Source organism: Prosthecobacter sp. (assembly GCF_020439865.1).
GTDB lineage: Bacteria > Verrucomicrobiota > Verrucomicrobiia > Verrucomicrobiales > Verrucomicrobiaceae > Prosthecobacter.
On sequence record NZ_JAGRPF010000078.1, the window covers coordinates 1 to 53,770 of the forward strand.

Here is a 53,770-nt window from a genome sequence, read left to right on the forward strand (position 1 = left end):
CCTTCGTTGCCGCCATTTCCACCGACGGCGGCAAAACCTTTCCGCAGCGCAAGCTGATCGAGAGTGATCCCGACGGCCTCTACCACTACACCGCCATTCATTTTGTCGGCGATGCCATGCTCATCGGCTACTGCGCTGGTGACAGCAAGGTCGGTGCTCTCAACCGCCTGCGCATCCGCCGCATCACCCTCGACTGGCTTCGCCAGAAATAGTCATCATGAGAAAGTCCAAAGTCCTCGCCAAACTCCGCTCCGGTCAGGTCGCCCGCATTTGCTGCTGTGGTTCACCGATCGCCTTTTTTCCGGCCATCGCCGCCCATTTCAAATACGACGGCATCTGGCTCGATGCCGAACACCGTATTTGGGATCCGCGTGAGGCGGAGACGATGCTCGGCCGTCATCATGCTGCTGACATCGACTGCATCTGGCGTCCACCGACCAAAGAGAAGAACTCGCTTTACCGGTTGCTTGAAGATGGCGCCGCCGGTCTCATGATACCTCACGTCGGAACCGCCGATGAAGCGCGTGCGCTCGTCAACGCGATCAAATTTCCGCCGCTCGGTGACCGCGGATTTTGCGGCGGCGGCCGCGATGCGGACTACTGGATCGGCAAGCCCGCCGATTACACCGACGCTGCAAATCGCGAGACCTGCCTCGTCGTGCAGATCGAGACACCTGCCGCGCTCGCCAATGCCGAAGCCATCGCCGCCGTTCCGGGAGTGGATGTTCTCTTCATCGGCCCAGGAGATATGTCCCTGCGGCTCGGCTGCACCCCGGCGGTCAATGATCCCGTAATGCTCGATTTGCAGAAGCAAGTCGCCGCCGCGTGTCGGAAGCACGGCAAGGCATGGGGCCGTCCTGTTGGTTCTGCAGCCGATGCCAAAACCATCATTGATCTCGGTGCGCAGTTTGTCGTCCACGGCAGCGAGTTCGGAGCCGTCCATGCCCACTTCACTGCCTGTGCGGCCGACTTCGATTCGATCTTGAGTGACACCGCTTCGACACCTGCCATACCTGAGGGCAAGACTTACTGATCCGCTCATGAATCACCGCTTCTTCATTTGCCTCCTCCTCTTGAGTTTCATCAACGTTACGCAGGCGCAACAGCCTCCGGACTGGCTTGAACCCTTTCCGCCGCACAAGATCGCGGGCAATCTCTACTACGTCGGCTCTAAAGACCTCGCCTCTTATCTCATCACCACACCCGAGGGACACATCCTCATCAACAGCAGCCTCGAGGAATCCGTTCTGCTGATTCGTTCCAGCATTGAAAAGCTCGGGTTCAAATTCTCCGACGTGAAGATCCTGCTCATCAGCCACGCGCATTCGGACCACTGTGCTGGCAGCGCGGAGATCATGAAACAAACCAAAGCGCAGTACTTCGTCATGGCAGAGGATGCCGATGCCGTGGAAAACGGTGGCGCAGTCAAATCGCGTCTGAAAGCCAGCTATCTCAAGTTCCCGCCCGCAAAAGTGGATCGCCGCCTCAAGGACGGCGAGGGGGTCACACTCGGTGGTTCCACGGTGGTCGCGCATCTCACGCCCGGCCACACGCCCGGATGCACCACATGGACCATGAAAGTGGACGGCCTCAACGCGGTCATCATTGGCAGCCCGAATGTGAACCCCGGCTACATCCTCGTGAACAACAAGGATTGCCCGACGATCGCCGCCGACTACGAGAAGACCTTTCGCGTCCTGAAGTCGCTTCCCGTGGACCTCTTCCTCGGTGCCCACGGCGGCTATTACGACATGAATGCCAAGCACGCGCGACTGGGAACCGCAGACAAGAATCCATTCATCGACCCCAAAGGCTACGCTCGCTACGTCGCCAATCGCGAACAAGCCTTCCTCGCCGAACTGGCCAAACAGCAGGCCAAATAACCCTGCGTATGACCACCACCGACCTCCTCCCGCATCTGCAGGCCGCCGGTTTGACGGCGGGCGAGGTGCGTGTGACGCCGCTTACTGGTGGAGTGTCGAGCGACATCGTGTGCGTCGAATCATCCAAGGGTTCCATCGTCGTCAAAACCGCCTTGGAGAAGCTTCGTGTCAAAGACGACTGGTTCGCCGACGTGTCACGCAATCGCGTCGAGCGGATGTATTTCGAATACGCCGCGCCCATCATCCCGCATTCGGTGCCGCGCATCCTCGGCGGTGGAGACGGTTGGTTTGCCATGGAACATCTCGGCGAGATGACCAATTGGAAAACGGCACTGCTTTCCGGCGAGGTCAATCAAGAGACCGCGAGGCTCGCTGGCGAAGTCCTGGGCAAACTCCACGCCGCGTCGTGGCTGGATGATCGGGCGAGGATCGAGTTCGACACGTTGCCCAATTTCCACGCCCTGCGCATCGAGCCCTACCTGCTCACCACCGCCAGTCGGGTTCCGGAGGTTGGTGAGATCCTGCAGACCGAAGCCGCACGGCTTGCAGAGACGAAGCTTGCGCTCGTGCATGGTGATTACAGTCCGAAGAACCTTCTCGTCGCTCCGCAGCGGCTAGTTGTTCTCGATGCCGAATGCGGATGGTTCGGCGATCCGGCTTTCGACACCGCCTTTCTGCTCACCCACTTGCATCTGAAGGCGCTGCTGCATGCCCGAGTCGCAGAACTCATTACCGCTTTTTGGACTGCTTACGCCGCCGCCTGCGGTCAAAACCTCGAACAGCGCACCGTGAAGCTTCTCCTCTGTCTCCTGCTGGCCCGCGTGCATGGCAAGTCGCCCGTCGAATATCTTTCTGAAGAACAGCGTGCGTTCGTCACGCGCTTCGTTCTCGCTCGCCTACTCGATCCACCTTCTTTTCTCGCCGCATTGGCCGCTGACTGGACTCACGCATGAAAATCACCTCACTAGATGCCCTGCAAATCTTCGACAGTCGCGGCAATCCGACCGTGGAGGTGATTGCGACGCTTGAAGATGGCACCACGGGGCACGGTCTCGTACCTTCCGGCGCTTCCACCGGGCATCACGAGGCGTTGGAACTTCGTGATGGTGATAAGAGCCGCTTCAACGGCAAATCCGTCTTCAAAGCTCTCTCCCATGTGACAGGCGAAATCGCCAGCGAGGTGATTGGTCGCGATGTGTTCGATCAGACCGGTCTCGATGCTGCCTTGATCGCCCTCGATGGCACACCGGGCAAATCACGGCTCGGTGCCAATGCGATTCTCGGCACCAGCATGGCCGTTGCGCAGGCGGCGGCCAACGCGAAGCGCCTGCCTCTCTTTGAATCGCTCGGCCAAGGCGAAGGGACCTTACTGCCGTTGCCTGAGATTCAGATTTTTGGCGGCGGCAAACACGCGCAGGGTCGCATCGACATCCAGGATTTCATGATCATGGCCCTCACGGCCAAGTCGTATGATGAAACGCTCGAAGTCACCTCGAACGTCTTTCACGCCGCCGCCGAGATCATGCGAAAGCGCGGCCTGCTCGCGGGTGTGGCCGATGAGGGTGGTTACTGGCCCATGTTTGATCGAAATGAGGATGTCTTCGACGCCTTGATCGCCTCCATCGAACTCGCTGGCTACACGCCCGGACGTGAAGTGGGCATCTCACTCGACATCGCCGCCACGGACCTTTTTCACGACGGCCACTATACCCTTGGTTTGGAAAAGAGGCGGTTCAATTCGGAGCAGTTCGCGGCGCTCATGATCGGCTGGGTGGAAAAGTATCCCATCGTCTCGATCGAGGATCCGATGGCCGAAGACGACTGGGACGGCTGGAAGAGCGTGCGGCAGGCCATTGGTCATCGCTGCCAGCTCATCGGCGACGATCATTTCACCACCAACATCACCCGCATCGAACGCGGCATCGCCGCGAACACAGCGAACGCTGTCCTTATCAAGCTCAATCAGATTGGCACGGTCACCGAAACGATCGCCGCGATTCGTCGTACGCAGAAGGCTGGCTGGCTGCCCGTCGTCTCCGCCCGCTCCGGCGAAACGGAGGACTCCTTCATCGCCCATCTCGCCGTCGCCACCAATGCCGGACAGCTCAAAGTGGGCTCCTTCAGCCGCAGCGAACGCATGGCGAAGTGGAACGAGGTGCTGCGCATCCAGCGCCAGCTCGGCAACCGCGCGCGGTTCATCGGCGCAGGCATTTTTTCCAACTCAGGGATTCAGCTTTCATGAAAGGGCGTTCCCAGATCGGCCTCGGCTGCGTGACCTTCGGTCGTGAGATCGGCGAGTCGGCATCCTTTGCGCTGCTCGATCATGCGCTGGCGCAGGGTGTGCGGCACTTCGACACGGCGGCGGCTTATGGACAAGGGGCATCGGAGACGATTGTGGGCAGGTGGCTCGCTTCGCGGAAACCTGAAGGAGTCACCGTCGCGACGAAGGTTTTGCCGCCGTATGACCGGATCGACATCCGTGGCAGCCTGCAAAGACTCAGTGTGGAGCAAATCGACCTGCTCTATCTGCATCAGTGGCATGAAACTGCGCTTCAAGCCGGCACCGCACTCGATGAACTTGTGCGCTCCGGCCAAGTGAAGGCGCTCGGGGTCTGCAACGTCACCTTGGATCAACTCAAAGCCGCCGGCCCGCGCTACAGCTTTGTGCAGAACAATCACAACCTCGCCGTGAGCGACGTGAGTGAGGCGATGCGTGACTACTGTGCGGCCAATGACATTGACATCGTCACCTACAGCCCGCTCGGTGCTGGGTTTCTCACGAGCAAGCATCAAGACGGCGTGAAGGCGGGCTCCCGCTTCGATCTCGTCCCCGGCCATCAGGATGTCTATTTCCACGAGTCGGCTTATCGACGACTTGCGAAGCTGGAAGCTGTCGCCGGGCGCACCGGACACTCGCAGGCTCATCTCGCGCTCGCATGGGCGCTGCATCAGACCGGCATTGCCACCGTGCTCGTTGGCGGAAGGACTCCAGCTCATCTCGACCAAGCATTCGACGCCCTTGCCTTCAATGATCCGGCCCTCTTCGCCGAACTCACGCAATCATGAACATCCAGCCCGAACAATTGCTCGCTGACTATGAGCGCGATGGCGTCGTGCGCCTTCGTCAATTCTTGAGCGCCGAGGAAGTCGCCGCTGTGCGTGCCGAGCTGAATCGCTACATCCACGACGATCTCGCCAGCAAGCCGTTGAACGCCCGCACGCTCGAAAAGGATGAGAAGACCGTGCGCAATCTCTGGCGCTTGGAAGAGCATAACGACTTCTTCCGCGCTCTGGGTGAACGAGCGGACATCAAGGCCCTCATCGCCCCGCTCGTTCACGGCGAGCCCGTTTTGGTCGGCGTCGAGACGTTCAACAAGCCCGCCCGCATCGGCTCCGGCGTGCCGTATCATCAAGACAACGCTTACTTCTGCCAGACGCCGCCGGACATGCTCACCGTCTGGATCGCCATCGACGCCGTCACCGAAGCGAACGGCCCCGTTTTCTTCGTCAAAGGCTCACACAAAGGCGGAATGCTCCCGACACGTCCCAGCGGTGTGCGCGGCAACAGCATCGGCATGACCGAGACGCCTGACGTGCCGCTCAGCGATCAATTCTGCGGGCTGCTGGAGCCGGGGGATGCCACCATCCATCAGTGCGAGACCGTTCATCACTCGGCACCGAATACAACGGATCACTCGCGGCTCGGGCTGCTGCTCGTTTATCGTGGCAGCCACACTCAGACCGATCCGGCACTCAGAGCCGCCTACACGGCCGCCGTCTCTGCCACGCCACCCGCATGAAAACGTTTTTTGCAGCTCTGATTCTGTTCGCGGGCGTGTCCGGTCAGGCCGCCGAGCGGACGATTCTCATGGTGGATGATCACGAGATTCTGTATCGCGCCGGGACGCGGCGTGTGCTGGAGATTCCGGTTCGCCATGCGAAGAATCCGCTGATCACCGAGGACAAGCCGTGGGAGCTTGCCATCGGTTGGACGAGTGTGCACCGCGACAAGGCGACGGGACGCTATCAACTTTGGTATCAGGCATATGCCGGACCGCGTGCAGAACTGAAAACGCACGAATGCGTGGTCTGCTACGCGGAGTCGGCTGACGGCATCGCCTTTACCAAGCCGGATCTCGGGTTGTTTGAGTTCAACGGGGAGAAGCAGACGAACATCGTGCTGATCGGCAGCGGTGCGTATGGACATCGCTACTGCAACAGCGTGATTGTCGATGCTCAGGAAAAGGATGCTTCCAGGCGATACAAGATGCTCTATTATGACTGGGCCACGCAACCGGATGGTGAGGTGTGGGCGGGGCTGCACATCGCGTTTTCGCCGGATGGTGTTCATTGGACGAAGCACCCCGAGGCACCGCTCTACCGCACCTCGTTTGGCGGGAAGAAGGTTCAGCCGCCGTTTGCGGGTGAGAATCCATATCAGGAAACGAAGCTCGCGGATGGTCGGGTGAAACGGCAGATGATCGTGCCCATGAGCATGTCCGATGCGGCTGATCCGGTTTATGATCCGAAGCGAAAAATCTGGGCAGTCTATGGCAAGATGTGGATTCAGGGTCCCGAGGGCGGTCTCGCCTGGAAACACGGCATGGGCCGCGTGGAGAGCAGGGACCTGCTGCACTGGAGCAAGCCGCAGCTCGTCTGTGCACCGGATGATCGCGATGGCGCGCTCGAGTTTCACACCTCGCCGGTGTTTTATCACGGTGAGCGCTTCTTCAGCCTGAGCCAGATTCTCAATCGAGCGGGCGGAGGTACGATGGACATCGAACTCATGCTCAGTCGCGACGGATTCGAATGGGAGCGCCCCTTCCGTGACCACTACTTCATCGCGCGCAGCGAGGGGGACACCTTCGACAGCGGCACGATCCTGACGAACTCGAATTTCATCATCGAAGGCGGCGAGATGCGTTTCTACTACGGCGCCTACGGCAGCGGGGCCATTGGCGGCGGATCGAACATCACCAGCGACACCCAGAAGAGCGGCGTGGGTCTGGTGACGCTGCCGCTGAATCGCTTCGCAGGCATCCGAACCGAGCCTGAAGCGCCTACGGCGAAGATCAAAAATCCGCCGGACATCGGGCAGATCACCTTCAAGGCGCTGGACCTCCAAGGGCGCACGGAACTCTACGTGAATGCCAATGCGTCTGGCGGTGCGGTGTGTGCCGAGATTCTCGACGAGGATGGTTATCGAGTGCCCGGTTTCGACAAGGTGAGTTGCGTGCCTTTGAACAAGAAGGACGCCACGCGTTATCGGTTTTCCTGGAAGGAGAAGAAACTCGCCGAACTCCCGCCGGGACCACACCACATTCGCCTGCATCTGCAATCGTCCACGGTCTATGCCATCACGCTGCGCTGAGTCATGAAACGAGTTGCTGTCATTCTCTTCGCTCTGATCACGCCGCTGCTGGCGCAGGAGAAGTATGCGCCGATGCATCGCCTGACCTGGGAGGAGTATGCGGGCACGCTGGCGCATTGGCGGAAGGCATTTCCGAAGGTGGCGGTGCTCGAATCGCGAGGGATGAGCGGGCAGAACATGCCGGTGTATTTGCTGAAGATCACCGATCCGACGGTTAAGAGCACGGACAAGCAGGTGTGCCTCGTCACCACGCTGCACAGCGGCCCAGAGCGCACCGGAACGACAGGCGCGATGGCTTTTGCGGAGTGGTGCCTGAGCGATGATCCGCTGGCGGTGGAGACACGGAAAAGGCAGATCGTGCTCATCATGCCGTGCGTGAATCCGCTGGCGATGTTTTATACGGATCGCTTTCGCAATGAGCACGGCGTGGACCCTTACACGGGCACGGGACGCGTGGGGAAGCTGTGGGATGTGAAGTCGCTCACGTTGACGAAGCCGGAGGACGCACCGGAACTGTCCGCAGTGCTGTCGGTGATCGACGAATACCAACCGGAAGTCCACGCGGACCTGCATGGCACGGGTTTGCAGGAGTACGCGCCGGATCAGCTCGGCTCGCGCCGCATGTATCACGGCCAAATCATGACTGAGGTGACAGGTGGAGCTTATTCGAACTATGCGCTGCGTCCGTGGGACTGGCGGGTGACCGAGGCCATGATCGCCGCAGGCAAGGAGGCGGGCTTTCCATCGGATCGTTTCGAGGCAGATGCACAGCGAACGTTTTGGGGACCGGAACTGGCGCCGCTGGGCAGAAAGCTCTGGCACGGTATGCCGCTCTTCTATTCGGCTCACTACGGCTACGCGAAGTATCACACGATGGTCATCACGCAGGAGGTGGCGTGGGAACAGAGTCTCGTGGCGCGGATGAAAGGCCTCATGAAGATTGGGAACGAGGCTTGGTTGGATGAAAAAGTGCCTGGTTATCCCGTGAATCGCATGCGGCACTTCGTCGGGCATTTTGTCACCGCGTATGGTCGGAATGCGACGGAGCGTCGAGCGAGTCGTGTGGACTTGTGGAATCAGCAAAGTGAGTTCGCGCTCGGTTTTCTCTATCCGCAAACGGTGGGACGCGAGAGCCTCGTGGTGGCCACAACGGCCGGGGCGAAGAAAAAGATCGTCTCGAAGGAGTTTCCTGAAGCGGTGAAAAAGTTCATCGAAGTCGGTCCTGAACTCAAAGTGGCGATGGAAATGCCGAATGAACAACTCCTCGCTGCAACGACGGATGCCAAGCTTACGCGCGGAATTGGATTTCGAGTGCGATTGCCCTATCAAGCGCCGACGAAGCTCGATGTGCGGCTCAATGGGCGCGCTTTGAAAGCGAATGCGGCAGATGGCTACGACAGCTGGTTCGCGGACGGCTTCACGCAGGTGCAAGTGAATGTGCCGCCGCAGAAGCTCGCAGTCGATGGGCTCTATTTCATCACCTGCGCCTACGAACCCGATGAGCAACGCCCCAATGGCTGGATGCCGCCCGCTGAGGTGCAGAAGTTGTATGCGACAGCCAAGGCCGACGCCACACCCGCGACTTTCGTCGATTTAGCCTATGGCCCGCACTTCCGCCAGACGATGGACGTGTGGCTGGCGAAGTCGAAGAAGCCGACGCCGGTCGTCTTCTACATCCACGGTGGCGGCTGGGGTGCACAGGACAAGACGGACATTCATCAGCATCTGGACGTGCGCGCGTTTCTCGATGCCGGCATCTCCGTGGCGTCGATCAACTACCGTTTCCTCGCCGACGCGAATGCCGCGAAGGTCTCGCCACCGCTGCAATGGCCGCTGCAGGATGCGGCGAGGGCATTGCAGTTCCTGCGCTCGAAAGCGGACGAGTGGCACCTCGACAAAACGCGCATCGCAGCCAGCGGTGTGAGCGCTGGCGGTTGTTCCAGTCTCTGGCTCGCCATGCACAATGACATGGCCGATCCGAAGGCGGCTGATCCGGTTGCCCGCGAGTCAACGCGCCTGCTTTTCACGGTTACGAAGGCTCCGCAGCCCTCGCTCGATCCGAAACAGCTCGTTGAATGGATCCCGAACAGCGAATACGGCGGCCACGCCTTTGGCTACGTGGGCAAAACGCGAAAAGAGACCTTTGCGCCCTTTTTCGCAAACCGAGACAAGCATCTCGAAGATCTGGAACGCTACTCACCGATGTCTCACGCCAGCGCTGATGATCCTCCTGCATTCATACTCTGCATCAAGGAAGACAAACCGCCTATCAAAGGTGAGGCACAGACCGACCCGACGCACAGCGCTGTTCTCGGACTCATGCTGCAAGACACGCTGAGGCCGCTGGGCGTGAGGTGCGAGGTGCATCATCTGCTGGATGGCCAGCCACAGACAAGCCTTCAAGAACTGCTCATGAAACATCTCCAACCTTCCCAACCATGAAACGACGCTTCCTTCTCACTGCATCACTTCTTTCCTGTTCCTTGGTCAGCGCGGCCGATCCCATCCACATCGGCGGCCGTCGTGAACTCTTCGTGGATCACTTTTTGATCGAGAAGCTCAGCGGCACGCAGTTGCAACTGCATGCTCCGCGAGATGAAGGCATCGCTTTCAAGTTTGATGCGCCATGGGAGGGCGGATTCAGCGGCTACGCCAGCATCGTTCGCATTGGCGACAAGCTCCGCGCCTACTACCGAGGCAAGCCGGTGGCGAACAAGGATGGCAGCGATGACGAGGTGACCTGCTGCGCCGAGTCTGAAGACGGCATTCATTGGACGCGACCGGACGTGGGTGCTTACGAAGTGCAAGGCACGAGCAAGAATAATGTCGTGCTGATGAAGGCGCAGCAGGTCACGCACAACTTCAGCCCCTTTCTGGATTCGAAGCCGGGCGTGGCCTCTGACGAGCGATTCAAGGCCTTCGGTGGCACGATGCAGGGAGGCGGATTGATGGCTTACAAGTCGGCGGATGGACTTCACTGGGAAAAGATGGCCGAGGCGCCGGTGATCACGAAGGAAATGGTGCCCTATAAGTACATGTTCGACTCGCAGAACGTGCCGTTCTGGTCAGCAGCGGAGAAGAAATACCTCTGCTACTACCGCGTGTTTGAAGATGGCATCCGCCGCATCGTGCGCAGCGAGAGCGACGATTTCCTCAAATGGTCGGCGCCGGTGCTGCTCAAGTATCGGAATCCCGACATGGAGGCGCCCATCGAGCATCTCTACACGAATCAGACGAGCCCCTACTTCCGCGCGCCGCATCTGTATGTCTCCATCGCCGCGCGGTTCATGCCGGGACGCCGCGTCCTCACCGACGAACAGGCTGCGGCGATCAAAGTGAACCCCGGCTACTTCAAGGACACGTCCGACGCGATCTTCATGACGACACGTCCTGTCGAAGGCGTGACGCATGCCGGATTCTACGACCGCACCTTCCTCGAAGGCTTCATCCGCGGCGGCATTGGCGCACAGAACTGGGTCTCGCGCACGAACTACCCGGCACTCAATGTGGTGCAGACCGGGCCTGCCGAGATGTCGGTGTATGTGAACCAGGACTACGCCCAGCCGACTGCCCATCTGCGACGCTACTCGATGCGTCTTGATGGATTTGCCTCGCTGCATAGTGGCTACGCGGGCGGGCACATGATCACGAAGCCGCTCGTGTTCACCGGCCGCGAACTGTCGCTGAATTTTTCCACCTCGGCTGCTGGCGGGGTGAAGGTCGGAGTCGAAGATGTCGATGGAAAGTCGCTGCCAGGATTCTCGCTCGAAGACTGTCAGATGCAGATCGGCAACGAACTCGACCGCAAGGTCACCTGGAAATCCGGCACCGATGTCAGCGCTGTTTCCGGCAAGCCGGTGCGCCTGCGCTTCTCCATGAAGGACGCGGACATCTACTCTTTTCAATTCACCGAGTAACCCCAACGAACGATCATGAAACTCATCCACTGCCTCCTTGTCGGTGCACTGTCCGCATCACTTGCCGCCGCTGAGGAACCTACGCCGTCGTCGATCCAGCGCTTCATTGCCGTCGATAACGTCTGTGCGTGGCCCTCGCTGACTGTTCTTCCCGACGGAAGCATCAATGCCACCCTTTTCGGCAAACCGAGTCACGGGCAGATGGAAGGAGCGGTCGAATGTTGGAACAGTGCTGATGGACAATTCTGGGAGAAGCGCGGCATTCCCGCGCCGAACGAAGCGCACACGAATCGCATGAATCACGCTGCTGGAATCGCGAAGAATGGCGATCTCATCGTGCTTTGCTCGGGCTGGACAGATGTGAAGCAGCCCCAGCGGCCGAAGCAGGCTGCGTTCCGCGATGACATTCTGCCGTTGTGGGTCTGCCGCAGCAGCGATGGCGGCAAAACATGGTCGCAGATCAAAGCGTTTCCCGCGCCTGACGAAGGATGGACGAATTACATTCCCTTTGGCGACATCAAACAGGGCGACGACGGTGCACTGCACGTCTCCTGCTATGGCGGCGAATTCACCGATCCTACAAAGAGCACGAAGACCAAGGGCTACCGCTCCTGGCATTTCCGCAGTGACGACGATGGCAAGACGTGGCAACGCACGGGGACCATTCATCCGACCGGCAACGAAACGACGATCCTGCATCTCGGTGGCAAGCGCTGGATGGCGGCCGCCCGTGAAACAGGGATGGACATTTTTATCTCGGAGGATGACGGCGTTTCGTGGGGCGAGCCCAATCGGGTGACGCACAAGAACGAGATCAACGGACACCTGCTGCGCCTCAAGGACGGTCGCATTCTGCTCAGCCATGGGAGCCGGGTGAAGGAACAATTCGGTGTACTGGCGAAGTTCACGAGCGATGAGGGCGAGACATGGAGCGCCCCTGTTCGCATCGCGAAAACGCTGGAGTCTGACTGCGGTTATCCCAGCACGGTGCAGCGGGCCGATGGCAAACTGGTCACCGCCTGGTATTCCAAGACTTCCGAGAACCATCAGCGCTACCACATGGGCGTCGCCATCTGGGAGGCTCCGCAACCATGAGATGGCTCCTGCCATTCGTGTTTTCAGGCTTGGCCATCACATCGATGGCCGCGGATGCCTTTGATGAGACGAAAGGCGCGACGCTCTTTTCTTTCGACAACGTCGCCATCCCCTACACGCAAAACCTTCGCCTCGAAATGCGGCAACCCACACGGCACGCGGCCAATCCGGTCCTGCAGCGCGGTGCACCGGGCACGCCGGACGCCCATGGCGTGCAGTTTTACGGCTCGATCATCGAGGAAGGTGGCAAGTATCGCCTGTGGTATGTCGCGTTTGATGACGACGTGAGGAGCAAGGCGCCCTCAGCCCGCTGGCGTGCGGCGTATGCGGAGAGCACGGACGGTATGACATGGACGAAACCCAACCTGGGCCTGGTGGAGTTTCGCGGGAACAAGAACAACAACCTGGTCGATGTCGGCGGCGCATGGGGAATCGTAAACTTGAAGGTCATCAAGGACGAAGCCGATCCTGATCCGTCACGCCGCTACAAAATGACCACGCACGTCTATTTTCGACACAACACGCGGCTTGGAACGCTGCTGCCGTTTGTCAGCGCGGATGGACTCACGTGGAAGCCGGTCAAAGACGTGAAACCGGTCAAGGGAGAGCTGAAGAAGGAAGACCTGCTCATTCCCGGTGTGCACTTTGAACCCTGCGGAGGGCTTTACCAATGGGACGATCAGTATTTCATCACCGGGCAGAACGCCTTGCCGGGAACGCATCATTATCAGGGGCGTGTCGTGCGTCTGTATCGCAGCGCAGACTTTGTGAACTGGTCGGCCACGAACAGCATTGTTTTTCTGCGCACGCCGCAGCATGAATATCTCGGCGCAGGACGCAGCCGCGAAGGCGAGCAGAACCACGAGGGCATCAGCGTGTGGAATCGCGGTAACGTGTTGCTCGGCATTGCCGGACGCTGGCACGGCGCGGCGGAGTGGAAAGATGTGCGCGTCGATCTGGGATTCGTGATTAGCAACGACGGCCTGAACTTCCGCGAACCCAAACACGAATGGACCTTCCTCGAACGAGGCAAGGACGGCGAGTGGGATCAAGGCGGCCTGCTACAAGGTCAGGGATTTGAGAACATCGCCGACGAGACGTTCATCTACTACGGCGCGTGGGATCCTCGTCCCACGGGTGGCAAGGAAGTGCCGCGTGGTGGAATAGGCATCGCCAAACTACCGCGCGATCGTTTTGCCGATCTCGTTGTGGACACGAGCGGCGAGGGGCTGGGCGACTATCAGTTGCCCCAGGTGACGGCGGAACTGGTCACGACTTCCATTCCAGTCACGAATCCGCGATTCTTCATCAATGCGGACGGCTTGGGTGCGGATGCGGTGTTGCGCATTGAGTTGCTCGATCATCTCGAGCATCCGATCGCGGGTCGCAAGGCTGTGGTGAGCGAGAGTGGGTTTCACACGCCGGTTGTTTGGAACGAGGAATCCAAGCTGCCTGATCGAGTCCGTCTGCACATCATCTTTGAGGGAGCCAAACGCACCGAAATCCGCCTCAACGCCATTTACATCCAGCCATGAAACTGATCACCGCACTTTTTGCCATCGTCTTGCCTCTGCATGCCGCCGAGCAGGTGTTCTTTGCCTTTGATGACCAGAACATCGCCTGGCAGCACAATTTGAAGCTCACGTTGGAGACGGTGCAGAAGCATCCAGCGAATCCTGTGCTGCGCAGCGGGCCGCCGGGCTCACCGGATCATGGCCACGCGATTCTCTACGGGACCGTGATGAAGCAGGGCGACACCTTCCGCATGTGGTATCTCGGCATGCACGAAACGGAGAACAAGTCGGGACAGGCTCCTGGTTGGTGGCGGCCAATGTGTTATGCGGAGAGCAAAGACGGCATCACATGGACGAAGCCGGAACTCGGGCTCGTGGAGTTCAATGGCAGCAGGAAGAACAACATCTGCCTGATCGAAGGCGACCCACACTCGATGACACGGGTGAACGACTTCCTGTCGGTGCTCTATGAGCCGGAAGATCCCGATCCGGCGAAGCGCTACAAGTGCGCCTACATTGCTCACATGCCGTTCGACGAGGTGAAAGGCGGGCGCAGCAAGATCGGTCCGAATGAGCGTCGCTGGGCGGCATTTGTTACCGCAACGAGCGCGGATGGTCTGAAGTGGAAGTGCGTGGGTGATCGTCCGGCGAACGCGGGTGGCGAGCGCTTTGAAGTGAGCAGCTTGTATCGCTTCGGCGATTTCTACTGCAGCACGGGGCAGTTGATCAGCCCGTGGTCATGGCGTGCAGATGGCAGTGATATCGGACGCGATGTGCTGGCGTATCGCTCACCGGACTTCGTGACGTGGTCGAAGGCCAAGGCGCTGGCCTTTGCACGAATCGACCAGCTCACCACGCCGCCGATCAAAGGCCGCCAGTGCCACATGGGAGCAGGATTGTGGAATCGCGGCAATGTGATGATCGGCCTGCATGGCATGTGGCAGGACGCCGAACAGCCGCCGCCGAAGGGTGAGAACTGGAACTACGGTGTGCGCATCGACCTCGGGCTCGTCATCAGCAACGACGGCGTGCATTTCCGCGAGCCAGTGTCCGGTCACCAAATCATCCCGCGAGGCAAGGAAGGCGAGTGGGACGGCATCGCGCTGCTGCAAGGTCATGCCTTTGTGAACGAGGGTGACAAAACGATGATTTGGTATTCGCACTGGGACACGGGCGGTAAGCTCAAGAACATGAACATTGGCCTGGCGACGCTGCGACGCGATGGGTTTGGAGCGCTGTCGCGCAAGGTGTCGGAGGAGGAAGGTCACTTCATCACCAGCGCCTTCACCGCAAAGGAGATTGCGCTCAATGTGGACGGCCTCACCGCCGAATCGCCAATCCATGTGCAGCTTCTCGACCATCTGGACCACCCCCTTGAAGGCTTTGAGATCGATCTGACCACCAATGGCCTCAAGGTCCCGTTGAAATGGTCAAAGCCGCTGCCTTCAGGCCAAAAGATCGCGTTGCGTGTGAACTATCCCGCCAACAGCGCCGCCAAGATCTACGCCGTGTATTTCAACGACTGAAACCATGTCTCTGAAGCTTGTCACCGAACTCAACGACACCGACCGGAAGCTGCTGCATCGCGCATTGGACGGTTTTGTGCCGCAGAAGGTCTTCGATGCGCACACACACCTGTTTCACAGCCGCCATTTTGCGGAAGGCAAGCGCCCGGTGTTTCTCGATGAGGATCGCGGCTACGGCATGGCGGACTTTCAGGCGGCGATGAAGCTGTGGATGCCAGGTCGCAAGGTGGAAGGATTGTTCTTTGGCTATCCGAGTGCGGGCAATGATCGAGTTGGTGAAAACGCGTGGGTGAAGTCGCAGATCAATACGAGGACAAACTCGCGGGCGCTGGTGCTCGCGGCTCCGACGGATGATCAGGATGAGGTGCGTCGACTGATGAGCACGGGTGTGTTCGTGGGCATCAAGCCGTATCGCCTGTATGCCGATGTGCCGGACACGAAGGAGGCGGAAATCGAGTCCTTCGCGCCTGAATGGATGTGGGAGATCTGCCACGATCACGATGGCATCATGGTGCTGCACATCATGCTCGCCGATGGCATCACCGACCCGCGGAACATCGAGGCCATCAACCGTCTCTGCCGCAAATACCCGCGCTGCCAGCTCATCCTCGCGCACATTGCCCGCAGCTTTAACTACCGCCACGCCCGCGAAGGCCTGCATCACCTCATCGACCTCGACAACGTCGTCGTGGACACTTCCGCCGTGACGCAGGCTGGGGCGTTTCGAGCCGCAATCGAGATTCTCGGGCCGAAACGCGTGCTTTGGGGCAGCGATTACATGGTCAGCGAGCTTCGCGGCTCCTGCATCACGCAAGGAGATGGCTTCACCTGGATTCATCCTGACCTCGGCACCGACAAACTGACCATCTTCGGCCAATACACGACCGTCGGCATCGAATCGCTCCTCTGCCTCCGCGAAGCCTGCGAAGACACTGGCATGACGCAGGGTGACCTCGAGGATATCTTCCGCGAGAACGCGCTGCGGCTGTTGAAGCCAAAAACCGAGCTTTCAGGACCCAAGTTATGGGAAGAAGCCAAAACGAAGATTTCCTGCGGCACTGGGTTGCTTTCAAAACGAGCGCATCTCTTCGATCCGCAAAACTGGCCGTCCTACTTCAGTCGCGCCAAAGGCTCCAGCATCTGGGACCTCGATGGTAAAAGCTACACAGACTTCACCGGCGGCGTCGGAGCCATTTTGCTCGGTCATGCCGATGACGAGGTGAACGCGGCCGTGAAGCGTCGCGTGAATCTCGGCAGCTATGCCACGCTCGCCTTGCCGGATGAGGTGAAGCTCGCCGATGAGCTACTCGATCTGCATCCTTGGGCTGGGAAAGTGCGCTACGCCCGCGGCGGTGGTGAAGCACTCGGCCTCGCGGTGCGCATCGCTCGTGCAGCCACCGGAAAAAGCGGTATCGCCTTCTGCGGTTATCATGGATGGAGCGATTGGTATCTGGCCGCGAACCTCGGCGATGATGCCGCGCTCGACGGTCACTTGCTGCCAGGCCTGCAACCGCTCGGCGTGCCACGTGAGCTGGCGGGCACGGCGATGCCGTTCCGCTACAACGATCCCGCGTCCTTCCAGGCCGCGTTGGAGAAGCTCGAAGGCAAGCTGGCGGCCGTGGTGATGGAGCCGATGCGCAGCGAGTTCCCGCGTGATGGATTCCTGCAAAATGTGATCAATGCCTGCCATGCCTCCGGAGCCGTGTTTGTGCTCGATGAAGTCACCAGCGGATGGCGTTTCGGCTTTCCCGGCGCCGCACCAGTGCTCGGCATCGAGCCAGACATCGCCGTGTATGCGAAGGCGATGAGCAACGGCTATCCCGCCGGAGCCATCGTGGGCAAAAACGAGGTCATGGATGCCTCCAACAACAGCTTCATCTCCAGCAGCTACTGGACCGATGGCGTCGGCACCGCGGCCTCGTTGGCTTGCATCGGCAAAATGAGACGTGAAGGCGTGCAAAAGCACGTGTGGAGCCTTGGCGAGCGATTGCAGGCTAGTTTGCGTGAAGTAGCGGCGCGGCATCCTTCGCTCGGTTTGAAGGTCGGCGGTATGCCCTGCGCGCCTTCGCTGGTGTTTGCCAATCCGGCGGCGAAACCGCTCATGATCCGACACATGCTCCAGCGCGGCTATTTGATGTCGAGCCAGCTCTATGTGACATGGTGCCACGATGATGAAAAAGTCGCAGGCATGCTTTCGGCAATGGATGAATCGCTCACCATCGTCGCCCAGACACCGCTCGAAGCGGCTCAAGGACCGCAACAAGGCTTTGCACGACTCGTTTGATTCTCATCATGCTCATTGACTGCCACAATCACCTCGGCGCCGACCTGCTGTTTTACCTGCACGGCGATTTCCCCTATTCGCAGCAGCTTGTGCAGATGCAGCATGAGGGTGGAGCGCTCGGCATCACACACTGGATTGCGTTTCCCTTCGTCAGCTATGCGGCGATGGACGTGACAAAGTTCCGCAGCGGCGGGATCGGCTTCGGTCAGGGCGGCCTCGAGACGGTGCCGTATGCTTTTGAAAACAAACGCCTGCTCGACGAGTGCCAGAAGCTCTTTCCGGAGGAGGGGAAACGCATCCTGCCCTTCGTCATGGTCGATCCGATGCGAAACACGGACGAGCAGGCGAAGGAACTGGTGAAGCTGCGCGGCGAATACCGCTTCCACGGCATCAAGATTCAGAGCACCATCATTCAGTCAGACATCAAACGGCTCGCGCATGAGGGCAAAGTCTTCCTCGACCTCGCCCGCGAGTGGGACGTGCCTTTCATCATCCACAGCAGCGTCGCCAAAGACGATCTCTGGGCCCAGGCACACGACATCATCGACATCGCCGAGGCAAATCCGGACATCCGCTTCTGCGCCGCGCATTCTTGCCGCTACGACAAGGAATGCCTCGACCGCATCCAGGCGCTGCCAAATGCGTGGTTCGACAACTCGGCACACTGCATCCACTGCGTGGGCGCCGTGGATAATCTGCCCTACATCGCGCCGCGCGACCGCCGCTTTGACAGCGACTATTCCGATCCCGGCCGCGTGACCGCCGATCTCGCCGCCGCCTATCCGGACAAGTTCATCTGGGGCAGTGATTCACCTTTCTACAGCTACGCCGCCGAAATCAGCGGCAAGGTGGTGAAGCTCATCAGCACCTACGAGGCGGAGATAAAAGCTCTCCGCGCCGCCGGAGACGAAGCCGTCCAGCGCATCACCTGCACGAACACCCTGAAATACCTCAAACTCGCCGATGAAAGCATTCTCTCTTGATGGCCACGCTTCGCTCGTGACCGGCTCCTCGCAAGGCATCGGCCTGGCAATCGGACGTGGCCTGCAGGAGGCCGGATCCAGGGTCGTGTTCCACGGACTCCAGGATGCTGTGGAAGGTCTGGCTTCGTATGTGAAGGCGGATTTGATGCAGGATGATGGTCCGCAGAAGCTTGTCGATTCGGCCTTTGCTCTTGAGCCCGGGATCGACACGCTGGTTTGCAACGCGGGCAGTTTCTTTGATGTGCATCCGCTGGAGATGACGCGGGAGCGATGGGACAAGACCATGCAGCTCAATGTGGCCTCGGCCTTTTTCACCGCACAGGCCTTTGCGAAGTGTCTCGTGGCTGAAAAGCGCGGTGGCAGCATCGTGATCACGTCTTCGACGAATGGCTTTCAGGGGGAGATGGACTCCTGTGCCTATGACGCGAGCAAGGGAGCGCTTGTGATGCTGACGAAGTCACTCGCGGTGTCGCTCGCCGATCACGGCATTCGTGTGAATGGCGTGGCGCCCGGTTTGATCAAGACGCCACTGACGGCGCAGTGGATGGAGTCGCGTGATCGCTCGGTGCTGGATCATTACGAAAAGAAGATCCTGCTGCGTCGTGTCGGAGCGCCGGAGGATGTCGCGGGCGCGGTGACGTTTCTGTGTTCAACGGCTGCAAGTTACATCACCGGCGAGATCATCGTCATTGATGGCGGCCTGACGACAGGTCAGATCGGCCGGATGTGAAAATGCCGACCACCATCGTGATGATTGTGCCGAAAAGGCTTAACCAGATGAATGAGACGATCTGTGCAGGCTTTTCGGCGGTGAAGAAGCCGTTTTGATAGAGATAGACGCCGAGCAGTGAGAGGAATCCAGAGAGGCAGCCGAGCAATGCGCCGCGAGTGGTGGCGCGTTCAGTGAACATGCCGAGGAAGAACAGGCCAAGCAGCGGGCCGCCGATGAGACCGATGACTGTGTTCACCGATTCGACGAGATTTCCAGGCATCACTGAAACCGCAAAGGCCAGCGCCATGACGAGAATGCCGTAGCCGACGGTGATGAGACGTGCGTTGGCAACCTGCTGGGCATCGGCACCCGCGGGGGCCTTGGAGAGGCGCTGTTTGAAATCGACGACCGTGGCCGAGCAGAGTGAATTGAGTCCGGCGGAGATGGTGGACATGCTGGCGGCGTAGATGGCGGCGATCAGAAGGCCTGGCAGGCCGGCTGGAAGTTGCGTGACGACGAAGTAGGGGAGAATCTGGTCCTCTTTGGCGATCAAGCCAGCGGCGAGCGGGTCGCCATGCGTTTTGTAGAAAGCGTAGAGCACGAGACCTGTGCCATAAAACAGCACGAGCACAGGCAGGACGAACCAGAGTTTGATCCACAAGGAACGCTGCGCCTCCTTCAGGCTGCCTGCGGTGAGGTAGCGCTGCACGGAGACCTGATCGGTGGCCATTTGCACGAGGTGCAGGAAAGCACCTGCAAGCAGCAGGGACCAGATATTGACGCGCTCGGCGATGCTGAAGGAAAAACTGAGGTCCATGCGGCCGTCCGTCACCGCCGTGTCCCAGACGCCCCCGAGGCCTCCGGGAATCTTCCCCAGCGCCACCATGACGATCAGGAGCTGGCCTCCGAAGAGGACCATGAACTGCATCACGTCCGTCCAGATCACCGCCCGCATGCCGCCAAGGGCGGTGTAGAGCGTGGTGAGCGTGCCCGAGGCAATAATGGTGATCCACAGAGGAATGCCGGTGACTTTTTCGAGCGCGAGTGCAGGCGCGTAAGTCGCAGCCGCCAGCCAGAGGGCTACGCGAAAAATGAAGAGCCCGGAGGCAAGCAGACGGACGGGCAGCGCGAATCGCTCTTCGAGAAACTGATAAGCGGTGTAGAAGCGCGACTGATAAAACTTTGGCAGCATCCAGATCGCGGTGAACGGCGTGGCGATGAAGAATGCCAGCACGACGTAGGCAAAACCGAATCCGTTTTTGTACACGTCTGCGGGTCCGGCGAGGTAGCTGATGCCGGAGAACAGGGCTGCCAGGATCGACACGGCGACGAGGATGCTGTTCATGCCACGCCCTGCGAGGAAATAGTCGCCCAAGGACTTCGACCCCCGTGCGGAGAGAAGGCCCACACTGACCGAAGCGGCGAGGTAAACGCCGAAGATGGTGTAGTCGAGCCAGGAGAACGTCGCTGTCATGAATTGAGGTTAAACGTCGCGAGGGGGCGGTGCTTCCTGGTTTGTTTGCCGAACCAGGAGGAATGAGGTGGATGAAGGAAAGTTTGCTGTCAGCAGTGGCGACTATCAGATCATGCCAGTCGCTGCCAATACCGAGTCACCGCTGCCATATGCCGACACGAAGCGGGTGGGGCATGCGGACTTCTATTTCGCGGTTAATGCGACGTTTCGTTTCATCATAGAGCGTTTTGGTTACGCGAAGCTGGTGGACTATTGGCGGGACTTGGGCGGTGGCTATTACAAGCCGGTGGGCGATCGCTGGCGTTCGCGAGGGCTGACTGGAGTTGCGGAATATTGGCGTGCTTTCTTTGCGGCGGAGCCGGGCGCGGATATAGGGGTAGTCGATTCAGAGGATGAAGTGAGGCTCGAAGTGAAGACCTGTCCAGCCATCCGGCATCTGCGTGAGCACGGACGCGAGATCGTGCCGGTTTTTTGTCAGCAGTGCTATTTTGTGAACGAAGCCATTGCCGAACCTGCCGGGATGATGGTTCGGGTTTGCGGCGGCAACGGGACTTGCACGCAGCGTTTCATGAAAAAAACGGCGGGCGTGCCGCCACAAAACCTGGAGGACATTGCTACCGCGTCATGATCGGCTGTTACGACTTCTGCGGGCATTACGAGTGGACATTCGAGTGGCTGGAACGGCTCGGCGGCCATGAACTGGTCAAAGCTTACTGGGACGGGGCGATTCATCGCGATTCGCAGATCCACGCTTCGAAGCTGATACGCGAGAAGGGATTTGAGGGCATGAAAGAGTACTGGGGGCCGACTCTGGCGGACGAGGGGGCGGTTTATGAGCGAACGGTGACGGACGACGTCTTTCGCATCGACATGCACGAGTGTCCTTCGAAGGGATTTCTGCTGCGCAATGGATTGGAGCAATACAGCGATTACTGCGACCACTGCATGGGCTGGATCGGGCCGCTGATGAAGGACGCGGGTTTTGTCATCGACCACGAGCATAACCATTGTGGTCAGTGCTGGTGGGAAATGCGCCGTAAAAGCGACGCCACGCTAGCCAGCGAGGCCGGACAACTCAGCGGCAAGCATGACGTGCGCCTGCGACCTGATTGGAAATCACCTCACACCGACCACTATGAACGAGCGACTGATCCAGATGACAAAACGGCTGCTTCTTAACTGCGTGCTGCTTTCAACGGCCCACGCTGAGTGGGAGGCGCTGCCATCGTTGCCAGAGCCCAGCGGCGGTTTTCTGTGGGGCACTCAAGGCTCCAAGTTAATCATCGCGGGCGGGACGAACTGGACCGATGGAACCAAGAACTGGTTGAAAGCTGTCCGCGCTTACGATCCGACGATGAAGAACTGGGTAAAAGTAACGGATCTGGCGACATCAGTCGGTTACGGATTGGTCATGCAGCGCAGTGGAGTGTTTGGATTTGTAGGCGGCAGCGATGGCAAGCAAGCATTGGCAGTCGTGAACGAGTTCGACGGGCAGAAGATGGACGCCAAAGCTGTGCCAGTACTGCCGGCTTCACTGGTGCTGGCGGCAGGAGGGATGGTTGGCGACACGATGATTATCTCTGGTGGAACTGACGATGCTGCGAATGTGGCGGGTGTGCGGCGAATGACATGCAGCCTCAAACGCGAAGGTGACCATTGGTCAGTCGCGCATCTAGCAGATTATCCTGGCAAGGGCTTCGCGACAGCAGCTTCGGCGGTCGTGGGAGGCGAACTGTTTGTGTTTGGCGGCCTGAACTGGAATGAGTCATCGCAAGCGGTGGAGAATACCACGGCGGCGTATGCCCTTGATCCGGCCAAGAACACCTGGAGAGCGATCCGGTCCCTGACGACTCCGGTGCGTGGAGTGACGGCGGTCACGCTCGATGATCATCAAATTTACATCGCGGGCGGCTATACGGACGATTTCACCACCGACGCGGTGATCTATGATGTGAAGATAGACAGCTATCGGAAGGCCCTGCCTCTGCCGTATGCGGCCATGGTGGCGTTGGTGAAGCTGGATGGATTTGTCTATTGCCTTGGCGGCGAAGACAAGATGAAGTCGCGAACGGACAAGTTCTTCCGCATTCCGGTGGCGGAGCTTTTGAAGTGATCACTTCGCCGTGTAACCGCCGTCGACGGGCAGGTTCACGCCGGTGATGTAGCGTGAGGCGTCGCTGAGGAGGAAAATGACGGCGCCGCCGAGGTCGGTGTCGTCGGCCATGCGGCCGAGCATCGTGTGATCGCAGTAGCGCTCCAAAAACGGTTCCGGCTGATGATTGAAGAAGCCGCCGGGTGCGAGGCAGTTCACGCGGACGTTCTTAGGACCGTAAAGCGCGGCGTAAAAACGGGTGAGATTCACCATGCCACCTTTGTGGAAGAAGTAATCGGGCGGCATGTCGCCCATGTTGGTGCCGGTGTAGAGTTCGTAGCTCGGGCCGATCATGCCCTGAATGCTTCCAATGTTCACGATGCTGCCGCGTCCGGCCTCGGCCATCGGTTTGCCGAAGTGGCGATGCATGAGCATGACTCCCGTGGCGTTGACGCGCATGGATTCGGCAAACTGCTCCGCGGCACCATTCGCGCCTTTCATCGGGCGCAGCACGGCGTTGTTCACGAGACCATGCAGCGGACCAAATCGCGCATGGACTCGCTCTGCCAGCGCCAAGACCGAAGCTTCATCGCCCTGGTCGAGGGATTCCGCGGTTACCTGGTTTCCTTTGGCGTTCTCTTCATCGGCAACGACTCGCAGCTTGGTCACATCACGGGCTGCGAGGATCAGGTTCGCGCCGGTTTGTGCGAGCATGGCCGCGAGTCCCCGACCATAGAGTCCGGCTCCGCCAGTGAGGAGGATCGTTTTGCCTTGGAGGGAGAAGAGATCGGCGGACATGGCGGGTTACTTGGATTTGTAGATCGAATCGCTGGAACTCGCGGCCGACGTGCCGACGAAGTCGCCGACGAGCTTCTTGAACGCACCGCCGAGTTCAAGCACATCCGCGCCCAGCGTGAACACGCGCGTGCCTTCGGCGATCACTTCGTCCTTTTGGCCGTAGAGCGAGGCGACGGCGGGATATTTGCCATGTTTGAGGGCGGCGGCGGCGACCTTCTTGCGTGCGGCGACGACGTCGGGATGCGTAGCTTGACCGAGTTTGCCGATGCGATGACTGAAATCGCCTGCGCCAAAGAGCAGCATGTCGAAGCCGGGAACGGCGGCGATTTCATCGACGACTTCGAGTGCTTCTGGGCTTTCGATTTGGAGGATGATGAACTTCTCGGTGTTGCAGTGGTGCGCGTAGTCGGCCAGCGGCACCTGGCAGAAGAGGCCGTCCATGTTGCCGGCATCGAGCGCCTTGCTGCCGAGCGGGCGGGTGCGGACCATGTCCACGACGTTGCGCGCTTCATCGGCGCTGGTGACGTGCGGAACCATGATGCCAGTGGCGTCACATTCGAAGGGTTTGATGTATTCGCTGTAGCTGCCTTTGCTGACGCGAACGATGACATCCATGTCGTAAAGCTTCGCGGCACGGACTTGGTGTTCGAGATTGCTCCAGTCGTTCGGCACGTGCTCGTTGCACAACCACACCGCACTGGCGCCTGAGAGTCCGGCGAGCTCGATGATGCGCGGATCGTTCATGTTCAGCTTGAGGACGGTGCTGTTTTGACCGGCGCGAAGTTCGCGGAGGATGCGGGAGGGGCGGAGTTTCATGAGTGAAGTTCAGAAAGGATATCGGCGATGGAGATGGCGGCGCCGTTTTGCTCACGACTGCGACGACCGGCGATGATGACGGCCATGAGTTCGACGGTTTCATCGAAGGGCAGGGGACGAGTGCCGGTTCGGAGCATGTCGATGAAGGCGACAAGCTGGGCGCGGAAGGCTGAGTAGGTGTCGTCAAGGCGGAGCGGGAGCTGGCCTTTGGTGCCGTAGAGGTGAACAGCGCCGAAGCTGCCGTAGGCATCGTGAAGCGCGCCGATGGTGACACGCACGCCGCTGCGATGCGTGAGATGCATGATGTCGCCACCATCGTCGCTGATTGCCTGCACGGTGAGAAAGCCGGGGCCGAGCAGGGGTTCGACGGCTTCGAGGGCGTGGATGCCGTAGCGTTCCCACGTTTTGCAGGTGAAGCTGGTGATCCAGCGCAGGTCGCCAAGCAGTGCGCGTTGCTCGTCGCTCAGACGCATCGCAGGTGCGTAGCGCATGCCGCTGGTGGAGAGAATGGTGGCTCCGGCCTCGTGCCATTGCAGAAACTGGCGCAGATCCGCGATGTTAGTGGCCATGGGCTTGTCCACAAATACGGGCAGGCCGGCATCGATGAAAGGCTGCACGCGGCGGATGTGATCATCGCCGTCGTCCGTCGCGACGATCACGGCATCGACGTGGCCGATGACGTCTTCGGGCCGCGGCACGACGTGCTCGATCAGGCTGGCGGCGGCAACTTTTGGCGCGTCGGCGGGATCGTCGGTCCAGATGTGGGTGACGCGGGCGCCGGGGATGCGCACGTCTTCAACGCGTTGCTTGCCGAGGTAATCCAGAATCGCCGGATAGGGACACGCCGCCATGGCTGCCGGATCGAAGCCGTTGACGATGGCGGACCACGAGTAGGGATGACCGTTGCCCTCGATCATGCCGAGCATCGCGAGACGGAGTTCGTTTCCTGCGGCGGTCATGGGATAGAGATGGGCAGGCCGGTCGAGACGGAGCGCAGGGCGGCGATGTTGAAACGCAGCGTCTGCACGGCTTCGTCAAAGGTGCTCAGCGGCGTCGCTTTGCCTTCCATGCCGTCGATGAAGGCGTTGGCCTGGGCGATGAAGTGATCGTCGCGTTCCAATGGCGGCGTGGTGTGCCAGGTCCAGTCGGCTTCGCCGTGTTGCAGCGTTCCCCATCGACGCGCATGGGATTCGATTTTGATGCTGCCTTTTTCGCAATGGATCTGGAGCGTGTTTTCGTTGGGCGCCTGAAACTGCGTCATGGCATAGCTGACAAGCACGTCGCCATGACGGGCGCTGACGTTGACCGTGTCCTCGACGGTGACGCCTTCGAGTTGTTGATGGGAGGCATCGCAAAACACGCGTGTCACCGGGCCGATGAGCCATTCCATGGCGTTCACAATGTGGGTCAGCGCGTCCTGAATGGCTCCGCCGCCGGTCTCGTGACGGGTGTAGTAGATCTGGCGATAGGCGGGACGGAAGGTGGGGAAATGCTGTCCGGCGACGACGCTTGCGTGGAGAGGTTTTCCCAGGCTGCCTTCCTGCAAGAAGGTGCGCACCTGAGCGACCCAGGGGAAGCAGTGGTAAACGTAAGCGACGGCGTTGAAACGACCGCTGGCGGCCAGAGCAGCACGGGTCTCTTCCACTTCGTCGAACGCGACGGCGAGCGGCTTCTCTATGAAGAGAGCGGCACCGTGAGCCGCGCTTTCACGGGCGATGGCGAGATGCGTGTGGGCGGGGGTGCAAATGACGAGCGCGTCCCAGTGCTTTGCTGCGAGGGCGCTTTTGAGATCTGGAAACGTCGGCACGGAATAGCGTGCACCGACTTCATGAAGCAGGGTGGCATTCGCATCGCAGGCGCTGACCTCGCAGCGGCCCGTCTTCTGGAAACAGCGCAGATGGCGTTCGCCAATGCTGCCGCAGCCGATGATGAGGATGGAATGCATGGCGCGGAGTAAAGGCGGTGCGGATACGTGATCCAAGATGAATCGTCTGGTCTGGTCAAAGAACCATTCACGCGCCTCACTCGGAGGGCTGCTGGCCAACGCGCATCTTCTGGAACGGCACGCTCTCGCAAACGGCGAGGATGATGTCCTGGAAGCGGTTTCCGGATGCGGCGGCGCGTTTCAAGATGGCCTCTACCGCCGGTTTGTCCGAGTATTCGAGTCCGCGACCCAGGGCGTAGGTCATGAGGTTTTCGGCGAGGTTCTTGACGAACTGGCCGCTCATTTCATTGACGAGCAGTGTCCGGAGTTCCGCGAAGTCCTTGAACGATTGTCCGCGCACGAGGCTGCCCGAGGCGTCGATGGGCAGGTTCTTGTCCTTGTCCCGCCAGCGTCCGATGGCGTCGTAGTTTTCAAAGGCGAGTCCCATGGGGTCGAGGAAGGCATGACAGCCGGCGCAGGAGGCGTTGCTGCGATGTTCTTCGAGCTGCTGACGCAGCGTCAGCTTGCCGAAGCTGGCTTTCTTTTCGTCGAGCGGTGCCACCCCACCCGGAGCCGGTGGCGGCGGGGTGCCGAGGATGTTTTCCAGCAGATACTTGCCGCGCTTCACCGGCGAGGTGCGCGTGGGATTGGAGGTGAGCGTCAGGATGCTGCCGTGAGTGAGGATGCCGCCGCGTGTGGTGCCTTTCAGGGACACCCTCTGATACTTGTCGCCCTTCACACCGGAGATGCCGTAAAAGCGGGCGAGCTTGTCATTCACAAAGGTGTAGTCGGCGTTCAGGAACTCGATGACGCTGAGGTTCTCTTTCAGGATGTGCTCGAAGAGCATCTGCGACTCGCGCTTCATCAGGTAACCCATGCCGCCCTTCCAATCGGGGAAACGACGGGTGTCCACGTCCACGATGTCCATGTCACGCAGTTGCAGCCACTGACCGGCGAAGTTGTCGGTGAGGCTTGTGCCACGCCAGTCGGTGATCATGCGCTTCACCTCAGCGGTCAGATTCTTGCGGAGTTCTCCTTTGGCGGCGAGTTGCAGCAGACGGTCATCCGGCGGTGCGGACCAGAGGAAATAGGAGAGGCGAGAGGCGAGGCTGTGTTCATCGATCAAGGCTACGCCGTTCTTCGCATCGCCAACCGGTCGCGGTGTGCCGCGATAGAGGAACGAAGGCGAGACGAGCATGCCGCGCAGCACGTAGCCAAGTGTTTCGAGCGGTTGCAGGCCTTCTTTGGTGCCGAGGCTGGCAAAGGTGTTCCACTTGGTCTTTTCCGCATCGAGCATGGGACGACGGAAGAGGCGCGTGCCGAGTTTTTCGACGAGGGCCGGAAGCGACGTGTTGTCGATGCCCGCAGGCTGATCGAGTGGACCTTCGATAGTGAATTGATGGAGCCAGAAGTTCCGGTCCTGGCGCGTCTTTTCGTCGTAAAAGTCGTTCAGGAACCAGACCTGTAGCTCGTGCTTGCCTGCGGGAAGATCGGCCTCCGTCTTGAACCACTGCGGAGCCTGATCCTTCGCGGTGACGGAGAAAGAGCCGATGTTTTTGCCGGCCATGCGCACGTCGAACTTCGCAGGTTCGTTCCCAGCCTGCTGCGCACCGGCTTTGACGATGAAACGATATTTACCGGGCTTGGAGATCTCGATTGGATGCTTCACGTAGCCGTTGCTGGGCAGCACGATGGCTCCAGTGTCGCGCGACGAGTTTCCTTCGCCGCGTTCGAAATCCTCGCCGCTGAGTTTCATCGCGGGCAGGCCGGCAGGTTTGCCATCGAGCAACCACTGCACGAGACGCGTGCCGCGTGGCGGCAGCAGTCCGAAGGGACCTTCGATGTCGAGGTGATCGAGCACGAGATTGCGGTCGCGCTTCTCGGGATCGGGATTCTGCGGGTCGCTGAAATCGTTCACGAAGCCGACGACGATTTTGTGTTCGCCGCCGCCAAGCTGGAGCTCTTGGCGGATCGTCTGCCACGGTCCTTTGTCACCGCGATAGCGTGCGGTGATGTCGAAGGTGCCAGCGTCCTTACCATCCACCTGCAGCTTGAGCTTCGCCACGTCCGGACCCGCCTGGGTCGCGGAGACGTGGAGTTTCAGGTAGTAGGTGCCGCTGGCGGGTGCGGTGAATTTGGTCGCGGCATCCGCGTTGCTGTGAAACCAGCGCACGCCTTCCCATTCCTTCGTCTCGCCCTTTTGATTCCAAAACTTCTTGGCACCGAGTTCGAGATCGATTCGCTCCAGGGTGGACGTGTCGAGCGCCTTCTCGGCGACGGTATTCGCAGCGCGGATGTATTTCTCCATCAACATGGGTGAGACGGTGAGCACATCGCCGATGTTGTCGTAGCCGTAGCCGGTGTCGTCCGGCGGGAACTCGTTCGCCGGACGCAGATCGACAAGCAGCAAGTCGCGGATCGTGTTGTTGTATTCCGTGCGGTTCAGGCGGCGCAGCGTGGCGTGGCCGGGATCGGCTTTCTCAGGATCAAACCAGAACACGGTATCGTCGATCCACGCCACCAGCTCATCGCGTTCCGGCAGAGAAGGCTTGTCCTTCTTTTGCGGAGGCATCACGTGGGTGACGAGTTGCTGGCGGGTGTGATCCCACAGCACCTTGTCGGCGATCATCTTCGAATACTCGGGATACTCGTCGAGCGCGAAGTCGCCCTTGTCCGAACCGTCGCCGTGGCAGTCGTAGCAGAACTTTTGCAGCAGGGGCAGGATGCGCTTTTGATACGCGTCTTCACCGCGTTCGGCGGCGGAAAGCAGGCAGGGAAGGGCGATGCACGCAAAGGTGAGGCGGCGGAGCATGTGAAGGGGGATTTCGGGGGCGGAAAGGATACGGCAGTAAGATGGCAGGGATTTCGCCGAAACCAACGCGGCACTGTGCGTGAATTGCGGTTGCAGGTGAACTTTCTTGCGTGCAGTGGCATGGGCTCATTTCAACCTTCCCGCATGTCCCAATCCGCTCTCGAACTCGGCAAAGCCTTCCTCGCTGACAACGCCCAAAAGCCCGGCATCATCACCACGGCCAGTGGGTTGCAATACGAGGTGCTGCGCGAGGGAACGGGGCCGAGCCCGAAACTCAAGGACACTGTGGTCGTCAACTACCGCGGCAAGCTGCTCAACGGCGTCGAATTTGACAGCTCCTACCTCGCCGGTCGTGAGCCGGCGGAGTTTCCGCTGAAGCGCGTCATCAAGGGCTGGAAAGAGGGCATGCAGCTCATGAAGGAAGGCGCACAATTCCGATTGTTCATCCCGTCGGAACTGGCCTATGGAAAACGCGGCGCCGGAATCGACATCGGACCGAACGAAACGCTGATCTTTGAAGTGGAACTGCTGAAAGTCTGGGAAGACTAGGCACGATTGCTCTGCTCCATGAATCAAATCGATCTCAAAGACAGAGTTGCCATCGTCACCGGCGGTGCGCGGGGTATTGGTCAGGCCATCGCCAAACGCATGCTTGAATCCGGCGCGAGCGTATGTCTCTGGGACATGGACGCGGCCGCTCTGGAAGTGGCGAAGGTAGAACTCTCGGCCATCGGCCAGGTGTATAGCGCGACAGTCGATGTGACGAATCCTGCTTCTGTGGATGCCGCCGTGGCCACCACGCTTGGAGCCTTTGGAAAGATCGACATTCTCGTCAACAATGCCGGCATCGCAGGCAACAATGCGAAGACGTGGGAAACCGATCCCGCCGAATGGCAGCGCGTGATGGCGATCAATCTGAACGGTCCCTTCCACTGCTGCCGCGCCGTCGTGCCGCAGATGCTGAACAATGGCTATGGTCGCATCGTGAACATCGCCTCCATCGCGGGCAAGGAAGGGAATCCGAATGCCGCGCACTACAGCGCTTCGAAAGCTGGCGTGGTCGCGTTGACGAAGTCGCTCGGCAAGGAGCTCGCCACCAGCAACATCATCGTGAATGCGGTGACGCCTGCGGTGATCGAGACTGACATCCTGAAGCAGCTCACGCAGCAGCACATCGATTACATGCTGTCGAAGATCCCGATGAACCGCTTTGGCAAGAAGGAGGAAGCAGCAGCCCTCGTCGCTTGGCTGAGTTCTGAAGATTGCTCGTTTACCACAGGGGCGGTCTTCGATTTGTCTGGCGGAAGAGCGACCTACTGATCGTTTTGGCCGGAAAGCCGCGTAATCAGGCCATGTCCCTGATCACCGACGAAAACGCCAAGCCAGGATCGACCGACTGGCAGCTCACCCGCATGCGGCTCGACAAGACGGAGGGCTTTCGCTCGCCAGTGATCGAAGGCTACTGCTCGCGTCAGTCGGTCAAGGCAGGTGAAACGCTTGACATCTTCGTCAGCACGAAGCCGACGGCACGTTTCAAAATCGAGATCTTCCGCACCGGCTACTACGGTGGATGCGGCGCACGGTTGATGACGGAGCTCGGACCGTTTGAAGGCAAGGAACAGCCGGTGCCGGGAATCGGCGAGAAGCGATTGCGCGAATGCCGCTGGGACAAATCGACCTCGATCACGATCCCGAGCGACTGGTTGAGCGGTGTGTATCTGGGCCGTCTCACCACTTTGCCATCGTCGAAAGACGAACCTTACTGGCAGAGCTACATCGTCTTCATTGTGACCGACGATCGGAAGGCGGACATCCTATTTCAATGCAGCGACAACACCTGGCAGGCCTACAACAAGTGGCCTGACGATTACTCGCTCTACACCGATCCCAAGGGCAATCAGGGGCCGTGGTCGGATGTGAGCTTTGATCGGCCGTATGCGAAGTATGCGCAGATCTATGAGAACCCGCAGTCCGTCGGCAGCGGCGAGTGGCTGTGCTTCGAGTTTCCCGCCGCCTACTGGCTGGAGAAGGAAGGCTATGATGTGACCTACTGCTCGAACGCCGACATGATCACACCGGATCATGGGTTGAAGTGCAAAGCCTTCATCAGCATCGGGCACGACGAGTATTGGGACATCCGCCAGCACGACAGCGTGGCGAAGATGCGCGACGCAGGCGTTAATCTGCTCTTCCTCTCCGGCAACTCCGTCTGCTGGGTCACGCCCTTCTCACCGAACGCCGACGGCGCGCCAAACCGGCGCATCTTCCGCGGCGGACCGTATGGCGGCGATTACACCTACGCAGTGGATCGTGAGAAGAATCACGGCCCCTATCCGCATCGCGGACCCGACGAAGGTTATCTCATGGGCGTGCGTAACATCAGCCCGGTGAACGGTGGCGGCGACTGGTTCTGCCAGAAGCCCGAACACTGGGTCTTCGAAGGCACCGGGATGGAAAAGGGCGACTCGATTCCCGGCATGATCGGCTGGGAGTATCACGGCGATGCCCCCACGGACCTACCGGGCCTGGAGATTCTGGCTGGCGGCACATGCTGGCAGAGTGGGATCAATCCGCAGCAGTGGCAGGCGGTGATCTACGATGGTCCGAAGAACAACTTCATCTTCAACGCCTCCACCATCTGGTGGGCCCAGGGCCTGAGCAAACCACCCGGCCACATGCCCGTGTGGAGCCACTACTCGCGACCGCACGGAGCGGATGCACGCGTCCAGCGCATCACAGCGAATCTGCTGACGAGGGCGATTGGGTAATTGTTTGCTGATTACTCACCCGGAGACGTCAAAGCGGAAAAAGTGATCATCCCGTCAATCGACTCTTCCACAGGCGTCCAAAGCACCTGATGATCCCCATCTCGAAAATCCCCGCGAACGGTAATAGAACGCTCTGTTACTACTTCTAAGCGTTGGCCAAGAAGCCGCACTACAGCCTCGTGCCGCTGTCTGTCCTGAGGCAGTGTAGGGGAAGTATCTTGTGTTACCTCTCCTGCACGAAATGCGGAGATCCACCTCAACCAGATGGTCCAATCTTCCATTGCGAGTGCAAAGGTTTCTTCGTCGATGGGCATCAAGAGGAACAAGCCTGCCCAGCATCCGCCTCCTCCTGTAGCCCAGAGTGATTCAAACACATGGGGCTTGCCCAAGTAATCTGCAATGCCACTTCTGGGGCCGTCATACCAGCCCGGCATGGTGTAAACTTTTTCCGGTTGTGTGCTGGGTGGGTGATTCATCACGCAATGATGTCCTTCGCCACTTCGCCCGCGACATCCGTCAGGCGGAAATTGCGGCCGGAGTAGCGGTAGGTGAGGCGTTCGTGATTGATGCCGAGGAGATGCAGGACGGTCGCGTGCAAGTCGTGCGTGCCGATGATGCCGGTCTCGGCGGTATCGCCCATTTCATTGGTGCTGCCATAGGCGAAGCCGCCTTTCACGCCACCGCCCGCCATCCACATCGTGTAGCCGCGACCGTTGTGACCGCGACCGTTGTAAGGTTCGTTGTCATAGCCGCTGCCACGACCGAATTCGCCGCCCCAGAGGATGAGCGTATCCTTGAGCATGTCGCGCTGCTTCAGGTCGGCGATCAAACCAGCGATCGGTTTGTCGATCGACGTGCACTGACGCGTGAGACCTTCACGGAGGTTGTTGTGATGATCCCAGCCAGGCGAGGTGAGCTGGATGAACCGCACGCCCTTTTCTGCCATGCGACGCGCCATGAGGCATTGCGCGCCAAAACGTTCCGTCTCCGCATCATCGATGCCGTAGATATCGCGGATGTGCTGCGGTTCCTTGTCGAGATCGAGCACGTTGGGAACGCTGGTCTGCATCTTGTAGGCCAGTTCGTAGCTCTGAATGACGCCTTCGAGTTCGGGATTACCAGGATCGCCGGCCAGCAGCTTGCGGTTGGCCTTTTGGATGAACTCAATCTGTTTGCGCTGCTGCGCGTCGCTGAGACGATCATTGTATAAGTCAGGCACACCGCCGCCATAGCTGCTCAGACGTGTGCCCTGAAAAGTCGCGGGCAGGAAGGCCGAGCCGTAGTTCATCGCGCCACCGTTGTCGGCAGCCGGGTTGATCGTGACAAAACCGGGCAGGTCTTCAGCCTCGGTGCCGAGTCCATAAACAATCCACGCGCCCATCGAAGGTCGCACAAACGTCTCGTTGCCGATGTGCAGAGCCACCGTGGCCATCTGATGCGCGTTGGTGCGCGTCTGCATGCCGTTGAGCAGGCACAGATCGTCCGCGTGCTTCGAGAGCTCCGGAAACGCGTCGGAGATCATGATGCCGCTCTTGCCGCGCGGTTTGAACTCAAACGCGCTACCCATGTATTTTGAAACCTTCTGCGCCTCGGCTTTCGCCAGCTCGGGCTTGTAATCAAACGTGTCCAGATGACTTGGTCCGCCCTGCATGAACATGAAGATCACGCGTTTGGCCTTGGGCGTGAAGTGGGGCGGCTTCGGCGCGAGTGGATTGATCGTCTTCGGCGGTGCCGCAGCATTCGCCCACTGCTGATGCAGCGCGTTGAAAGCCAGCCAGCCGAAGCCGGTGCTGGTGGACTGGAGAAAGGAGCGGCGTGTGTTCATAAATCAAAAGGCGTATCTGAATTCCGCAGTGCCGAGCAGCGACTGCACCAGCGTTTCCAAGCCAAGCTCGCGCTTCAATTCCTCGGCATCGCTGAGTTCCTCCATGGTGGGTTCGCGGCCAAGCACGGTGCGATAAACGCTCTTCACATCCTTGCCGATCTTGTTCGCGATCTCGGCTGACAGTTCTTCCACCATTGGGTTGTTCATGAAGAACAGCGCCTGCGGGGCGACGGTGGTGACGTCGCGCTGGCCTTTGATCTGCGTGGGGCCAGGGAAATCGAAGGTGCTGAAGAGTTCGGGGGTGTTGTCGCGAATGACGGGCAGATAGATCGTGCGGTAGTTGTCCTCGGTGCTTAGCAGACTGCGAGTGATGCCGTGCCGGCCTTTGCCGCCTGTTCCTGCAATGGGAATGCCCTCCGGTCGGTCGAAACTGAGCCTTCCGGCGAGTTGCAGCAGCGTGTCGCGCAGCGGTTCGAGTTCGAGGCGCTTGGGGTTCTGGCGCCAGCGCAGTTTGTTCGCGGCATCGGGATGCTCGGGATTGCCGGTGGTGGCGAGCCGGTAGGTGCGGCTGAGCATCATCGTGCGAATCATCTTCTTCACGCTCCAGCCACCTTCGACAAAGCGAATGGCGAGATGATCGAGCAGTTCGGGATGCGTGGGATCACTGCCGGTGATGCCGAAGTCATCCACTGTGCGCACGATGCCTTCGCCAAACAGATGCTGCCAGATGCGGTTCACCATGACGCGCGAGGTGAGGGGATGCGTGTTCTGCGTCATCCATTGGGCCAGTTCGAGCCGTCCGGAGGACTTGGCCGGAATCTTCGGCAACGGTGGCAGCGCGGGCATTTTCATCTCACCACGACCCGGCGCGGCCTCGCGATCATACGGATCGCCGCCGACAGCGAGTTCACAGTTCTGGACGTCGCCTTCGACCACTCCCATACAGAAGTGAGGATCCCAGTCGTAGTGGATCGTTTCCTTCGGATTGCCGAGTCCTCGGAGATCATCCATCGAATGCAGGCCTGTTGGCAACTGGCTTGGCGGGCCGACCGACTCGTCGAGCGTGGTGGGGAGATCAACGAGCGCCTCCGCACTGACATAACCGCCACCATAGCCCTCATTGCGGTTGGGCGTTCCACTAAGCGTGACACTGCTGTAAAAGATGCCGGCCAGCGCATAGTAGTCCTTCTGGCTCACCGGTTCTGTCTTGTGATCGTGGCAGCGTGCACAGGCGAGGGTGAGGCCGAGGAAGGCGCGAGAAACGACGTCGATCTGATCATCGACTCGGTCGAGCACGAACTGCTCATAGCTCCCTTCTTGAACATTCACACTGCCGAGCGCGAGCATGCCGGTGCCGACGATTTGATCGCGGCGTTGCAACACCGTCGTCGCCGGAAGCAGGTCACCTGCAAGTTGTTCAGCCACGAAGCGGTTGTAGGGTTTGTCACTGTTGAGTGAATCGATCACCCAGTCGCGGTAACGCGCGGCATACAGGAACGGTGCGTTCCAGACGCGGCCCACGCTGTCCGCGTAGCGCACGACGTCCAGCCAGTGCCGAGCCCAGCGCTCGCCGAAGCGTTCGGACTGAAGATAGGCGTCCACCACCTTGGCGAAGGCGAGATCATCCGGCGCTGCATCACGCACGAAGCGCTCCACCTCGTCCTGCGTCGGCGGCAGGCCGAGCAGATCAAAGGACGCCCGGCGAATGAGCGTTACGCGCGAGGCATCACCGATGGGATGCAGGTTGTCCTTTTCCAAACGAGACAGGATAAAACGATCGATGTCGTCCTTCGGCCATGCGGCGTCTTTGACCGCAGGAACCGGATGCCGTTGGATGCGCTGGTAGGACCAGGGTGTGGGATTGTCGTATTCCTCGCCGCGTGTCAGCGAGGCGAACAGCAGGAGCAAGGGCAGGCAGACGTGTTTCATCGTCTTATCGAGGTTGAGTTTTCAGCCACACGCTGAGCGCCTTCACGTTTTCGATGAAGTCGAGGCTGTAGATCACGCCACCAGCGGGGTTGGTCTTCTTGCCACTGGCATCACGCATCCACCCGCGTTCGTCGTCGGTGGCGACCCATGAACCGTTCGGCTTTTGTTCGGCGAGGATGGTCTGGATGTCTTTCTCGGTGGGCGGGGAGGACCAGCGTTCGAGTTCGACGCGGGGAAAGACGACCGGTTCGCCGCGTGAGAGCTTGCTGCCTGCGGCTTGGATGGCATCGAGTTCGCTGTCCCATTTCCAGCCGTAGTTCGACGACGCTTTTTTGTCGGAGTAGGTGAGTTCGAAGCCCTTGCCACCTTCGCCGCGTTCGAAGTAGAGCGGTTTGTTGGTCTGCAGCTCATAGTAGCGGGCGATGCGTCCATCGGGCAGCAGCGACTTGCGGAGGTAGGCCAGGGCGGGCGGGATCGGATCGAGGTATTTCTTGTCACCCGTGGCGGCGGCGAGTTTCAGCAGCGCCCACATGGCCGACTGGGACTCACGACCGCAGATGGCGCTTGGTTCAAAGGCACGGCTCCAGGCGGGATGCATTTCAGCGTCGTATTGCTGTGCCCAGGCAGGCTGCGGATCGGGCATCTGCGCGAGGCGGAGGAAATCGCCGCCGCGTTTGGCTGCATCGAGGTATTTCTGATCACCGCGAAGTTCCCAGGCGAGCAGCAGCGTGCTCATGAGCGTGGCATGCGTGTTGTCGTTGAGCACGTAGCAGCCGGTGAAGTCCTTCGGCCACTTGCGTGGCCAGTCGGCGGGATAGCTTCCGGCTTTGATGGGAAACTTGTCCGCAGGCGGTGGCGAGGTGGGCCACGTGTCAAACAGCGCGCTCCAGCCTCCGGCCGGATACTGCGTGCGCATGATGGCCTCCAGCGCGTAATCGGCCGCCTCCTTGATTTCAGCGTCCTTGCCCCCGAGCGCGTGATCGACACGCACGAGCAGGCGTGTGGCAGCCTGCGTCACATCGTCGTCCACCGTGGAGTAGTTCGTGTCCTTGTATTCGCGCTGCCGCCAGATGTGCCATCCGGCCTCGCTCTGCGGGATTTTCTTCCGGTTGATGAGCTTGCCGTCGGTATCGCGACGATACAGCCACTTCTCGCGATTCTTTGCGTCAAAGTGCCCCGAATAGTCCCATCCGCCCGAAGCGAGTTGCGTACGAGACACCGCATGCGCAGCCTCGACGGCGGCCTTCAGGCAGTCCTTGTCCTTCGTCGCCTCGTAAGCATCCAGCATCGCCATGCCGACCGCAGGCGTGCCCGGCGGCTGAATCCAGATCGTGTCCGCATCCGGAATGCCCTCAGCTTCGCGAAGCGTGAAGTCCGCGCTGTAGCGATAGACGTAGCCGCCGTGCGCTGCCGCGCGAGAATGGTAGAAAGAGACGGCTTTCGTCAAAGCCGAACTTACTTCTCCAGGCGAGACCGCACCGGCTTGTAGTGCTAGCGACAGAAAGATAAGGGCGCGATGCATGAGCGTGAGGTGGGCCTCCCGGGGTTCAATCATTTGAAGTGGTTGCAGTGAAGCCGCTGCCTATTTCGTGGCAATGCCCACATTCTTGTTCCCGTTGTCACGCACGGCATCGACCGTGTTGTGCAGGGCCTTGAGAGGGACGTCGTCGTCGCCGGTGACTTCGATGCGGGCGCCGGGGTGGTCGGGGAGGAATGTGCTCAGATGACCACGGAGGCGGCCCATGGCGACTTCTTCGTCACCGACCATCACGACATCGCCGTTCTTGATGACTTTGAGGGTGATGGTCTCACCGGAAGAGGTAGAGCGGTCGCCATCGCGGGCACCGGTCTTGCGTGAGCCTTCACCTTCGCGGCCTCCTGTGCGGGGCTTGTCGCCTTCGCGTTCACCGGTGCGGGGACGATCTCCATCGCGCATGCCGGTTTTCTTGGCACCATCGCCTTCGCGGGTTCCGGTGCGTGGTTTGTCACCGTCACCTTCGCCCGTCTTCCGGGCGCCGTCGCCGTCACGCATGCCAGGCTTGCGGGCTCCGTCGCCTTCGCGTTCGGCAGACTTTCTCGCGCCGTCGCCTTCGCGCTCAGCAGACTTTCTCGCACCATCACCCTCGCGCATACCGGGCTTCTTCTCGCCGCCTTCGCGTTCACCCGTGGCGGGTTTGCCGGTTTCGGCGCTGCGAGGGGTTTCGCCACCGCGGACCTTCGGCGGAACTTCTTTTTCCGCCGCACGTGCGGTGGTGAAGGAGTAGCAGACGAGGGTGCCGAGCGTGAGGACGAGCAGGGCCTGAAGAACGGGCTGACGGGTGGTTGGAGTGGCGATCATGAGGATGCGTTGACGCAGGGTGGGATGGTTGCGCACGCATGGAGCCAACCCTGCGATGGCCGGTGGTGCGAAGAAGGTTTCCTGAATGCGGAGAAGCGTGTGTCCGTAGTCGAGGCGCTCGGATGGCGCGAGGATCTCCAGCGCACCGGCGTCGCAACGCAGCTCGCGGTCGGCCTGGAAGCGCGAGACGACGAACCAGACGAGCGGATTGAACCAATGCAGCGCCTGCACGGCGGTGGCGACCCAGTTCCAGAGCAAATCGCGCTGCCGCACATGCAGCAATTCGTGCAGCACGACATGCTTGAGACTGCTCTCGTCGAAACGTGTGTCCCAATCCTCCGGCAGCAGCAGTTTCGGCTGGCGAATGCCCACCATGGCAGGCGTGGTGCCCGCTGGCATGAGGACGACGCTCACCGCCTTTTTCACCCCGGCCTTGTGAGAAAGGCTGGCCACGAGTGCGCGCAGAAGCGGTTGGCTGGCCCGAGGACGGCGGCGGAGCAGGGCGTTGAAGCGCTGCTGGCGGATGAAGGCGATCGCAAACACCGCAGCCACGCCGACGAGCCACGTCACCAAGAGGACCTGGGTGAGGGTGAAGGCTGAAGAAGGCTTCGAGGCTGAACTCGCGATCGACGGCTCGACGGGCGATACGACAGGCGTCGAGGGCGCCATGAATTCGATTGGCGTGACTGCAGCAGGCGTCGCAACAGCGGCGTTATCCTTTTGCAGCCAGGAACCCAGGCCGAATCCAGCGGGGATGAAGGCCGGGAGCATCAGCTTCGCGCCGACCAGCATCCATAGGCCGATGCGCCATGCGGGGCTGAGGCGCGTGCCGAGCATCATGCGCAGGCCGAGCACGGCGAGGATGAGGATGCTGGCTTCCACGGAGGTGCGGAGCAGCCAATGAAGGAGGACGTCGGAGTTCATCGCGGGTGGTCGGTTACTTTTTCAGTTTCTTCTCAGCTTGGGCGAGCACTTCACGAAGGGCGGCCAGATCGTCTTTCGAGACTTCTTCGCGTTCCATGAGCCCGGCGACGAAAGGCGTGAGGCGGCCGTTGAAGACGCGGTCGAGAAAACTGACGCTTTCCTCGTGCTGGCACTGGTCCTGGGCCACGGCCGGCGTATAGCGAAACTCGCGGCCCACAGCTTCGACGGCGAGCGCACCTTTGTCGGCGAGGCGGCGGATGAGACTCTGCACCGTGCGCGGCTTCCAGTGCAGGCGGCCTTCGAGTTCCTTCACCACCTCGGCGAGGGTGCTGGTGCCGCGGTGCCAGAAGACATTCATGACCGTCCATTCGGCGTCTGAAATCTTCGGGGCGAGGGGAGTGGGAGCGTGGCGGGCCATGACTTGGATTACAAATGTGATCCTAGGATTACGCATGTAATCCAAATGGCAAGAACTTTTTTCAAGCCACTCATCCGAAGGCTGTAAATCGAAGAAGCGCTTGCCACTGTGGCTTTCCGCAGCACAGAGCACCCGACACATGGAAAAACTCATCGTTCACGGCGGTGCGCCCCTCAAAGGTCGCATCAACATCAGCGGCTCAAAAAACTCTTCGCTGCCCATTCTCGCGGCCACGCTGCTGACCAAGGACACCTGCACCATCCGCCGTGTGCCCGACCTGAGCGACACGAACTACATGGTACGCATTCTTGGCGAACTCGGTGCCGAGGTGGAACGTGCCAGCGGTGTCGTGGTGGTGAAGGCGGAGAAGATCAAGTCGGTCGCGCCCTATGACCTCGTGCGCAAAATGCGCGCATCCATCTGCGTGCTCGGACCGCTCACCGGACGTCTGAAAAAGTGCCAGGTCTCGCTGCCTGGTGGTTGTGTTATCGGCGACCGTCCGGTCGATCTGCATCTCAAAGGCCTCGAAGCGCTCGGCGCGCAGGTCACCGTCGATGGCGGTGACATCAGTGTGAATGCCAAAAAGGGCTTCAAAGGCGGTCAGATGAATCTCATGGGCAAACACGGCTCCACCGTTCTCGGCACCGACAACGTCATGATGGCTGCTGTGCTGGCCAAAGGCACCACGATCATCGAAGGCGCGGCCGCCGAACCCGAGGTGGAAGACCTCGCGAATTTCCTCATCAAGATGGGCGCGAAGATTCAAGGCGCGGGCACAAACCGGATCGTGATCGAAGGTGTGAAGGAACTGCATGGAGCCGAACACACGGTCATTCCCGACCGCATTGAAGCGGGCACCTTCCTCGTCGCTGGAGCGATGCTCGGCGATGGCGTGACTTTGAAGCGAGTCATGCCGGAGCACATGAAGTCGGTGACCGATGCCATGATCAAATGCGGCTTCCCGCTGGAGATCACGAAAGACAGCATCACGGTCCGGCCAAATCCGAACGCGAAAGGATTCGATCTCACGACGCTCTGCTATCCCGGTTTTCCCACTGACATGCAGGCGCAGTTCTGTGCGCTCGCCTGCGTGATCAACGACTCCAGTTCGATCACCGAGACCATTTTCCCCCAGCGGTTCATGCATGCTGCCGAAATGAAGCGCATGGGAGCCAACATCGAGATTCAGAACGCCACCGCCAGAATCCGCGGTGGCGCCAAACTCAAGGGCGCGCCCGTGATGGCCTCCGATCTGCGTGCGTCAGCGGCGCTCGTGCTCGCCGGCCTCGTGGCCGAAGGCAGCACGGAGATCAAGCGCCTCTATCACATCGACCGCGGCTATGAACATCTCGACGACAAACTCGCCGCACTCGGCGCCCGAGTCGAGCGTGCTCAGGATCGTTCCTAGCTGTCGAGCTTCGTCATGATGACGTCGAGCAACGCCTGCGCTGCGGGCGAGAGCGGAGCGCCCTTTTGCCAGACCGCTGCGATTTGACGCTGCATTCTGGGTTCCCGGACGGGAATGGCTCGAATCGTTTTCGGCAGGTTTCCCGCTGCGAGTTGTGGCACTACCGCGAGACCCATGCCTGCGGCGACCAGGGCACGCACCGTTTCGAGCTCGCCGCTTTCACAGGCGACGCGCGGTTCAAATCCGGCTTTGCGACAGGCTTCAATCGCGGTGTCACGCGCACGTCCCTTGTAATAGATGAAGGATTCGGCGGACAACTGCTTGAGCTGGACTTCACGCTGCCGGGTGATGGCATGAGAACGTGAGGCAAGCAGCACGAAGGGTTCGGTGATGATGGTCTGCGTTTCGAACGCCGCCTTGTTCACTGGCAGTTGCAGGAAGCCGATGTCCGCCCGGCCTGACTCCACGCATTCGGCCACATGTTCGGAGCTTTCTTCGATCAACTGCAGTTCGATCCTGGCGTGCTGTCTGGCAAAGGCACGGGTTACTTCAGGCAGCAGGCACGCGCTCACACTCGGGATCGCGGCGATGACCAACCGACCACCGCGAAGCTGCGCCACATCGGAGACCACCGCTTTCGCCGCCTCTGCCTGCGCCAGCAGGGCTTCAGCACGCGGCAGAAAGGCTTTTCCAGCGGCTGTGAGCTGGGTTTCCTTGCGTCCGCGAAGGAGAAGGGCGGTGCCGAGTTCCTCTTCGAGGTTCTTCATCTGCTGGCTCAGCGCCGGCTGCGCCATGTGCAGACGATCCGCCGCCCGCGTGAAGCTGCGCTGGCGGGCGATCTCGATGAAGTAGCCGAGCTGGTAGAGTTCCATGAGAAGACATCATTATTTCCAATCACTTGAATCGTAAAATCATCTTTTTCTTATCGTCGGACTCCTGCATGATCGTCCCATGAGCCGCCTGTGCGTCCACACCATCACCACGAAGCCGCTGAGCCTCGAACAATGCCTCGCCGAGTTCCCGAAGCGCGGCGTGAGCGGCATCACCATCTGGCGGCAGGCGCTTGAAGGTCGCGATTTGAGCGCCGTGAAGCGCCAAACGGCCGATTCGGGCATGGAAGTGATCAGTTTGTGCCGTGGCGGCTTTTTTCCCTCCGCGACCGCGGCAGGACGCCAGGCTGCCATCGACGACAATATGAAAGCCATTGAGCAGGCGCATGCGATTGGCGCGCCCCTCATCGTTCTGGTCTGCGGCGCGGTGCCGGGACAGCCTTTGACCGAGTCTCGCAAGCAGATCGCCGATGGCATCGCCGCTGTTTTGCCTGCGGCGGAGCAGGCCGGTGTGAGGCTGGCCATCGAACCGTTGCACCCGATGTATGCCGATGATCGCAGTGCGGTGAACACGATGCGCCAGGCGCATGAGATTTGTGATGCGCTCGGCTCGCCGAAATCGGACGGTATCGCAGTGGCCGTCTATCACGCGTGGTGGGATCCCGAATTGAAGTCGCAGAACGATCTCGCGGGTCAAAAAGGCCGCCTGCATGCCTTTCACATCTGTGATTGGAAGACGCCGACCGCCGATCTCCTCAACGACCGCGGCTTGATGGGCGAAGGCTGCATCGACATCCGCGAAATCAGCGACTGGGTTGATGCCACTGGCTTCACCGGCCATCGCGAGGTCGAAATCTTCTCGAACAAGTGGTGGAGCAGCGATCAAAACGACTTCCTCGACCAGATCGCCTCCAGCTACGCTCAACTCTACTCATAACACCATGGAAACACGCAGAATCGGCATCATCATGAACGGCGTCACCGGACGCATGGGCACCAACCAACACCTGATCCGCTCGATCAAGGCGATCCGCGATCAGGGCGGCCTCAAGGTCAGCGACGATCTCACGTTGATGCCGGATCCGATCCTCACCGGGCGGAATCACGACAAGCTCCAGGCGCTCGCGCAGCGCACGGGCGTGACCCGTTTCACCACGGATGTCGATGCGGCGCTCGCGAACAAGGACGACACCATCTTCTTCGACGCCAGCGGCACGCTGCAACGAGCAGGTTTCGTCGAAAAGGCCGTGAAAGCAGGGAAGGCTATCTACTGCGAGAAACCGACCGCCGTGGAAACGAGCGAGGCTTTACGGCTCGCCAAGCTCTGCGAGGACGCCGGAGTGAAAAATGGCGTGGTGCAGGACAAGCTCTGGCTCAGCGGCATTCGGAAGTTCCGCACCCTGCGCGATCAGGGTTACTTCGGTCGCATTCTCAGTGTGCGCGGAGAGTTCGGCTACTGGGTCTTCACCGGTGAAGATGGGGACCAGCCTGCGCAGCGTCCGTCATGGAACTACCGCAAGGAAGACGGCGGCGGCATCATTGTCGACATGCTGTGCCACTGGCGCTACGTGATCGACAATCTCTTTGGCAAAGTGAAGGCGGTGAGCTGTCTCGGAGCCACGCATCTGCCGAAGCGTCTGGATGAACGCGGCAAGGAGTATGCCTGCACGAGCGACGACGCTTGCTATGCCACGTTTGAATGCGAAGGCGGCGTGATCTGCCAGTTCAACAGTTCATGGACCGTGCGCGTGCGCCGCGATGACCTGCTGACGATGCAGGTCGATGGCACGCATGGCAGCGCCATTGTCGGCCTGCGCAAGTGCTGGGTGCAGAGCATCGGCACCACACCGCGCCCGATCTGGAATCCGGACATCGACCAGCCAATCGATTTCTTCGGCGGCTGGCAGGAAGTGCCGGACACGACCACCTACGACAACGCGTTCAAGATTCAGTGGGAGGAGTTCCTCAAGCATGTCGTGCTCGACACACCCTTCCCATGGACGCTGCGCGAGGGCGCCAAAGGCGTGCAACTCGCCGAGCTCGGCCTACAAAGTTGGGAACAGCGCAAGTGGCTGCCGGTGACAGATCTTTGAGCGAAGAATATTGATGAAAGTGGCTGCTGCGGCGTTGCACACTTCTGGTGTGTGGGCGAGGGTGCCTGTCATTGCATGCTGCGTACCGTAGGCCGTCACACTCTGTCCATCGTCCATGATCTGGGCGACTTCACGCTCTTCACCGGGCGGGCATTTCGTTCTGCCGTCGGTTCCCGTCGTTTGGGAAAGCGCATAGTGCGTGCGGGCTTTGAGCAGGGCGTGCGCTGTCTGCCGGTGATTTTGATCGTGGGATTGTTCACCGGCCTGGTGCTTGGGTTGCAAGGATACTACGTTCTGAACCGGTTCGGTTCGGAGAGTCTGTTGGGGACGCTGGTGTCTCTGAGTCTGGTGCGTGAACTGGGGCCGGTGTTGGCGGCGCTGATGCTGGTGGGACAGGCTGGTTCCGCACTGGCGGCTGAGCTGGGGATTCAACGAAACACGGAACAGATCGCCGCACTGGAGACGATGGGGGTGAGCAGCCATGCTTATCTCGTGGCACCTCGTTTGATCGCGGCGCTGTTGGTCTATCCGATGCAGACAGCGCTGTTTATCGCTGTCGGCCTGTGGGGTGGCAGCTTGTCGGGTTCGCTGCTGTTGGGCCTTGAGTCGGGGGTCTACTGGTCGTCGGTAGAACGGGCGGTCGAATCTCCGGACGTTCGCGAGTGTTTTACGAAAGCGGCCACCTTTGGACTGCTGACGATAGCGCTGTGCGCCTATTATGGATTTAACGCGCATCGTTGCAGCTCGGCCACGGGGGCCCGGGCGGTCAGCGCCTCGACTACGCGTGCCGTGGTTCTGTCGAGCATCGTGGTTCTGGCGGCCGACTATGTCATCACCTCGTTCCTTGTCTGATCATGAGTGCTGATACGAATCACATGCTTCTGCGCATCGAGGGCTTGTTCAAGCGTTTCGAGGAACATGTCGTGCTCGATGGAGCGACTCTCGATGTGCCTCGAGGAAGCCTGGTATCGGTGCTTGGGCGCAGCGGTGCGGGGAAGTCAGTGCTGTTGAAGTGTCTGGCGGATGTCGTCCGGCCTGACCAAGGGACGATCCTGTTTGATGGAAAGCCGCTTGGAATCGGGGATGCCGCTGCCCGGGCCGAATTCCGGCGTCGTTGCAGTTTTCTGTTTCAGAGCAACGCCCTGTTTGATTCGTTGAGCGCACTGGAAAACGTCGCGTTACCACTGGAGCAGACCACCGACCTGTCCGATGCAGAAATCGGCGAGCGCAGTCTGGAGGCGTTGCGCCAGCTCGAGCTGGATGCGCACAAGGACCGTTATCCCAGCGAACTTTCCGGCGGCATGCAGAAGCGACTGGCTCTTGCCCGTGCCATTGTCACGCGTCCTGAACTTGTGCTGTTCGACGAACCAACGGCGGGATTGGATCCGCTGCGCCGCAACGCGGTTTTTGCCATGATCGCCAAGTATCAGAGGCAGTTTGGCTTCACCGCGCTCGTCGTGACGCATGACCTGACCGAGGCGCTGATCGCCAGTGACCGTGTGGCGCTGCTTGACAAGGGGCGCATGTGCTTTGAAGGCACGCCTGCGGAGTTTTCTGCCTCCTCCGAACCGATGGTGTGCGATTTTCGCGACAGCGCGGAGGCTCTTGGCCGTTCACTTGCTGCCATTCGTCGTGGCGAGGCTCTCAATTCCGAAGACTCATGAAACAATCCAAACTGGAACTATTTGTCGGGGCGTTTGTGCTTCTGGGCCTCGCCGCCGTCGTCTATTTGACCGTCAAACTCGGCGCTGGGTCGATGATCGGTGGAGACACCTATATGATCGAGGCGCGATTTACCAACGCCGGGGGGCTGAACGCCGGAAGCAGCGTTATGTTGGCTGGTGTTCCTGTGGGACGGGTGGAGAGCATTCATGTGGATGCCACCGACTACAGCGCGATGGTCACCTTGCGTGTTCAGGCCGGCCTGAAGCTGCCGACCGACACAATGGCATCGATCAAAACGACCGGTCTCATTGGTGATAAGTATGTGGCGCTCGCTCCAGGGGCGGATGAAACTTACCTTGATTCTGGCGCAAGAATCACAATGACTGAATCCTCCGTGGACATTGAATCGTTGATCGGCAAGATGGCCTTCGGCAGTGTTGAAAAAGGCCAAGACGAAAAAGAACACGTTCCATGACTCTCCGCTTATTGTTTACCTCCCTTCTGGCAGCCTCTCCGCTTGCCGTCTCTGCTCAGCTTGTAGATGCACAGACCCGGCTCAAGTCGGCGGTTACAGAGGTGCTTTCCGTGGCCGACCGGACCGCCAATCGAAGTGCATTGCCTGAAAGCCTTCGTCCAGTGCTGCAGAAGCATGTGAGCTTTGAAACCATGACCAAGCGTGCAGTCGGTCCGGGCTGGCGTCAGTTTACGGGGGCTCAGCAGCAGCAGGCCACCCATCTCTTTTCCACCCTCATTATTCGCAGCTACAGCAATAAATTCACTCCTGGAGAGCATCCGGCGATCACGTACAAGGCGGCGGTGTCCCCCGCTGACGGGCGCGTGGATGTGCCAACCAACATGGTGTACAAAGGTAGCCACTACACCGTGGTCTATCGCATGGAGCAGGTGCAGGGCTGGCGTATCACCGATGTGGTGATCGAAGGGGTGAGCCTGATTGCCAACTATCGCAGTCAGTTGGATGCCCAGTTTAAAAAAGGTGGCGCAAATGCCGTCATAAGCTCTCTTACGCAATCCGTCTCCCGTCCTCAATGAAATCCAACGCACTCACACTCCGTCTGCTCCTGCTGGCAGCTTCCTCGCTTCTGACCGACTGTACCACGACTGCGGAAAGGTCGGCAGCGAAGTCGTCTGCCGCCACAGCATCCACCGTCGCCTCTGGCAAGAAGCAGGCGGCCAGCAGAGCCAGCCAGGCTCCGGATGCGGTGGACGAGTATGCGGTTGCCGAAGTGTCCGATCCTCTGGAGCCGCTGAACCGGGGCATGTTTTGGTGCAACGATCAGCTCTACACCTTCATTTTCCGTCCGATCTCCAAAGGTTACGAGATTGTGATGCCCAAGCCAGTCCGCAAGGGCGTCGATAACGCATTTGAGAACGTCAAGTTTCCGGTGCGGTTCGTGAACTGCGCCCTGCAGGGCAAGTTCAAGCGTGCGGGACAGGAAACCGGCAAGTTTTTTGTCAATACCATCGGTGGTGTGGCAGGCATCTTCAAACCAGCCGAAAAAATTCAGGCTCTGGCCAACGTGCCGGCGGAAGACACCGCGCAGACCTTTGCGACCTGGGGAATTCCTCACGGTCCGTACATTGTGCTGCCGTTGCTCGGTGCGAGCAGTGTCAGAGACACAGTGGGACTCGCCGGAGATTACGCTCTAAATCCGGTCAACTGGCCTTACTTGTACTGGTATAGTGCCAGATCCGAACATGACTGGACTATTGTTCCCCCATCAGCCAATTCGTTGCGCTCCATGCCGGCCCAGTTTGACACCTATGACACGGCCACGAAAGAAGCCGTTGATCCGTATCTTTCCGTGCGCAGCACCTACATGCAGAACCGCGCTGAAGCCGCGAGGAAGTGATTGGCGGCTAGTCTTGGTGGGGAAGCCTTTTGAGGGTTATTCCCTCAAGGGAAGGGCCCGTGGGATGTTTTCCAAGCCTGGGGAACCGAACTGCATGGACTCATCGTAGATCGCGGTGCGTCCGCTCTCGATGTTGTTGGGTGTGTCGAGTGCGTCGTCAGAGCGCACGATTCGAGGCTGGATGAAGATGAGGAGTTCATCGCGAGTGGTTTGATTCTGGGTCGTGCCGAAGAGATGGCCCAGGATGGGGATGCGGCTCAGCCCAATCACGCCGTTCTTGCCTTTGGTCGTGCGTTCAGTGATCAAACCACCCAAAACGACCGTGGCACCGTTTTTCACCGCCACCTCGGTCACGAGTTCCTGAGTGCCGATAGTTGGCACCGTGTTGCCACCTATGGTTTGTGAGCCGACGATGTTGTCATTGATCTGGGCGATGCGCAGGGTCACCTCGTCATCAGAATTGATAAGGGGAATGACTTCAAGTTTGAGCACTACATCCCGGTACTCGACGCTCACACTCGTGTTGGCGATTCCGGCGGAGAATCCTCCGTTGGACAGGATCGTGGCGGGCACCGCAATGCGCTGGCCGGATGAGATGACCGACTTCGCTGCGTTTTTGGCGTAGACGCTTGGTGTCGCCAGCACCTTGAAGTTGTTGTTGCTGTCGATGACTTTGATGTAGTTGCTGAGGGCGCCGAGCTGGCCGTAGAAATTGAGCTGCCCAAATTTTGCCGGGAACTGGACGACGTTGGCTGCCGCGGTCGTTGTTGTGGATCCCGAGGTGGTCGTGCTGGAGCTTGGGAAACCGGAACGATTCACGCTGAAATCACTCAGCACTTTGAGGAAATCGAAACCGTAGTTGTAGTTCTTGCCCAGGCTGAGCTGGCCGATGATCGCGGAGATGTAAATCTGCTGGGGACGCACGTCCATCTCCTGCAGGAGCTGGTCGATGCGGGAGATGTGTTCGGGGGAGCCGGACACAACAAGGCTGTTGGATTGGGGGTCGGCAATGAGAAGGGTTTTCCCGACGATCATGGATTCCGGCGCGCCGATCGCCTCCGGGTCGTCAAGCATGCTGCGATTCGCGTTGGAGCCGGTGCTCATGCCGCTGCTGCCGCCGAAATTGTTACTGGAGCCAAACGCGGAATTACTGCTGCTGGAGCTGTTCCGTGCGTCGGTGGACGGGCTGTTGGCACTGCCGACTGTCTGACGGCGGTTGCTGCTGCGACCTCCTCCGCCGGAGGATGCGGCACCATCATTCGACTGAATGTCAGTGTCCTTGGCCAGGGCGTTGTAGGCCACGGGCAGGAAGTCCTGAACATCGAGGTACTTGAGCCGACGCTTGAGGAAATTGGTGCCGTCGTCCTGCTTGTCGAGCTTCTCGACCAAACCCTTGATGTAGGTGATGTCCACCGGGCGGCCGATGACGAGGAGTTCGTTGGTACGTCGATACGCGAACACTTTCACGCGCGACGCGGCAGGATTGGTCGCCGTGGTGTTGGCAACTCCGGCGGGGCTTACAGGAGCCACGGCGGGTGCTCCGGGGCGCAGGGCAGGATTGGGCACTGCCGCCACCGGCGCTGCGGGGGCTTTTGCCTTTTCCTCCTGCTCGAAAATCTCATTCACGATCTCAGCCACGAGTTCCACGTCCGATCGCTCCAGTTTGATCATTTCGTTCGAAGTCTCAGTGGCCGGGACATCGATGATCTGGGCGATCTCACAGATGCTGCGAATGGTGGCGCTGTTTTCGGTGATGATGAGGGCGGTGTCGTTCGAGACGCCGGTCATCGCCCCGTAGGCGTGAAGCTTGATGACCTGTTGAAATGCCTTTGAGGCATCATCGGCGGAGACGTGCTGAAGCGGCAGCACGTAGTGGCAGATTTCCTCGTTCTGCGGCAGATCGCGCAGGGAATTGTATACCTTCAAACCGTCGGCGGTGGGGCTTTTGCCACCGGCGTGGTTGATCAACTTCGCGGTGGTCGCATCGACGTTGATGATGGCGTATCCGTTGAGGAGCAGCGTGGCCTCGATGAAGGCGATCGCGTCTTTCTTCGTGAGCATCTGAGGGGAGATGATGCGGAGCTGCTCGCCCTGAAGGGCGGAGTCGAGGATGAGCTTCTTGCCTGTGAGCTGAGTGTAAAACGGGATGATGGCCTGAATCGGTGCGCTGGGGAAGTTCACCTTGATTGAGGCGCCTTCGCCGACGGGCACGTAGGTGCCTGCATTGGCTTGGGCCGCCGGAACAGGTACCGTGGGTGCAGGTCCGGGTGCCTGCGCTCGGGTTGCCTGGCGCGCACCGAAGATCAGGAGCACCAAGAGGACCGCAAAGCGTAGCCGCGCGGGCAGATGGGAGGGAAAGCTAGACATATTATTGAAATTATATTCATTATATTGAATTTAGAGTGTGTGGCAAGGTTTTAGTTAACACCTATTAAAATTCATCCGCCTATTCTCGGTCGAAAGCCGCCCTTACGACCGCCGCCTCCTTCTCCATGGGACTGTTCTCTAATTCCTCCTTAGGGCGGCGACGAGGAGAGACTATTTCCCGTTTCCATGCGCCTCTTTTTGCGGCTATTCAGGGCGACAAGCCATGACCCAAGCCGAAGCCGCCAGCCGCGCCGCCTTTCTCAGTGCCGAACTCCATCGCCACAACCGCCTCTACTACGTCGAGGCGAAGCCGGAGATCAGTGACAAGCAGTTCGATGAGCTGTTGCGCGAATTGCAGGACATCGAGGCGAAGTTTCCCGATCTGCTGACACCGGATTCGCCGACTCAGCGCGTTGGCGGTGCTCCATTGGAGGGTTTCACGCAGATCACGCACACCGTGCGCATGATGAGCCTCGACAACACCTACTCGGAGGAGGAGCTCACCGCGTTCTTCGCCCGTGTGCAGAAAGGGCTCGGGCGTGAGAAGATCGACTGTGTCATCGAGCCGAAGGTCGATGGCGTCGCCATCACCATCCGTTATGAAAACGGTGTCCTTAAATACGGCGCGACACGCGGCGACGGCGCCACCGGCGACGATGTGACGAACAATCTCAAAACCATCCGACGGCTGCCGCTGCGTCTTCCCAAAGACGGTCCGCAGACCTTCGAAGTGCGCGGGGAGGTGTTCATGACGAAGACAGGCTTTGCCAAACTCAATCAGGAACGCGAGGAAGCAGGCGAGGCGCTGTTCGCCAATCCGCGCAACTCCACCGCGGGCACGCTGAAACTGCTCGATCCGAAGATCGTAGCCAAGCGGCCGCTCGACATCGTGTTCTACGGCCTCGCCGAGGCCAGCGATGTGCAGTCGCAGAACGAGGTCTATGCGCTGCTTGATGCCGCCGGACTCCGCAAAGCCGACCTCATCTGGCATGCCGACAGCGCCGAAGGTCTGCTCGCGGCCATTCGTGAACTCGACGAGAAACGCAAGTCACTGCCCTACGAGACCGACGGCGCCGTGATCAAGGTGAACAGCTTCGCCGATCAGCGCGAGCTCGGTGTGACGAGCAAGGCACCGCGCTGGGCCATCGCCTACAAGTACCAACCCGAGCAGGCGGAAACAAAGATCCTCGCCATCGACATTCAGGTCGGTCGCACCGGCGCGTTGACGCCCGTCGCTCGTCTCGAGCCCGTCCTGGTCAGCGGCAGCACGGTCAGCAACGCCACGCTGCACAACTACGAGGAGATCGAGCGCAAGGACATCCGCGTCGGCGATGTCGTCATCATCGAAAAGGCGGGCGAGATCATTCCTGCCGTCGTCTCCGTGAAAAAGGAGCATCGTCACGGTCACGAGAAGCACGTGCACGCGCCCACGCATTGCCCGGTGTGCGGCACCGCCGTGCATCGCGATGAGGAGATGGTCGTCATCCGCTGTCCGAATCCGCATTGCCCCGAAGTGGTGAAGCGCCGCATTGAGCACTTCGTCAGCCGCGGCGCCATGGACATCAGCGGTCTCGGTGAATCCGTCATCGCGCAGTTGGTTGAATTGAAGCTCGTCAAAGACGTGGCCGATCTCTACGACCTCAATGAGCTGCTGCTCGCCCGCCTCGAACGCGTCGGCACCAAGAGCATCGACAACTACCTCAAAGCCATCGCCGCCAGCAAGCAGCAGGATCCGTGGCGGCTCGTCTTCGGCCTCGGCATCCTCCACGTCGGTGCCGGTGGCGCGCGCAAGCTGCTGGAGCACTTCGGCGGCATCGACGCCATCGCGGCCGCCAGCGTCGAGGAACTCATCCAGTGTCCCGACATCGGCGAGATCGTCGCCGTCAGCATCCACGCCTGGTTCCGCGAGCCGCACAACATCGCCTTGCTCGACCGCCTGCGCGCCGCCGGTCTCAACTTCACCCAGCGCGCCGTCACCGCCGCCTCCGACAAGCTCAACGGCACCACCTGGGTCATCACCGGCACCTTGAGCGAAGACCGCGAAACCATCGCCGACACCATCCGCTCCAACGGCGGAAAAGTCAGCAGCAGCGTCAGCGGCAAAACGACCTACCTCCTCGCGGGCGAGGAAGCCGGCAGCAAACTCGACAAAGCCACCAAGCTCGGCGTCAAGATCCTCAGCGAAGCGGAGTTTCGGGGGATGCTTTGAGCTTGCCTGACAGGATCGGTCGTTGAAACTCCACGCTCAGTGATATGACTCAACAGAAGGTCCAACAGGCTTGGGGCGGCCTCTTCCGCCGGAGTTCACCCTGGCTGGTGTGCCAGTTCGCGATGATGCTGCTGAGCGTTCAATTCGTTTCAGCGCAAACGCGCTCAAAAACTGAAATCGAGCTGGGAGAATTGTTGGACACCTATTACTCCGACTTCAACACGCAGGAAGACTTCGACAAGGCCGCGCACGAACTGGCGACACGACCGGAGTTCAAACCCATGCTGTTCGAGATGCTGCAACGGGAGTATTTCCAAACCGTGAAAGGAGTCGATCGGACGCCTATCATAGAGTCGCTTGGGCCGCTCACGCTTCGGAAAGACTTGAGCAGGGAAGAGCAAAAACTGTTCACGGATGAAATGGAACGCCTGATTAGCGCTCCCCCGAAGGAGTACAGCTTTGTGAACGGGGGAATCCATCTGCTGGCCCATTACCCAAGCCCAGAACATGAGGACTTGGTGCTCCGCTTTTTGGATCGCCAGCAAAACCAAGATTATACGTTTGTGGCAGCGTTCAAAACGCTGAGCGTGATTGGTGGCCCCAAGTCGCTGGAAGCCATGCGAAGGGTGGCGACCCGTTTCAGAAATGGTAATCCAAGTATTTGGTTTTTGCCGGAGTTGGACAACTACATTGCAACGCTCGAAACGCGCTTGAAGCAGAAAGCACCTTCACCAAAACCACCTGCCTCCTCGTCGGCGACGAAGCCGCCAGCAAAATCGACAACGCCACCAAGCTCGGCGTCAAAATCCTCACAGTAGCTGAGTTGCGGACTCCGCTTTGAACTCCTCGAGCAGCGCCTTCAACTGCTGCGGGGTATGGCTGGCTTTGATGGCGGCGATGGCTTCGTTGGCGAGTTCGTCGCAGCGTTCGTTGTCGGCGTGGCCGGCGTGGCCTTTGACCCAGTGCCAGTGGATTTGGTGGCGCGCGGTGGCGGCGTCGAGCTCGCGCCAGAGGTCGGCGTTTTTGACGGGCTGCTTGTTGCTGGTGCGCCAGCCGTTGCGCTTCCAGCCGGCGATCCATTCGCGGATGCCGTTGCGGACGTACTGGGAGTCGGTGTGGAAGTCGATCTCGCAGGGCTCCTTGAGCAGTCGCAGCGCCTCGATGGCGGCCTGGAGTTCCATGCGGTTGTTGGTGGTGGCGGGGACGCCGCCTTTGAGCTCGCGGCGGTGCTTCCCATACGCGAGCACGGCCGCCCAGCCGCCGGGGCCGGGATTGCCATGGCATCCGCCATCGGAATGAATGACGACCTTCTTCACGCCTGCGGCTCGCGGGTTTCCGCCGCCCATTCGCGCAGGCGTTTGTCGATGAAGAAGGGCATGAAGGGCACGAGCGAGGCGATGAAGACGAACGCCGCGCGGCCCAGCGGCCAGTTCGTGTGATTGAGAACGCGCCACAGGGCGACGCAGAAGAGGACGAACAACGCGCCATGCACGGAGCCGGCGATGCGCACCGCCATGGGCATGCCCCACGCATACTTGAGCGGCATGGCGATGAAGAGCAGGAGCAGGAACGAGACGGCTTCTAGCAGGGTGACCGAGCGCAGGAAGGAGACGGGGTTTTTCATCAGGGAAGGGGCTCTTAGCACCGGTTGGGCGGACCGTGAAAGCAAAAAACTCCGGCCGCCTGACGACGACCGGAGTTTGGGAATGCTGGCGAGGATGGATCGCCGCGGGACTTACTTCTTGCGCAGCTCCTTGCGCTTGAGGTCGTTGTAAAGCTGGAAGGCCTTGTTGGCGTTGAGGCCACCGTGCACCACGCCGTGCACCGCCTGCATCATCGACACCGGCGCGTCGCTCTGGAAGATGTTGCGGCCCATATCGACTCCGCTGGCCCCCTGCTTGATCGCATTGGCGCACATCTTCAG

The 53,770-nt window shown here is 60.0% G+C and carries 47 protein-coding genes and 2 pseudogenes; 32 read left to right on the forward strand and 17 right to left on the reverse strand.

Going from position 1 to position 53,770, the window contains the following annotated elements:
- From KDL09_RS08370 to KDL09_RS08445, 16 genes and pseudogenes are all read left to right on the forward strand, one after another.
- A pseudogene (locus KDL09_RS08370) lies at window positions 1–212 on the forward strand (exo-alpha-sialidase); the annotation flags it as partial.
- Window positions 213–217: 5 nt separating this feature from the next.
- Entirely contained in the window at window positions 218–1,033 is an 816-nt protein-coding gene (locus tag KDL09_RS08375; protein ID WP_294383838.1) for an aldolase/citrate lyase family protein, read from the forward strand.
- 7 nt (window positions 1,034–1,040) lie between these two features.
- A complete protein-coding gene (gene bla, locus KDL09_RS08380) occupies window positions 1,041–1,883 on the forward strand; it encodes a subclass B3 metallo-beta-lactamase (protein ID WP_294383842.1) in 843 nt (280 codons plus the stop codon).
- Window positions 1,884–1,891: 8 nt separating this feature from the next.
- Window positions 1,892–2,836, forward strand: coding sequence for an aminoglycoside phosphotransferase family protein (locus KDL09_RS08385; protein ID WP_294383844.1), 945 nt, complete (start codon window positions 1,892–1,894; stop codon window positions 2,834–2,836).
- Window positions 2,833–4,125 (forward strand): phosphopyruvate hydratase, encoded by a 1,293-nt coding sequence (eno, locus tag KDL09_RS08390; RefSeq protein WP_294383845.1) that lies wholly within the window; start codon window positions 2,833–2,835, stop codon window positions 4,123–4,125. The genes KDL09_RS08385 and eno overlap by 4 nt, the downstream gene beginning before the upstream one ends.
- On the forward strand, window positions 4,122–4,949 hold the full coding sequence (locus KDL09_RS08395) for an aldo/keto reductase (protein ID WP_294383848.1): 828 nt from the start codon (window positions 4,122–4,124) through the stop codon (window positions 4,947–4,949). Before eno ends, KDL09_RS08395 begins: the two co-directional genes overlap by 4 nt.
- Window positions 4,946–5,683, forward strand: coding sequence for a phytanoyl-CoA dioxygenase family protein (locus KDL09_RS08400; RefSeq protein ID WP_294383851.1), 738 nt, complete (start codon window positions 4,946–4,948; stop codon window positions 5,681–5,683). Before KDL09_RS08395 ends, KDL09_RS08400 begins: the two co-directional genes overlap by 4 nt.
- Window positions 5,680–7,254: a hypothetical protein gene (locus KDL09_RS08405; protein WP_294383854.1), complete on the forward strand. Its 1,575-nt coding sequence runs from the start codon at window positions 5,680–5,682 to the stop codon at window positions 7,252–7,254. Before KDL09_RS08400 ends, KDL09_RS08405 begins: the two co-directional genes overlap by 4 nt.
- Before the next feature lie 3 nt (window positions 7,255–7,257).
- Window positions 7,258–9,696 (forward strand): alpha/beta hydrolase fold domain-containing protein, encoded by a 2,439-nt coding sequence (locus tag KDL09_RS08410; RefSeq protein WP_294383857.1) that lies wholly within the window; start codon window positions 7,258–7,260, stop codon window positions 9,694–9,696.
- Window positions 9,693–11,171, forward strand: coding sequence for a hypothetical protein (locus tag KDL09_RS08415; RefSeq protein WP_294383866.1), 1,479 nt, complete (start codon window positions 9,693–9,695; stop codon window positions 11,169–11,171). The genes KDL09_RS08410 and KDL09_RS08415 overlap by 4 nt, the downstream gene beginning before the upstream one ends.
- Before the next feature lie 15 nt (window positions 11,172–11,186).
- Window positions 11,187–12,266, forward strand: coding sequence for a sialidase family protein (locus KDL09_RS08420; protein ID WP_294383872.1), 1,080 nt, complete (start codon window positions 11,187–11,189; stop codon window positions 12,264–12,266).
- Complete coding sequence (locus tag KDL09_RS08425; protein WP_294383874.1) at window positions 12,263–13,801, forward strand: hypothetical protein; 1,539 nt, start codon at window positions 12,263–12,265, stop codon at window positions 13,799–13,801. The genes KDL09_RS08420 and KDL09_RS08425 overlap by 4 nt, the downstream gene beginning before the upstream one ends.
- Window positions 13,798–15,306 carry a hypothetical protein gene (locus KDL09_RS08430; protein WP_294383876.1) on the forward strand — a complete coding sequence of 503 codons (1,509 nt, stop codon included), beginning with the start codon at window positions 13,798–13,800 and terminating at the stop codon, window positions 15,304–15,306. The genes KDL09_RS08425 and KDL09_RS08430 overlap by 4 nt, the downstream gene beginning before the upstream one ends.
- A 4-nt stretch (window positions 15,307–15,310) precedes the next feature.
- Complete coding sequence (locus KDL09_RS08435; protein WP_294383878.1) at window positions 15,311–17,590, forward strand: aminotransferase class III-fold pyridoxal phosphate-dependent enzyme; 2,280 nt, start codon at window positions 15,311–15,313, stop codon at window positions 17,588–17,590.
- Between the two features lie 8 nt (window positions 17,591–17,598).
- Window positions 17,599–18,573, forward strand: coding sequence for an amidohydrolase family protein (locus KDL09_RS08440; protein ID WP_294383880.1), 975 nt, complete (start codon window positions 17,599–17,601; stop codon window positions 18,571–18,573).
- Window positions 18,554–19,303 (forward strand): SDR family oxidoreductase, encoded by a 750-nt coding sequence (locus KDL09_RS08445; RefSeq protein ID WP_294383882.1) that lies wholly within the window; start codon window positions 18,554–18,556, stop codon window positions 19,301–19,303. Before KDL09_RS08440 ends, KDL09_RS08445 begins: the two co-directional genes overlap by 20 nt.
- On the opposite strand, the gene KDL09_RS08450 is transcribed toward KDL09_RS08445, so the two are convergent.
- Window positions 19,260–20,759: a sodium/solute symporter gene (locus KDL09_RS08450; RefSeq protein WP_294383886.1), complete on the reverse strand. Its 1,500-nt coding sequence runs from the start codon at window positions 20,757–20,759 to the stop codon at window positions 19,260–19,262. The genes KDL09_RS08445 and KDL09_RS08450 overlap by 44 nt on opposite strands.
- Window positions 20,760–20,871: 112 nt before the next feature.
- Here KDL09_RS08450 and KDL09_RS08455 point away from each other — a divergent pair, with 112 nt between their 5' ends.
- Genes KDL09_RS08455 through KDL09_RS08465 form a run of 3 tightly spaced genes read left to right on the forward strand, consistent with a single transcriptional unit; the run spans window position 20,872 to window position 22,872 of the window.
- Window positions 20,872–21,387, forward strand: a complete 516-nt coding sequence (locus KDL09_RS08455) for a hypothetical protein (RefSeq protein WP_294383888.1) — start codon at window positions 20,872–20,874, stop codon at window positions 21,385–21,387.
- The gene (locus tag KDL09_RS08460) at window positions 21,384–21,938 is read left to right on the forward strand and encodes a hypothetical protein (protein ID WP_294383889.1); all 555 of its coding nucleotides are present in this window, start codon (window positions 21,384–21,386) and stop codon (window positions 21,936–21,938) included. Before KDL09_RS08455 ends, KDL09_RS08460 begins: the two co-directional genes overlap by 4 nt.
- Window positions 21,895–22,872: a kelch repeat-containing protein gene (locus tag KDL09_RS08465; RefSeq protein ID WP_294383891.1), complete on the forward strand. Its 978-nt coding sequence runs from the start codon at window positions 21,895–21,897 to the stop codon at window positions 22,870–22,872. Before KDL09_RS08460 ends, KDL09_RS08465 begins: the two co-directional genes overlap by 44 nt.
- Here KDL09_RS08465 and KDL09_RS08470 read toward each other — a convergent pair whose 3' ends face one another.
- The 5 genes from KDL09_RS08470 to KDL09_RS08490 all read right to left on the reverse strand — a co-directional run bounded on the left by KDL09_RS08470 (window position 22,873) and on the right by KDL09_RS08490 (window position 29,201).
- Complete coding sequence (locus tag KDL09_RS08470) at window positions 22,873–23,649, reverse strand: SDR family oxidoreductase (protein WP_294383893.1); 777 nt, start codon at window positions 23,647–23,649, stop codon at window positions 22,873–22,875.
- A gap of 6 nt (window positions 23,650–23,655) precedes the next feature.
- Window positions 23,656–24,465 (reverse strand): aldolase/citrate lyase family protein, encoded by an 810-nt coding sequence (locus tag KDL09_RS08475; RefSeq protein WP_294383896.1) that lies wholly within the window; start codon window positions 24,463–24,465, stop codon window positions 23,656–23,658.
- Window positions 24,462–25,424 (reverse strand): Gfo/Idh/MocA family oxidoreductase, encoded by a 963-nt coding sequence (locus KDL09_RS08480; RefSeq protein WP_294383899.1) that lies wholly within the window; start codon window positions 25,422–25,424, stop codon window positions 24,462–24,464. Before KDL09_RS08480 ends, KDL09_RS08475 begins: the two co-directional genes overlap by 4 nt.
- Window positions 25,421–26,410 (reverse strand): Gfo/Idh/MocA family oxidoreductase, encoded by a 990-nt coding sequence (locus KDL09_RS08485; RefSeq protein WP_294383902.1) that lies wholly within the window; start codon window positions 26,408–26,410, stop codon window positions 25,421–25,423. The genes KDL09_RS08480 and KDL09_RS08485 overlap by 4 nt, the downstream gene beginning before the upstream one ends.
- A 76-nt stretch (window positions 26,411–26,486) precedes the next feature.
- A complete protein-coding gene (locus KDL09_RS08490) occupies window positions 26,487–29,201 on the reverse strand; it encodes a DUF1592 domain-containing protein (RefSeq protein ID WP_294383905.1) in 2,715 nt (904 codons plus the stop codon).
- A gap of 144 nt (window positions 29,202–29,345) precedes the next feature.
- Between KDL09_RS08490 and KDL09_RS08495 the strand changes: the two genes are divergently transcribed.
- Genes KDL09_RS08495 through KDL09_RS08505 form a run of 3 tightly spaced genes read left to right on the forward strand, consistent with a single transcriptional unit; the run spans window position 29,346 to window position 31,969 of the window.
- Window positions 29,346–29,750 carry an FKBP-type peptidyl-prolyl cis-trans isomerase gene (locus KDL09_RS08495; protein ID WP_294383908.1) on the forward strand — a complete coding sequence of 135 codons (405 nt, stop codon included), beginning with the start codon at window positions 29,346–29,348 and terminating at the stop codon, window positions 29,748–29,750.
- A gap of 18 nt (window positions 29,751–29,768) precedes the next feature.
- Window positions 29,769–30,521: an SDR family NAD(P)-dependent oxidoreductase gene (locus KDL09_RS08500; protein ID WP_294383910.1), complete on the forward strand. Its 753-nt coding sequence runs from the start codon at window positions 29,769–29,771 to the stop codon at window positions 30,519–30,521.
- A gap of 32 nt (window positions 30,522–30,553) precedes the next feature.
- Window positions 30,554–31,969, forward strand: coding sequence for a N,N-dimethylformamidase beta subunit family domain-containing protein (locus tag KDL09_RS08505; protein ID WP_294383912.1), 1,416 nt, complete (start codon window positions 30,554–30,556; stop codon window positions 31,967–31,969).
- A gap of 11 nt (window positions 31,970–31,980) precedes the next feature.
- Here KDL09_RS08505 and KDL09_RS08510 read toward each other — a convergent pair whose 3' ends face one another.
- From KDL09_RS08510 to KDL09_RS08535, 6 genes are read right to left on the reverse strand one after another with little or no spacing between them, the layout of a single operon-like run.
- Window positions 31,981–32,445, reverse strand: a complete 465-nt coding sequence (locus tag KDL09_RS08510; protein WP_294383914.1) for a hypothetical protein — start codon at window positions 32,443–32,445, stop codon at window positions 31,981–31,983.
- Window positions 32,445–33,794, reverse strand: coding sequence for a DUF1501 domain-containing protein (locus KDL09_RS08515; RefSeq protein ID WP_294383918.1), 1,350 nt, complete (start codon window positions 33,792–33,794; stop codon window positions 32,445–32,447). Before KDL09_RS08515 ends, KDL09_RS08510 begins: the two co-directional genes overlap by 1 nt.
- A gap of 3 nt (window positions 33,795–33,797) precedes the next feature.
- Complete coding sequence (locus KDL09_RS08520) at window positions 33,798–35,723, reverse strand: DUF1549 and DUF1553 domain-containing protein (RefSeq protein WP_294383921.1); 1,926 nt, start codon at window positions 35,721–35,723, stop codon at window positions 33,798–33,800.
- Between the two features lie 4 nt (window positions 35,724–35,727).
- Window positions 35,728–37,245: a hypothetical protein gene (locus KDL09_RS08525; RefSeq protein ID WP_294383924.1), complete on the reverse strand. Its 1,518-nt coding sequence runs from the start codon at window positions 37,243–37,245 to the stop codon at window positions 35,728–35,730.
- A gap of 60 nt (window positions 37,246–37,305) precedes the next feature.
- Entirely contained in the window at window positions 37,306–38,985 is a 1,680-nt protein-coding gene (locus KDL09_RS08530; RefSeq protein WP_294383926.1) for a M56 family metallopeptidase, read from the reverse strand.
- Between the two features lie 13 nt (window positions 38,986–38,998).
- Window positions 38,999–39,403, reverse strand: a complete 405-nt coding sequence (locus KDL09_RS08535; RefSeq protein ID WP_294383928.1) for a BlaI/MecI/CopY family transcriptional regulator — start codon at window positions 39,401–39,403, stop codon at window positions 38,999–39,001.
- Window positions 39,404–39,542: 139 nt separating this feature from the next.
- Here KDL09_RS08535 and murA point away from each other — a divergent pair, with 139 nt between their 5' ends.
- Window positions 39,543–40,811, forward strand: coding sequence for a UDP-N-acetylglucosamine 1-carboxyvinyltransferase (gene murA / locus KDL09_RS08540; RefSeq protein WP_294383931.1), 1,269 nt, complete (start codon window positions 39,543–39,545; stop codon window positions 40,809–40,811).
- Here murA and KDL09_RS08545 read toward each other — a convergent pair.
- Window positions 40,808–41,683 (reverse strand): LysR family transcriptional regulator, encoded by an 876-nt coding sequence (locus tag KDL09_RS08545; protein WP_294383933.1) that lies wholly within the window; start codon window positions 41,681–41,683, stop codon window positions 40,808–40,810. The two genes, murA and KDL09_RS08545, sit on opposite strands and share 4 nt — an antisense overlap.
- A 79-nt stretch (window positions 41,684–41,762) precedes the next feature.
- Here KDL09_RS08545 and KDL09_RS08550 point away from each other — a divergent pair, with 79 nt between their 5' ends.
- The 7 genes from KDL09_RS08550 to KDL09_RS08580 all read left to right on the forward strand — a co-directional run bounded on the left by KDL09_RS08550 (window position 41,763) and on the right by KDL09_RS08580 (window position 47,270).
- Entirely contained in the window at window positions 41,763–42,578 is an 816-nt protein-coding gene (locus tag KDL09_RS08550; protein WP_294383936.1) for a sugar phosphate isomerase/epimerase family protein, read from the forward strand.
- A 4-nt stretch (window positions 42,579–42,582) separates the two neighbouring features.
- Window positions 42,583–43,734: a Gfo/Idh/MocA family oxidoreductase gene (locus KDL09_RS08555; RefSeq protein WP_294383940.1), complete on the forward strand. Its 1,152-nt coding sequence runs from the start codon at window positions 42,583–42,585 to the stop codon at window positions 43,732–43,734.
- A gap of 75 nt (window positions 43,735–43,809) precedes the next feature.
- Window positions 43,810–44,586, forward strand: coding sequence for an ABC transporter permease (locus KDL09_RS08560; RefSeq protein WP_294383944.1), 777 nt, complete (start codon window positions 43,810–43,812; stop codon window positions 44,584–44,586).
- 2 nt (window positions 44,587–44,588) lie between these two features.
- Window positions 44,589–45,398 carry an ATP-binding cassette domain-containing protein gene (locus KDL09_RS08565; protein ID WP_294383945.1) on the forward strand — a complete coding sequence of 270 codons (810 nt, stop codon included), beginning with the start codon at window positions 44,589–44,591 and terminating at the stop codon, window positions 45,396–45,398.
- Window positions 45,395–45,874 carry an outer membrane lipid asymmetry maintenance protein MlaD gene (gene mlaD / locus KDL09_RS08570; protein WP_294383947.1) on the forward strand — a complete coding sequence of 160 codons (480 nt, stop codon included), beginning with the start codon at window positions 45,395–45,397 and terminating at the stop codon, window positions 45,872–45,874. Before KDL09_RS08565 ends, mlaD begins: the two co-directional genes overlap by 4 nt.
- Window positions 45,871–46,449, forward strand: a complete 579-nt coding sequence (locus KDL09_RS08575; RefSeq protein ID WP_294383949.1) for an ABC transporter substrate-binding protein — start codon at window positions 45,871–45,873, stop codon at window positions 46,447–46,449. Before mlaD ends, KDL09_RS08575 begins: the two co-directional genes overlap by 4 nt.
- Complete coding sequence (locus tag KDL09_RS08580) at window positions 46,446–47,270, forward strand: VacJ family lipoprotein (protein ID WP_294383951.1); 825 nt, start codon at window positions 46,446–46,448, stop codon at window positions 47,268–47,270. Before KDL09_RS08575 ends, KDL09_RS08580 begins: the two co-directional genes overlap by 4 nt.
- 36 nt (window positions 47,271–47,306) lie before the next feature.
- Here the strand turns inward: KDL09_RS08580 and KDL09_RS08585 are convergent, their stop codons facing one another.
- Complete coding sequence (locus KDL09_RS08585) at window positions 47,307–49,637, reverse strand: secretin N-terminal domain-containing protein (RefSeq protein ID WP_294383953.1); 2,331 nt, start codon at window positions 49,635–49,637, stop codon at window positions 47,307–47,309.
- 223 nt (window positions 49,638–49,860) lie between these two features.
- Here KDL09_RS08585 and ligA point away from each other — a divergent pair, with 223 nt between their 5' ends.
- Window positions 49,861–51,846, forward strand: coding sequence for an NAD-dependent DNA ligase LigA (gene ligA / locus KDL09_RS08590; protein WP_294383955.1), 1,986 nt, complete (start codon window positions 49,861–49,863; stop codon window positions 51,844–51,846).
- 44 nt (window positions 51,847–51,890) lie between these two features.
- Window positions 51,891–52,664 carry a hypothetical protein gene (locus KDL09_RS08595; RefSeq protein ID WP_294383957.1) on the forward strand — a complete coding sequence of 258 codons (774 nt, stop codon included), beginning with the start codon at window positions 51,891–51,893 and terminating at the stop codon, window positions 52,662–52,664.
- Here KDL09_RS08595 and rnhA read toward each other — a convergent pair.
- The 3 genes and pseudogenes from rnhA to KDL09_RS08610 all read right to left on the reverse strand — a co-directional run.
- Window positions 52,656–53,192 carry a ribonuclease HI gene (gene rnhA / locus KDL09_RS08600; protein WP_345781083.1) on the reverse strand — a complete coding sequence of 179 codons (537 nt, stop codon included), beginning with the start codon at window positions 53,190–53,192 and terminating at the stop codon, window positions 52,656–52,658. The two genes, KDL09_RS08595 and rnhA, sit on opposite strands and share 9 nt — an antisense overlap.
- The gene (locus tag KDL09_RS08605; RefSeq protein WP_294383959.1) at window positions 53,159–53,470 is read right to left on the reverse strand and encodes a DUF3817 domain-containing protein; all 312 of its coding nucleotides are present in this window, start codon (window positions 53,468–53,470) and stop codon (window positions 53,159–53,161) included. The genes rnhA and KDL09_RS08605 overlap by 34 nt, the downstream gene beginning before the upstream one ends.
- Window positions 53,471–53,581: 111 nt before the next feature.
- Window positions 53,582–53,770: pseudogene (locus KDL09_RS08610) on the reverse strand (3-hydroxy-5-phosphonooxypentane-2,4-dione thiolase LsrF); the annotation flags it as partial.

Coding starts and splice junctions, on each gene's coding strand:
- KDL09_RS08375 (WP_294383838.1), top strand. CDS start 218: ATGAGAAAGTCCAAAGTCCTCGCCAAACTCCGCTCCGGTCAGGTCGCC.
- bla (WP_294383842.1), top strand. CDS start 1,041: ATGAATCACCGCTTCTTCATTTGCCTCCTCCTCTTGAGTTTCATCAAC.
- KDL09_RS08385 (WP_294383844.1), top strand. CDS start 1,892: ATGACCACCACCGACCTCCTCCCGCATCTGCAGGCCGCCGGTTTGACG.
- eno (WP_294383845.1), top strand. CDS start 2,833: ATGAAAATCACCTCACTAGATGCCCTGCAAATCTTCGACAGTCGCGGC.
- KDL09_RS08395 (WP_294383848.1), top strand. CDS start 4,122: ATGAAAGGGCGTTCCCAGATCGGCCTCGGCTGCGTGACCTTCGGTCGT.
- KDL09_RS08400 (WP_294383851.1), top strand. CDS start 4,946: ATGAACATCCAGCCCGAACAATTGCTCGCTGACTATGAGCGCGATGGC.
- KDL09_RS08405 (WP_294383854.1), top strand. CDS start 5,680: ATGAAAACGTTTTTTGCAGCTCTGATTCTGTTCGCGGGCGTGTCCGGT.
- KDL09_RS08410 (WP_294383857.1), top strand. CDS start 7,258: ATGAAACGAGTTGCTGTCATTCTCTTCGCTCTGATCACGCCGCTGCTG.
- KDL09_RS08415 (WP_294383866.1), top strand. CDS start 9,693: ATGAAACGACGCTTCCTTCTCACTGCATCACTTCTTTCCTGTTCCTTG.
- KDL09_RS08420 (WP_294383872.1), top strand. CDS start 11,187: ATGAAACTCATCCACTGCCTCCTTGTCGGTGCACTGTCCGCATCACTT.
- KDL09_RS08425 (WP_294383874.1), top strand. CDS start 12,263: ATGAGATGGCTCCTGCCATTCGTGTTTTCAGGCTTGGCCATCACATCG.
- KDL09_RS08430 (WP_294383876.1), top strand. CDS start 13,798: ATGAAACTGATCACCGCACTTTTTGCCATCGTCTTGCCTCTGCATGCC.
- KDL09_RS08435 (WP_294383878.1), top strand. CDS start 15,311: ATGTCTCTGAAGCTTGTCACCGAACTCAACGACACCGACCGGAAGCTG.
- KDL09_RS08440 (WP_294383880.1), top strand. CDS start 17,599: ATGCTCATTGACTGCCACAATCACCTCGGCGCCGACCTGCTGTTTTAC.
- KDL09_RS08445 (WP_294383882.1), top strand. CDS start 18,554: ATGAAAGCATTCTCTCTTGATGGCCACGCTTCGCTCGTGACCGGCTCC.
- KDL09_RS08450 (WP_294383886.1), bottom strand. CDS start 20,759: ATGACAGCGACGTTCTCCTGGCTCGACTACACCATCTTCGGCGTTTAC.
- KDL09_RS08455 (WP_294383888.1), top strand. CDS start 20,872: ATGCCAGTCGCTGCCAATACCGAGTCACCGCTGCCATATGCCGACACG.
- KDL09_RS08460 (WP_294383889.1), top strand. CDS start 21,384: ATGATCGGCTGTTACGACTTCTGCGGGCATTACGAGTGGACATTCGAG.
- KDL09_RS08465 (WP_294383891.1), top strand. CDS start 21,895: ATGAACGAGCGACTGATCCAGATGACAAAACGGCTGCTTCTTAACTGC.
- KDL09_RS08470 (WP_294383893.1), bottom strand. CDS start 23,649: ATGTCCGCCGATCTCTTCTCCCTCCAAGGCAAAACGATCCTCCTCACT.
- KDL09_RS08475 (WP_294383896.1), bottom strand. CDS start 24,465: ATGAAACTCCGCCCCTCCCGCATCCTCCGCGAACTTCGCGCCGGTCAA.
- KDL09_RS08480 (WP_294383899.1), bottom strand. CDS start 25,424: ATGACCGCCGCAGGAAACGAACTCCGTCTCGCGATGCTCGGCATGATC.
- KDL09_RS08485 (WP_294383902.1), bottom strand. CDS start 26,410: ATGCATTCCATCCTCATCATCGGCTGCGGCAGCATTGGCGAACGCCAT.
- KDL09_RS08490 (WP_294383905.1), bottom strand. CDS start 29,201: ATGCTCCGCCGCCTCACCTTTGCGTGCATCGCCCTTCCCTGCCTGCTT.
- KDL09_RS08495 (WP_294383908.1), top strand. CDS start 29,346: ATGTCCCAATCCGCTCTCGAACTCGGCAAAGCCTTCCTCGCTGACAAC.
- KDL09_RS08500 (WP_294383910.1), top strand. CDS start 29,769: ATGAATCAAATCGATCTCAAAGACAGAGTTGCCATCGTCACCGGCGGT.
- KDL09_RS08505 (WP_294383912.1), top strand. CDS start 30,554: ATGTCCCTGATCACCGACGAAAACGCCAAGCCAGGATCGACCGACTGG.
- KDL09_RS08510 (WP_294383914.1), bottom strand. CDS start 32,445: ATGAATCACCCACCCAGCACACAACCGGAAAAAGTTTACACCATGCCG.
- KDL09_RS08515 (WP_294383918.1), bottom strand. CDS start 33,794: ATGAACACACGCCGCTCCTTTCTCCAGTCCACCAGCACCGGCTTCGGC.
- KDL09_RS08520 (WP_294383921.1), bottom strand. CDS start 35,723: ATGAAACACGTCTGCCTGCCCTTGCTCCTGCTGTTCGCCTCGCTGACA.
- KDL09_RS08525 (WP_294383924.1), bottom strand. CDS start 37,245: ATGCATCGCGCCCTTATCTTTCTGTCGCTAGCACTACAAGCCGGTGCG.
- KDL09_RS08530 (WP_294383926.1), bottom strand. CDS start 38,985: ATGAACTCCGACGTCCTCCTTCATTGGCTGCTCCGCACCTCCGTGGAA.
- KDL09_RS08535 (WP_294383928.1), bottom strand. CDS start 39,403: ATGGCCCGCCACGCTCCCACTCCCCTCGCCCCGAAGATTTCAGACGCC.
- murA (WP_294383931.1), top strand. CDS start 39,543: ATGGAAAAACTCATCGTTCACGGCGGTGCGCCCCTCAAAGGTCGCATC.
- KDL09_RS08545 (WP_294383933.1), bottom strand. CDS start 41,683: ATGGAACTCTACCAGCTCGGCTACTTCATCGAGATCGCCCGCCAGCGC.
- KDL09_RS08550 (WP_294383936.1), top strand. CDS start 41,763: ATGAGCCGCCTGTGCGTCCACACCATCACCACGAAGCCGCTGAGCCTC.
- KDL09_RS08555 (WP_294383940.1), top strand. CDS start 42,583: ATGGAAACACGCAGAATCGGCATCATCATGAACGGCGTCACCGGACGC.
- KDL09_RS08560 (WP_294383944.1), top strand. CDS start 43,810: ATGCTGCGTACCGTAGGCCGTCACACTCTGTCCATCGTCCATGATCTG.
- KDL09_RS08565 (WP_294383945.1), top strand. CDS start 44,589: ATGAGTGCTGATACGAATCACATGCTTCTGCGCATCGAGGGCTTGTTC.
- mlaD (WP_294383947.1), top strand. CDS start 45,395: ATGAAACAATCCAAACTGGAACTATTTGTCGGGGCGTTTGTGCTTCTG.
- KDL09_RS08575 (WP_294383949.1), top strand. CDS start 45,871: ATGACTCTCCGCTTATTGTTTACCTCCCTTCTGGCAGCCTCTCCGCTT.
- KDL09_RS08580 (WP_294383951.1), top strand. CDS start 46,446: ATGAAATCCAACGCACTCACACTCCGTCTGCTCCTGCTGGCAGCTTCC.
- KDL09_RS08585 (WP_294383953.1), bottom strand. CDS start 49,637: ATGTCTAGCTTTCCCTCCCATCTGCCCGCGCGGCTACGCTTTGCGGTC.
- ligA (WP_294383955.1), top strand. CDS start 49,861: ATGACCCAAGCCGAAGCCGCCAGCCGCGCCGCCTTTCTCAGTGCCGAA.
- KDL09_RS08595 (WP_294383957.1), top strand. CDS start 51,891: ATGACTCAACAGAAGGTCCAACAGGCTTGGGGCGGCCTCTTCCGCCGG.
- rnhA (WP_345781083.1), bottom strand. CDS start 53,192: ATGGGCGGCGGAAACCCGCGAGCCGCAGGCGTGAAGAAGGTCGTCATT.
- KDL09_RS08605 (WP_294383959.1), bottom strand. CDS start 53,470: ATGAAAAACCCCGTCTCCTTCCTGCGCTCGGTCACCCTGCTAGAAGCC.